The sequence below is a fragment of the Microbispora sp. NPDC088329 genome, assembly GCF_040685655.1.
GTDB lineage: Bacteria > Actinomycetota > Actinomycetes > Streptosporangiales > Streptosporangiaceae > Microbispora.
Map to the genome: position 1 here is coordinate 1 of NZ_JBFBIP010000034.1, position 49,647 is coordinate 49,647.

Below are 49,647 nucleotides of genomic sequence, written 5' to 3' on the forward strand. Positions count from 1 at the left end.
CTTGCCCACCATGGGCCACTGGTCGGGATCGCGGGTGATGGTGCCCTCGGGATAGAAGAGGATGCATCCCGCCCCTTTTCGTCCCCTTCGTGTGCACAGGCCGGTCAGGTGTAGTGACCCGACCTGCTGCTCCGCGTGAGCTTGAGCACGACCGACACGATCAGTGCGATCGCGCCGATGATCAGAACCCACTTCAGCGCGCCGAAGATGAGCCCGATGACGGAACCGAGAAGGAAGAACCCGACGATGACGGCTGCGGCGATGAGGAGAATGCGTCCCATACCTTCACCGTACGGGCCGCCCTCCCGCCGTTCACAGGGCCGAAGGCCAAGTTCAGGGCAGACTCAGGGTCATCTCAGGGTCTGGCGTCTCCAGTGCCCCTCCCGCCGATCTTTGCCCCGTCGCGTCGCCCAGAGCGGCACCTCGCTGCGTTGTCGTCGTCGGCCGTAGGCTCCGCTACGACCTCCTCCTCCGCCTTGCGATGCACCACTCTGGACACCGCTCCTTCCGGGCAAACCTTGTCGGTCACGGCACTAGTCGTTGGAGTGCAGCGCCGCGTTGAGCTCGATGCCCCTGCTGTCGCGGGACACCGCCTCGACCGCCCCGGTCGTCGAGTTGCGGCGCAGCAGAAGACCCGACTTGCCCGACAGCTCCTTCGCCTTCACGACCGTTCCGTCCGGCAGCGTGACCTTGGTGCCCGCCGTGACGTACAGCCCGGCCTCCACCACGCAGTCGTCGCCGAGCGAGATGCCGACGCCGGAGTTGGCTCCGAGCAGGCACCGCTCGCCGATCGAGATGACCTCCTTGCCGCCGCCGGACAGCGTGCCCATGATCGAGGCGCCGCCGCCCACGTCGGACCCGTCGCCCACGACGACCCCCGCGGAGATGCGGCCCTCCACCATCGAGGCGCCGAGCGTGCCGGCGTTGTAGTTGATGAAGCCCTCGTGCATGACCGTGGTGCCGCTCGCCAGGTGGGCGCCGAGCCGTACGCGGTCGGCGTCGGCGACCCGCACACCGGAAGGCAGCACGTAGTCGACCATGCGCGGGAACTTGTCCACGCCGTAGACGGTCACCGGGCCACGGGCCCGCAGGCGCAGCCGCACCTCTTCGAAGCCCTCCACCTTGCACGGGCCGTGGCTGGTCCACACCACGTTGGACAGCAGCCCGAAGATCCCGTCGAGGTTGACCGTACGCGGCCGGACCAGGCGGTGGGACAGCAGGTGCAGGCGCAGATACACGTCGTGCGCGTCAGCCGGCGGGGCCGACAGGTCTGCGATGCCGGTGCGCACGGCCACGACCTCGACGCCCCTGGCGGGGTCGGGGCCGACCAGCTCCGCCATGCCCTCGCCGAGGTCCTCACCCGCGATCGGCTCGGTGCCCACGGCCGGGGGCTCGCCCAGTGCGGGGAAGGGGAACCAGGTGTCCAGCACGGTGCCGTCCGCGGCGATCGTGGCGAGGCCGATCCCGTACGCACCCGAGGTGGTGGAGTCGATAGCTGTCATGTGCACCTACGGTACCGGCTCAGGACGAGGGCTCCCCGGGGCGGATCACGCCCGACTCGTAGGCGTATCGGACGGCCTGGGCGCGGTCGCGTAGGCCGAGCTTGGCCAGCAGGCGGTTCATGTGCGTGCTCACCGTCGCCTCACTGATCGACAGCGTGTGCGCGATCTCGCCGTTCGACAGCCCCCGCGCCACCAGGCGCAGCACCTGCTCCTCCCGCGCGGTGAGTCCGGTGCCGGGCGGCGGCGCGGCGGGCTGCGTACGGCGGTAGGCGTCGACGACCCGGCCCGTCACGGCGGGGTCGAGCAGCACTTCGCCACGGGCGGCGCTGCGGATCGCGGCGAACAGGTGCTCGGGCGGCGAGACCTTGAGCAGGAAGCCGCTGACCCCGGTGCGCAGGGCGTGGTCGAGGTTCTCGTCGGTGTCGTAGGTCGTCAGCATGATCACGCGCGGCGGTGCGGGCGCGGACAGGATCCGCCGGGCCGCCTCCAGGCCGTCGAGCCGCGGCATCGCGATGTCGAGCAGCACGACGTCGGGCCGCAGGCTCCGGGCCAGCTCCACGGCGCGCTCGCCGTCGGACGCCTCGCCCAGCACGTCGAGATCGGGCTGGGTGCCGATCACCAGCCGCAGCCCGGCCCGGATCATCGCCTGGTCGTCGGCGATCAGGATGCCGATCGCGTTCACGGCGTCTGTCACGGTATCTGTCACAGGGGGAGCACCGCCCGGACGCCGAACCCGCCCGAGGCGAGCGGTCCCGCGGTGAGCGTGCCGTGGAACAGCGCGGCCCGCTCCCGCATGCCGATCAGTCCGTGCCCGCCTTCCTGTCCGGCGCCGCGTGCCCGTACCCGCGCCCGGCTCTCGTGGGGGCCCAGGTCGACGATCTCCAGGTGGAGCTCCCCGGGGCGGTGCTCCACGGTGACCGTCGCCCGCGTCGGGCCGGCGTGCTTGAGCGCGTTGGTCAGCGCCTCCTGCACGATGCGGTAGGCCGACAGGTCGAGCCCCGCGGGCAGCGGCACCGGATCCCCGCGCACCTCCAGCGCCACGTCGAGCCCCGCCGCGCGGACCTGGTCGAGCAGGTCGTCCAGCCGGTCGAGGCCGGCCTGCGGGCCCGAGTCGGCGCTCGGGCCGCGCAGCAGGCCGAGCATCCGGCGCAGCTCGTCCACGGCGCCGCGGCCCGTCTCCTCGATCGAGGCGAGCACCTGCCGCTCGCGCTCCTGGTCCTCGCGCAGCATGAGCCGTACGCCGCCGGTCTGCATGGTCATCACGCTGACGCTGTGGGCGACGATGTCGTGCAGCTCGCGGGCGATGCGGGCGCGCTCCTCCGACACCGCCTCGCGGGCCAGCAGTTCGCCGCGTTCGGCGGCCTGCGCGGCGATCACGCGGTGCCGCCGTACGGCCAGGCCGGCTCCGGCCGCGATCGCGGACATCACCACCGCCACGGCGATGTCGCCCCACCCGGCCGGCGGAGACGAGGCCGCCAGCATGGAGACGACGTACGCACCGCTCGCGACCATGCCGGTAACGGCCTTCACACTGCCCGGCCGTACCTCCGACAGCAGGGTGAACAGCAGCACGAGCTCGGTGTAGAACTGCCAGGCCGCCGCCATCTGGGGGGCCAGGACGAACAGCAGGACGTTGAGGGCGGAGTAGACGCACAGGATCGCGAAGGGGGCGTGTCGCCGGAACAGCACCCCGACGGCGGTGACGACCCCGGCGGCGATCCAGAGGGGAAGGTGTTCGCGGGACGGAGCCATCGAGCGCCCGCCGATCTCCTCGGCGATCGCGAACAGGCCCACGGCCACCGCGACGAGCCAGTCGACGAGAGTGGGGGAACGGCGGTGGAGCATGACGCAGACAGTAGCCGCCATCCGGTCAGTTATTGACGCCCATTATGTGACAAAAGGGGCACACCACTCCCGGTGCGGCCCGGTCGCCGAGGGCGACGGGTCCCGGGGTGCCTGCGCGATCAGTCGTCGAACTCGCCGTTCTTCACGCCTGCGATGAAGGCGCTCCATTCGCTCGGGGTGAAGGCCAGGACCGGGCCCGAACGATCCTTGCTGTCCCGCACGGCCACCAGCCCCGGCACGTTCGTCGCCACCTCGACACAGTTGTCGTTAGTGGCGCCGGAGTAGCTGGACTTGCGGAACTGGGCGCCGGACAGGTTGGGGAAGTCAATCATGATCTCTCCTCGCTGCGGCGATGAGCGCCGCGGACTCATCAGGGGGCAGGGCCATCTCGGCGAGGTGCTCGAATGTCAGCGTAAGCCCCCTTACCTGGTCGGCGGCTTCTACATACACGTCACCTCCGGGGCAACCGGTGTAGCCCACGTCGGGGTCGCCCTCGCCAAAGGATAGGACGGAGAAGGCACCATCGAGCCCAACGTGCAAACCGGCCGTTAGCGGCACGACTTGGACCGTCACGTTGGGTCTGTCACCAACGTCGATCAGGCTCTCCAGTTGCCGCCTCATCACACCTGCCGACGCGACCGGGCGGCGCAGGGCACCCTCGTCTATCAACGCGTGCAGTGATGGCGCACTCGACCCAAGTAGCGTGATCTTACGCGCCATCCGGGCGTCGACTCGGCGTTTCAGCTCTACATCGTCTGGGGCGGGGCGGGTCGGACCCATGAGCGCGCGGGCATACTCCTCGGTCTGAAGCAGGCCCGGGATCAAGACCGGCTCCCAGGTGCGAATCGCCGCCGCTTCGGCTTCCAAGACAACGTAGGACCCGGAGAAGACGTCGCTGTAGGCCGTCCACCAGCCGCGCTGGCTGGCATCTCGGCAGAGCTGGATCAGCCCCGCCTTGGTCGCGGAGTCGGCCCCGTACAGGTCGCAGGCGTCAGCGACATCGGTCACGCTCGGACTGGTCCGCGCGTTCTCGATCCGGTTGACCTTCGGACGGCTCCAGCCGAGCTGCTTCGCTGCCGCATCTGGTGTGAGACCCGAATTTTCACGTAGTCGTCGCAGCTCACGACCCAGGCGGCGATGCCGGACGGTGGGGCTCTTCATGGGCATGGGCTCAGTGTGATGGGAAGCCGGTAAAACTTCTACGTGTACAGCGCTTGCCAACGTGCACAGTACACGCGACGATGAACCTGCAGAGCCGCTACACACTGTTACTTGATCATGACGGAGAGAAGGGGCTGTACGGGCGGCGGCTCAGCTTCATCAGCCAGAGGTGGACCCGCCCGCCGCTGCATACGACCGGGCGGGTCCCGATCAGGAAGTGGAGTTCCTGACCATGACCCAAGATAGGGCCACTGCGCCCGGCACGGAGTTCGCCGGGTGGCGGATCATGAGGAGCGATGCCGGACGCTTCTGGGCGAGCCGTGAGCGGCCGTTCCCGTCCGAGGCCGAGCAGGCGGGCGCATACCGCACCGTCGACGGCGACAACCTGCGCGAACTGTGTCAGGCCATCGCCGAACAGGAGAGCCTGGCCGAAGTGGCGGTGCCCCAGTGATCGGGAACCACATCAAGACGTTCGCCGGAGTCGGCCTCGGCGAGCGAAACGGACAAGGCGGCGGGTCCACATGGGGCATGCCTTTCAGGCCGGGCCGTGCGCTGGTCGAGCGTCCGCGTCGGTCGTGTCCGCCCTGGTGCATGGAGGCCCACATCGACGAGTCTCCCGGTGAGCGCATCCACAACGCCTGGCTGTAGTCCATCGAGCTGAGCGCGATTCCCCTGGCCGGGCAGCCGCAGCGGATGTGGATCGATCTCAGCCTCGGGCCAGGTGACGCCGACCCCCGCGTCCACCTGAGCATCGAGGATCGCTCCTTCGTAGAGCTGACGATCAGCGAGGCGCGGAGCGTCGGAACGCATCTCGTCGGCCTGGCCGCTCTCGGCGTGATGGAAATTCAGCCGACGTCTCCCATCTGATCCTCGTACGCAACGAACATCTCCTCTCAAGCCTGCCGGTCGTTGCCGGCCGGCGACCGGCAGGGCCTGGGCGGTCTTCCGTAGACGCCTTCCCCGCTGAGGGAGACCGCCCCCACGATTGGCCGGCAACCCTATCGGCGGTTCCGAACGATCTGGTCGATCGCCGCCATGAGCTCGACATCCTCGGCGAGGGGCGGATCATTCTTGTCGTTGCAGCAGGCAGGTTTGGACTGGGTACGGCCCGCGCCATGGCCGGACCGGTCCGGCAGATTGAAGGCATGATACGGAAGCGGGCTGCGCCGGGGGATTCGCCGGTAGGGCGGGCGCGTCGGCTCATGATCGGAGGAGCTCCTCCAGATCATCTTCGCCGTACTCCACGAAGTCGCCGGTTTCGGCCATCACGTCCTGCGCCCGTTGCAGCAGGTCCCGGTCACGGAGTGTATCGATCACTCTGGTAAGCCTGCGACCGGGTTCGTCCTCGCCAATCTCGCGGAGCACCACGAGAACCCGGGCAAGTGAGGTAGCAGAGACGCGCGCGACTCCGCCGCCTGGGACTTCCTCGAGTACGCCGTGGCCTATCCACGAGCGGACAGTGGGGATCGTCACTTTTAGTAGTCCTGCTGCTGTGGACAGACGCACAGCAGATGGGTGAGGTCCGCAATCGTGGCGGCGGGCCATGCGAAAGCTTGACCCAATCTCAGCTCCGTGGAATCCATTGCCCGGGAGGCCGAGCACGACGACCGCACTCGCTCCACGTAACCGACCTGGCGAAGGTGCTGCGCATGGCTGAAACGACGCTGCAACGGGGGACGCCGGCGGCCCAGGAATCAGCCTCGCGGGGGACGGGAGGTCAAGGGACGCCTTGACGACGGGGTGGGGGACCGCTTCGTACGGTCCTCCGCATGCTTACCAACGCGAACTCCTTCCGCCGCGTCGCGGCGGGCACGAGCCTCATCCTCGCCCCGCTGTGCCTGCTCCTCGGCATGGCCGCCGACCCGTCCGAGCCCGGGGTCGACGACCCCCTGGCGTACGCGCACAACCCGGGCGCCGTGGGCGTCAGCGCGACGCTCCTCCACTACGCGTGGATCCTGTGGGTGCCCGGCGTCATCGGCCTCGTCCACCTCGTACGCAGGAAGGGCGTGGTGCTCGCCAACATCGCGGGCGTGATCGCGGTCCTCGGCCTCATCAACTTCTCGGCGCTGATGATCTCGGACTTCTTCGACATCGTGGCGTTCCGGATGCTGCCGGTGGACCAGGCGGAGAAGCTCATGCAGGACGCGGCGCAGCCCGCGATGATCGTCGCCTGGCAGATGCCCGGCATGATCGGGTCGTTCCTGGGCCTCGTGCTCGTGGCCGTCGCGTACGCGTGGGGAGGGCGGGCCGGGTGGTGGTTCCCGGCCGGCGTGCTCGTCGGCATCCTCGTCTGGCTGTTCGGCGCGAGCGCGTGGAACCTCGTGCTGGGCCTCGGTGGCCCGGTCATCCTGCTGGTGGTCTTCGGCATCGTCGGCGTTTCGATGATCCGCATGCGCGACGAGGAATGGGCGACCTCCGCCTCCGCGTGACCTGTGTTAACGCACTGTTTCAGTGGGTTTCAGGTTGAAAGGGGACATTGCGGGGAAAGTTGACTCGGCACGACCGAGTCACGTAAACCTCGGCCTGATGGGGGGCGAATGACCGACGTGCACGGGTACGCCCGGGACTGCTTCCGCGGGGTCACCTCCGACCGGCTGGGCGTCGAGCTGGAGTTCCTGGTCTTCGACGCGGAGGACCCGGCGCTGCACGTCCCCATCGCCCGGACCGCCGAAGCGCTCCCCGTGCTCCCCGGGGGCAGCCGGGTGACGTTCGAACCGGGCGGGCAGCTCGAACTGTCCGCCCCGCCGGACGTCCTGCCCGCCGCCATCGCCAAGCTCACCGCCGACGTCGACGCCGTACGGCTCGCGCTCGCCCGGGCAGGGCTGCGGCTGGGCGGCCGCGGGCTGGACGTGCTGCGCCCGCCCCTGCGGCAGTTACGAGAGCCCAGATATGAGGCGATGGACGCCTTCCTGGGTCGTCCGCACGGGCAGGCGATGATGTGCTCGACCGCCTCGATCCAGGTCAACCTGGACTTCGGCGAGGATCCCCGGGCCCGCTGGGAACGCGCTCATGTGCTCGGCCCGGTGCTGCTTGCGGCCTTCGCCAACTCGCCCGCCGACGGGTGGGCCTCCGGCCGCCAGGCCGTCTGGGGCAGGCTCGACCCGAGCAGGACCGCGCCGGTCGCGCAGAACGGCGACCCGGCGGACGACTGGGCGCGCTATCTCCTCGACGCCCGTCTCATGCTGATCCGGAAGGACGGCCGCTTCCTGCCGGTCCTCGACGGCTCGGCGTTCCGCGACTTCGCCCGCGTGGCCGGACGTCCCCCCGCCGAGGACGACCTCGCCTACCACGCCACCACGCTCTTCCCGCCCGTACGGCCCCGGGGCTGGCTTGAGGTGCGCTACCTCGACGCGCAGGGGGCCGGCGAGTGGCCCGTGTGCGCGGCCGTCGTGCACGCGCTCGTCACCGACGACCGGGCCGCCGGGATCGCCGTCGAGGCGGCCCGGCCTGTCGCCCACCGGTGGGCGGACGCCGCCCGTCTCGGCCTCGCCGACCCCGGCCTGCGCCGGTCCGCCTCCGCCTGCTTCCGCGCCGCCGCCGAGGCACTGCCCCGCCTCGGGGCCGAACCCTGGCTGGTGGCCCGGGTTCGCGCGTTCGCCTCCCGGCACATCGAATCCGGCCGATCCCCGGCCGCCGACCAGATGGAGGAGATGCTCGCGTGACCGATCTCGACGCCGTCCTGGGCAACGCCGGCCCGACCGGCCTGAAGGAGCGGATCGCGGCCGAACTCGAGGCCGTACGCGCGCGGTCGCTCACCTACACCGACGCCGACGACGACGTGCTCGTGCGCCAGCACTCGCCCCTGATGTCGCCGCTGGTGTGGGACCTCGCGCACGTGGGGAACTACGAGGAGCTGTGGGTGCTGCGCGAGGTGGGCGGCATCGAGCCGCTGCGCCCGGAGATCGACGACCTCTACGACGCGTTCAAGTATCCGCGCAAGGACAGGCCCTCGTTGCCGCTGCTCGGCCCGGCCGAGGCCAGGAAGTACATCTCCGGCGTACGCGGGCGGGTGCTCGACGTCCTCGACCTGGCGGATCTGACCGATCCCGATCCGCTGCGGTCCGGGGGCTACGTCTTCGGGCTGGTGCTGCAGCACGAGCACCAGCACGACGAGACCATGCTCGCCACGCTGCAACTGTCCCGGCGGCCCGGCCTGGTCCGCGACGGCGCGCTGCCGCAGGGCCGGCCCGCCGGTGACTCGGAGGTCCACATTCCCGCCGGCGTCTTCACGATGGGCACCGACACCGTGGCCTGGGCGTACGACAACGAGCGGCCGGCGCACCGGTTGTACCTGCCCGGCTACTGGATCGACCGCCATCCCGTCACGAACGCGGCGTACATGGAGTTCGTCGAGGACGGCGGCTACCGCGACCCGCGCTGGTGGCTGCCGCAGGGCCGGGAGTGGGCCGAGCGGAACGGCGTCGAGGCCCCGCTGTTCTGGACGCGCGACGGCGACACCTGGTGGCGGGTCCGCTTCGGCCGGGAGGAGCCCGTGCCGCCGGACGAGCCGGTGCAGCACGTCTCGTGGTACGAGGCCGACGCGTACGCCCGGTGGGCGGGCAAGCGCCTGCCGACCGAGGCCGAGTGGGAGAAGGCGTGCGGGGGCCGCGGATATCCCTGGGGCGACGCGGATCCGAGCCCCGGTCAGGCCAACCTCGGTCATCGGGCCGCCCGGCCCGCGCCCGTGGGGGCGTACCCGGACGGGGCGAGCCCCTACGGCGTCGAGCAGCTCATCGGGGACGTGTGGGAGTGGACCGACTCCTGGTTCCAGCCCTATCCCGGCTACCGGTGCTTCCCCTATGAGGAGTACAGCAAGGTCTTCTTCGGGGAGACCTACCGGGTGCTGCGTGGCGGGTCGTGGGCCACCCATCCCTCCGCCGTCCGCACGACCTTCCGCAACTGGGACTATCCGATCCGGCGGCAGATCTTCGCCGGGTTCCGCTGCGCCCGCTCGGAGGAGTAGGCCGTGTGCCGTCACGCGGCGTGGCTGGGCCCGGTGCGGCCGGCGGCCTCGCTCATCGACGATCCGGAGCACGGGCTGCTGCGCCAGTCGTACGCGCCGCGCATGCAGAAGTACGGCACCGTGAACGCCGACGGGTTCGGCTTCGGCTGGTACGACGGCTCCAGGCCCGTGCGCTACCGCCGTACGGTGCCGATCTGGGCGGACGCCAACATGCCCGGCCTCGCCGCGGTGGCGCGGTCGTCGTGCCTGATCGCCGCGGTCAGGTCGGCCACGGTCGGCATGCCGATCGAGGAGACGGCCACGGCGCCGTTCGCCGACGGCCGGTGGCTGCTCAGCCACAACGGCCGGGTCAGGCGCGAGGCGCTGCGCCCGCTCGCGGCCGATCCGGAGAGCATGTGCGACTCGGCCTGGCTCGCGTCGGCGGTGTTCGCCCTGCTCCGTGACGGGGTGCCGCTCACCGACACCCTGCCGGCCGTCGTCCGCGCGGCCGCCGAGGGGGACCCGCAGGCCCGGCTCAACCTGCTGGTCACGGGCGGCACGGAGGTGGCCGCCGTGGCCTGGGGCGACACCCTGTTCACGCACCTGGAGGAGGGAGTGCTGGTCGCGAGCGAGCCGCTGGACGACCGGCCCGGCTGGCGGGCCGTGCCCGACCGCAGCCTGCTGCTCGCGTCCCCCGACGGCGTTTCCGTGACAACCATCGACTGAAAGAGGCGACCATGGTTACCGACCATCTCGGCGGCGACTACCTGCGCCAGGCTCTCGAGGACGACGTACGCGCCGGGCTCACCTCGTCACCCAAACGGCTGCCCCCGAAGTGGTTCTACGACGAGGCGGGCAGCGAGCTGTTCTCCCGGATCACCCGGCTGACCGAGTATTACCCGACCCGGCGCGAGCTGGAGATCCTGCGCCGCCGCGCCGTCGACGTGGCGGGCCTCACCCGCGCCGACACGCTCGTCGAGCTGGGCTCGGGCACCAGCGAGAAGACCGTGCTCCTGCTCGACGCGCTGGCCAACGCCGGGACGCTGCGGGCCTACACGCCGGTCGACGTGGACGCCGTCACGCTGGCCGCCGCGGCGGAGCGGCTCGCCGTACGGTATCCGGGCCTGGACGTGCGCCCGGTGCGCGCCGACTTCGAGCAGCACCTGGCGCTGCTGCCGAGGAACGGCAGGCGGCTGGTGGCATTCCTCGGGGGCACGATCGGCAACCTTCCGCCCGCCGCGCGTGAGATGTTCTTCAAGGAACTGCGCGCCACCCTGCGGCCCGGGGACACCCTGCTGCTCGGCGCCGACCTGGTGAAGGATCCCTCCCGCCTGGTCAGGGCGTACGACGACGCGCAGGGCGTGACGGCCGCCTTCAACCGCAACGTGCTGCACGTGCTCAACCGGGAGCTCGGCGCCGGCTTCGAGCCGGAGGCGTTCGAGCACGTCGCGCTGTGGGACGAGGACAACGAGTGGATCGAGATGCGGCTGCGGGCGACCCGGCCCATGGAGGTCCCGATCAGGGCGCTCGGCCTCACGGCCGCCTTCGCCGAGGGCGAGGAGATGCGCACCGAGATCAGCGCGAAGTTCCGCAGGCAGGGCGTGCTCGACGAGCTGTCCCGGGCCGGGTTCGCGGTCTGCCGTTGGTACACCGACAGCGCCGGAGACTTCGCGCTGACCCTGGCCACCGTCGTCAGCGGCTGAGGATTTGCCCGCCGCCCACGAGTGAGATGTCCGCGGGCAGCGGCAGGCGCAGGACGAAGCGGGCGCCGCGCGGGGAGTCCTCGACCTTGAGCGTTCCGTGGTGCGCGTCCGCCGTGACGCGGCACAGGGCGAGGCCGAGTCCGGTGCCCTTGGGGTCGCGGCGGCGCCCGTCCTTCAGCCGGACGAACGGCTCGAAGACCCGCTCGCGGTCCTCCGGCGCGATGCCGTCGCCGTCGTCGAGCACGGTCACGACCGCCTCGTCCCCGGCCCGCCCCACCGTGACGTCGACCCTGCTGTACGCGTGGCGCTGGGCGTTGACCAGCAGGTTGGTCAGCACGCCGCACAACTGGACCCGGTTGCCGAGGACGGTCACGTCGTCCTCGACCTCGACGTGCACGGGCACGCCGTCCGTGCGGGCGGCGGCCTCCTCCCGCGCGAGCGTCCCCAGGCCGACCGGCTCGGGTTCGGCCGTCGCGGCCGTGCGGACCCGGGCGACCGTGAGCATCTCGTCGATGATCGCCTGGCACCGCTCGGTGGTGCGCACCGCCGTACGGATCGTCTCGTAGGGATCGGTGTCCTCGCGGTAGAGCAGGGCCTCTTCCAGTTGTGTGCGCAACCCGGCGAGCGGGGTCCGCAGCTCGTGGGAGACCATCGAGGCGAAGTGCCGCTGCTGGCGCACCGAGGTGTCGAGGCGTTCGAGGAAGCCGTTGGAGGCCCGCGCGAGCTCGGCGATCTCGTCGCGCCCTGGCGGCTGGGGAACGCGCAGGCTCAGGTCGCGCACGCTGATCTCGGTCACCCTCTCGCGAATCTCCCTGACCGGACGCAGCGTGCGGCCCGCGGCCCGCCAGCTCGCCCAGGTCCATCCGGCGGTCATCAGCAGCACTCCGATCGCGATGAACAGTTCCAGCCGCCGCGAGGCCAGCAGGCCGGGCTCGGTCCTCCCCGCGTACACGGCGTGCGGCTCGCCGTCCCAGAACAGCCGGGACTGCACCGGCAGGACCCGTACGGCGGTGAGCACGACGCACCGGCCCTCGTCCGGGCATTCGATCCGGTATTGCAGGCGGTCCTGGCCCGTGGGGAAGGGGGAGGTCAGCGGGGCCCGGCCGCTCGCAGCCCGGCTGGCGGTGATCACCCGGTTGCGGGAGTCGACGAGCTGCACCAGGTCCTCGTGCGCGGCCGGTGGCTGCGGGATGCCGTTGGGGCCCATCGAGGCGATCCAGTCGGTGGCCACCCGCTGGGTGTCCATGAAGAGATGGCTGTGGATGCGGTTGCGGACGGCGATGTCCAGACCGAACCCGAACACCGTGAGGACGACGAGGGAGAGGACCGCGCTCATCAGGGCGGTCCGCGCCTGGATCGAGCGCGGGCGTAAAAAGGAAGGCACGAGCCGGCCCACCATGACCCCTCCCTTCGTGTCCGTTATGCAATGCTCAGGAAAAAAATGTTAATAAGGGCAATCCGGGATCCGGGCCGCCTGGGCGGGTTGGATCACAACCCTTGCGATAAGCAGGCGGAGGGTTGAACATTTCTTTGCCTGATCATGCATCTGCCCTGGTAGGCGGCCAATTTCTGGATCTTTTACTCTCCCTTGTGCGCGTTTTACGGCAGCGCATTGAGAGAAATGGGCTCAATGTGAAAACAGTGCTGGATGTGGTGGCGATGATGAGACAGGCGGCGACGACGGCCGCCACGGCCGGCCAGGGGATGACCAGAGGAACGGCGTCACCGGCCATCTGCGCCAGCCCGGCGCGCATCCCCAGCAGCGAGGGAACGGCGACCGCGAAGCCGAGCACGGCACCGGTCCCGGCGACGAGAGCCGCCTCCGCCGCGGTCGCCGCGATCGCCTGCCGTGGCGTCGCGCCGGTCAGGCGCAGGACCGCGACGTCGCGTACCCGCGCCGACGCCGCCATCACCTGCGTGTTGACGATGGCGAGACCGGCGTAGCCGGCCGAAACCCCGACCAGCAGAAGCGTGAACAGCCAGACGAGCCGGTCCTCCTCCGCCTGTTCGCCGGCCGCGCGGTCGGCGACGCTCACCGTCTTCGCCCCCGGGAAGACCATCCCGGCCGGCCGGGACACGTACGCCTCGGGGGTCAGCGCCGACGGGTCGTGCGCCCGGACCGTGTCCCTGGCGATCACCACCTCGGCGGGCGCGTCGCGCAGGACCACCCGGATCCGCAGGCGCACCGTCCTGCCGTCCTCGAAGGCGAGGGGCACGACGTCCCCCTTCCGCCAGCCGTGGTCCCGGGCGGCCCACTCCGCGACCGTCATCTCGTCCCCGGCCAGGTGACCGTCGCCGAGCGCGGCGAGCGGCCTGCCGCCGTGCACGCTGTCGTACACGGTGGTGGGCAGCGGAGCCGAGCCGGCCGCCGCCGCGAGCGCCGCGTCGGACAGGCCGGGGGCGCCGTCGGGCACGAGCACCGCCGCCGCGCCGCCGCCCGCCGCCCCCTCCACGGTGTACGCCGCGGCGGTCGTGCGCACCATGCCGGTGACGAGCACGGTGAAGCCGACCGCCAGCAGCACCGGGGCCGCAGTGGCGGCGGTGCGCCGCACGGCCGTCATCGCGCTCCGCCCGGCCAGCATGCCCACGGCCGGCCGGGAGAACGACCACGCGAAGGCACGGACGAGCGGCGGCAGGACGACCGGCGCGAGCAGGGTGAGCCCGGCGATCAGCGCCATCGCGGCGAGCAGGACGTCGTTCACCAGGGAGTCCTCCCGGGCGGAACCGCTCGCCACCGCCAGGGCCAGACCGCCCGCGACCGACACGACGCCCGCGATCCATCTCACCCTGGTCATCGGCGTGCCGCCCGCCGCGTGGTCGCGCAGGGCCTCCAGCGGGCGGACCCGGGCGGCGCGGCCCGAGGCGGCCAGCGCGCCGAGCAGGCCCGCCGCGATCCCGGCCGCCACGGCTGCGGCCACGGGCAGCGGGGTGAACCGCACGCCGAACGACTTGGGCTCGAAGCCCGCCGTGACGAGCACCCCGCCCACGGCGGGCGCGACGGCCACGCCCAGCAGGGCCCCGGCCGTGGCCGCGACCGCGCCGACGGCGAGCGCCTCGCCGTACACGATCAGCCGGACCTGGCGCGGGGTCGCGCCGGCCGCCCGCAACAGGCCGAACTCCCGGCGCCGCTGGTTGACCCGGAACGCGAAGGTGGACGCCACCAGGAACACCGACACGAAGCCGCCGAGCAGCGCCATCGCGGTCAGCACCTGCATGCCGATCCAGCGGGTCCGCGCGTCCGCGGCGGGTTCGGCCGCCGCCCGGTCCGGCCCCGCGAGCACCTGCCCGGCCCCTGCGCCGGGCCCGGCCCCGCGTACGGCACGCCCCACCGCGGCCCGGACGCCGGCGAGATCCGCCCGCGGTTCGACGAGCACCCCGATGACCCGCACGCCACCCCCGAGCCGGGCGGCCTCGCCGTCCGACACGTACGGGCCCGGGCCGTCGGTGAGGCCGGTGACCCTGTACGGCGCCGGCCCACGCGCCGTCAGCAGCATGACGGGCGAGCCCGGCGCGAGCCCGAGCGTCCGGCCGAGCACCACCTCTCCGGCGCGGACCGGCGGCCGGCCCGCCACCAGCCGGTACGGCGCCAGCGCCGCGGTGCTCCAGCCCCGGGCCTCGTGCGCGCCCGCCGGCCTGCCCCCGACGACGACCTGGGCGTAGAAGGCGCGGTCGGGGACGGCCGCCGTGACGCCGGGCACGGATGTCAGCGCGCCGACCAGCGAGTCGACGGTTTCGGGGGACCAGGGCCGGTTCTCGGCGAAAAGGCCCTCGCCCGCGGGTGCCGTCCCCGGGCTCCGGACGAGGAGAGGCGTGGCGGCGTACCGCTCGGGCACGCGCGGGCCGGCGGAGGTCAGCAGCAGCGCGGTCGCCGAAAGGATCACGGTGCCGAGGCACAGCGCGACCAGACTGCCCACGAGCCCCGTCCACCGGCCCCGAAGCAGGGCACGCAGCAGTGGGAGGGTGCTCAGCATCGCTCCTCCAGCAGGGCCATGCGGGAGGCGATCTCGGCGGCGGTCGACCGGCCCAGCTCCCCGGCGGGCCGGCCGTCCGCCAGCAGCACGACCCGGTCCGCGTACGCGGCGGCGGCGGGGTCGTGCGTGACCATGACGACGGTCTGCCCGCGGGTGTCCACGAGTCCGCGCAGGAGTTCCATGACCGCGCGGGACGCGACGCTGTCGAGCGCGCCGGTCGGCTCGTCGGCGAAGAGCACGGCGGGCCTGCTGATGAGCGAGCGGGCGATCGCGACCCGCTGACGCTCGCCGCCGGACAGCTCGGCGGGCCGGTGACCGGCCCGGTGGGCCAGGCCGACCTCGGCGAGGGCGTCGCGTACCTCGGCCGGGTCGGGGCGGCGGCCGGCCAGGCGCAGGGGCAGCGCCACGTTCTCCTCGGCGGTGAGCGCGTCGATCAGGTTGTACTCCTGGAAGACGAAGCCGACGCGTTCCCGCCGCAGCAGGGTGAGCGCCTTCTCGTTCAGCGGGCCGAGGTCGGTGCCGCCGATCAGCACGGTCCCGGACGTCGGCCGGTCGAGCCCGGCGGCGCAGTGCAGCAGTGTGGACTTGCCGGAGCCCGAGGGCCCCATCACGGCCGTGAAGGTCCCCTGGCCGAAGCCGAGGGTCACGCCGTCGAGAGCGGTCACCGCGCCAGGCCCGGTGCCGTACACCACGCGGACCGCGTCGAGCAGCACCGCCTGCCCGGTCGCCTTTGCCGTGCCGGCCTGTGTCGTGCCGGCCTGTGTCGTGCCGGCCTGTGTCATGTCGGTTGGTGTCATGTGCCGAGCCAACCGGCGGCGGGCCCGCGAGGCATTGGCGCTGGGGCGAGATCCAGAGGTATTCCCAGCACTACCGACACCGGCGCGCCCAGCGGTTAACGTCGGTGCCGTGGCCGCCCCGCTCCCCGCTCCCGTAGCACTCCCCGCCCCCGCCGCCCCCACAGCCTCCGCACCCCGGGCCGCGCTGGACGCGCTCGCCGGGCCGCCGGGGCGTTTCCTGACCTCCGCCTGGCCCTGGCGCTCTCTGGCGTACCTGCTGGCCGGAGCCGTTCCCGGTCTCGGGTTCGCCACCGTGCTGTCGTCCGCGCGCGCGATGGGCGGCACGACGGGTGCGGTCGCCGCTGTGGCGGCGGCCGCCCTGGTGGCCGCCGCGCTGCTGACGCCCGTGGCCTGGTTCGAGCGGCGGCGGCTGCTGCTCGCCGACCGGCGGCCCGTACGCGGGCTGCCTCGCGGCCGGTGGGGGCTGCTCGGATGGAGGGAGGCGGGGCACGCTCTTGTGGCGCTGGTCGCGCTCGGCTGGGTGGACCTGCTGGTGGCGGCGGCCGCGATCGGCGGACCGGCGGTGCTGATCCTCTCCCCGGTCGTGCAGCCGATCGCCCCCGAGGGCGAGGCCACGCTGGGGGAGACCTTCATCGCGTCGGCGGCCGGGCTGCTGCTGGTGCCCGTCGCCGCGTACACGATCACCGCGTGGGCGGGCGCCAGAGCGGCGATGGCCCGGGCGATGCTCGTGCCGCAGGAGGCCGAGATGCGCGAGATCGCGCGGTCCCGGGCGCGGCTGGTGGACGCCTTCGAGGCCGAGCGCCGCCGAATCGAGCGGGACCTGCACGACGGCGCGCAGCAGCGGCTGGTGGCCCTGTCGATGAAGCTGGGCCTGGCCGGGCTCGACCTTCCGCCGGGCTCGCCCGCGGCCCTGCGGCTGGAGGAGGCCCGCGAGCTGGCCGGGCAGGCGCTCGCGGAGCTGCGCGAGCTGATCCGCGGGGTCCACCCGCAGGTGCTCGCCGACCGCGGGCTGCCCGCCGCCGTACGCGACGTCGCCGGGAGGTCGCCGGTGCCCGCGCGGGTGGACATCGCGCTGGACCGGCGGCTTCCCGAGCGGGTGGAGGCGGCGGCCTACTACGTCGTGTGCGAGGCGCTGGCGAACGTGGCCAAGCACAGCGGGGCCGGCTCGTGCGCGGTGCGCGGCCGGTCGCGTCACGGGACGTTGGCGCTGGAGATCGCCGACGACGGGCGCGGGGGAGCGGACCCGGCACGCGGAACCGGCCTGACCGGGCTCGCCGACCGGGTGGCGGCCGTCGGCGGCACGCTCACCGTCGAGAGCCCGCACGGCGGCCCGACAACGGTCAGGGCGGAGATCCCGTGCGCGTGGTGATCGCCGAAGATTCGGTGCTGCTCCGGGAGGGTCTGGCCGGCCTGCTGGAACGGTTCGGGCACAGCGTCGCCGCCGCCGTGGGCGACGCGCCCGCGCTGATCGCGGCGGTCGCCGAGCAGGATCCGGACGTCGTCGTCGCCGACGTGCGCATGCCGCCCGGCTTCAGCGACGAGGGGCTGCGGGCCGTGCTGGAGCTGCGCGCGGCGCGGCCGTCCCTCGCGGTGCTGGTGCTCAGTCAGTACGTGGAGCAGACCTACGCGGCCGAACTGCTCGACCAGGCGGGCGCCGGGGGCGTCGGCTACCTGCTGAAGGACCGCATCGGCGACGTCACGCAGTTCGCGGGCGCGGTGACGACGGTCGCGGGCGGCGGCACGGTGATCGACGCCGAGGTCGTCAGGCAACTGCTGCACGGGCGCCGTGACCCGCTGACCCGGCTCACGCCGCGCGAGCGGGAGGTGCTCGCCCTGGTCGCGGAGGGCCGGTCCAACGCCGCGATCGCCCGCGCGTTGTTCGTCTCCGAGGCGGCCGTCGCCAAGCACATCGCGAGCATCCTGGCCAAGCTCGACCTGCCCCCGGACGCCGACGACCACCGCCGGGTGCTCGCCGTGCTCGCCTACCTGCGCGGCGCCGTGTGAGCGGGTTCGAGGGCCGGAAGGTGCGGTGGCCCCGGGCGCGGGTGGGGCGTGCGGGAAGGTGTGCCGGGCGGCTCTGCGCGCGCTCGCCCGGCGGACGCCCCGTCCGTCAGCGGCCGGCGCTGGAGATGACCTTCTCGGGAACGACGCGCACGGTGATGCGCTGCTCTCCCGGCTGCCGGTAGGGGTAGGCGTCCACCCCGAGGTACTTCTTCGCCAGGCCGTCGATAACCGCGTCCGCGCCTTCGAGCTCCAGCTCGGCGGTGCCCGAGACGCTGACGAAGCGGAAGGCGTTCTGCGGGTCGAGCACGCTGACCGACACCCGGGGGTCGTTGCGCAGGTGCCGCTCCTTCGCCCGGCCCACGGCGGTGTTGAAGATCACTTCGTCTCCGTCGACGTCGACCCACACCACGGTGTTGTGCAGCGATCCGTCCGGCCGGATGGTCGTCACCCAGGCGTGGACCGGTTCCTTCAGCAGAGCTACGGCGTTCTCATCGAGCTTGCTCATCTGCTCCTCCTCGGTTCGTCAGCGCTGCCCCAGATCGGCGACAGACACGAGATCACATTCTCCCTCGGAGGACGAGGTGGGAAGACTCTCCGGGGAGAGCCGGGCGGCGCGTCGTCTCCTGAGCCATCTCACCACCTCGACGACCACGGTGATCGACAGCACGATGCCGAGGCCGAGGAGCAGGCCCTTGATCGGGTCGTTTTCGAACGCCATCCCGCCGAAGAAGCCGATCAGCCCGGAGTACACCGCCCACGAGCCCGCCGCGATCGCGTCGAAGAACGTGAACGAGCGCAGCGGATACCGTACGGCGCCCATGGTGAGCGTGGTCGCGGTGCGTCCACCGGGGATGTATCTGGCCACGACCAGGACGAGACCGCCCCGCTCGGCCAGCGCGTTCCGCGCCCAGACAAACGGCTTCTTCTCCCGCAGCCTGCCCGCCGACCTGCTGCCGATCAGGTAGGAGATATGGTCACCCGCGCATGCGCCGAGAGCCGCGACCACGATGACCAGGGCCAGGTTGGTCTCGCCCGATGCGGCGAACACCGCGGCGGTGATCACCGAGGTCTCGGCCGGCACGATCGGGAAGAACCCGTCGAGCAGCGCCAGGGCGAACAGCGCCACGTATAACCAGGGCGATGACATCACCTGCTGGACCAGGTCGAGGATGGCGTGCGACATCAGTGTGACTCCGATCATTAGGGCACGGGTACACCATGTCGACCGAAGGGCGTCGGGGACATCCGGGAGATCCCGGATCGGACGCGGGCACATCCCTCACACGGGTCAGGGCCGACACGCCATCAAGCTAGACACTCAGCAGGTCACGGCACATCGGACGATCGGCGGGTGTCACCCCCTACTTCCGTATGTGGAAGCGCCGGCGTCAGGCGAGGTCGGCGTCGTGGACGAGAATCGCGGCCTGCACCCTGTTGGCCAGGCCCAGCTTGGCGAGCAGCCGGCTCACATGCGCCTTCACCGTCGGTTCCGACAGCTTCAGCTCCCGTCCGATCTCGGCGTTCGACAGGCCGCGCGCCAGCGCCTTGATCACGTCCTCCTCCCTGGCCGTGAGCGGGGCGAGCCGCTGACGCGCGACCTCGGCACGCGAGGGCGCCTTGTGCGCGAACGAGCCGAGGAGCCGTTTGAGCACGGAGGGTGAGAGCATCGCGTTGCCCTCGGCGACCGTGCGGACCGCGGCGATCAGTTCACGTGGCGGGGTGTCCTTGAGCAGGAACCCCACGGCGCCGAGACGCAGCGCCTCGTGGACGTACTCGTCCAGGTCGAAGGTGGTCACCATGACCACCTTCGGAGGGCCGGCGGCGCGCAGAAGCCGTCCCGTGGCGGTCAGGCCGTCCATGCCGGGCATCCGGACGTCCATGAGCACGACCTCGGGCCTGAGCCGGGCGGCCGCGCCGATCGCCTCCTCGCCGTCGCGTGCCTCGCCGACGACCACCACGTCGCCCGCCGCCTCCAGGATCATCCGCAGCCCCGACCTGACCAGCGCCTCGTCGTCGATGATCAGTACGCGGATCATGCGGCGGGAATCCTCGCCCGTACCTGGAAACCGCCGTCGCACGGGCCGGCCTCCAGGGTGCCCCCGAGCAATTCGACACGTTCGCGCAGGCCGACCAGGCCCCAGCCGGACTTCGGCAGTTCCTCGCGTGCGGCGGACGGCGCGTTGCGGATGACGATCTCCAGACCGGTGGGCAGGTAACGGACGGCCACGTCGGTCTCGGCGCCGCCGGCGTGCTTGTGCACGTTGGCCAGCGCCTCCTGCACCACCCGATAGGCGGTGCGTTCCGCGGACTGCCCTATCGGGCGGGCCTGACCTTCGTCACGCCGGTTGACCACGAGGCCGAGAGCGCGAGACTGCGCGAGCAGCCGTTCGAGGTCGGCCAGTGTGGGCTGCGGGTCGCGGGAGGTGTCCTGCGCGCGCAGGACGCCGAGCACCTCGCGCAGGTTGCTCAGCGCCTCCCTGCCGACGTCGCCGATCAGAGCGGCCGTCTGGGCCGTACGCTCGTCCGGCGCGCCGACCTCCAGCGCGCCGGCGTGCAGGACCATCAGCGACACCCGGTGCGCGACCACGTCGTGCATCTCCCGCGCGATGCGAGCGCGTTCCTGGGCGCGTGCCTGATCCGCGCGCAGGACCTGTTCCCGCACCAGTTGTTCGGCTCGCTCGCGCATGGCCACGAGCACCTGCCGTCGGGCGTGGCTCCACAAGCCGGCCACCAGAGGAAGCCCGACCAGCGCACCACCCAGGATGAGCACGTTCGGCGAAGAGCCCATCGCCAGCGCCCGGTGGCCGCCGCTCAGGGAGGAGACCACCCCGCCCAGCGCCCACACCGCGGACGCGCCGGCCGCGTAGAGCCACAGGGCCCGGCGGCGCCCCAAGTGCAGGCCCGCGTAGTAGGAGGCCACGACCGCCGGCGGCCACATGGCCGGCCAGACATAGGCGACGGCCGCCATCACGGTCACCGGCCAGACCGAACGCCGGGCGACGACGGCGGCCGCCGCCGCGGCCGCGGCGATCGCCAGGGCCACAGGGGCGGGCAGCGTCGTCGCGACGCCGGCCCAGCCGTACGCGGAGCCCGCGCAGAGCAGGAACACCGCGCCGCCGAGCGCCCACGGCAGGGCCCGATCCAGGATGTTCACGCTCAGAGGCTATTGGTGCGTCCGGCGGGGCGACCCCCTACGAAAGTCGCGCACGTCGCGTGACCTTCGCAGGGGACGGTACGGCGGCGCCACTCGGCAGGGTGACGGGTATGAAACATCTCCTGATCGCCGGCGTGATCGCCCTGGCTCCGCTGACCGGCGGCGCCCCCGCCGCCTCCGCCGCCCCCGAGCCCGCCCTGCCCGCTCCGACCGGGCGCTACGCGGTCGGACGGTCCGACGTCCACCTGGTCGACTCCCACCGGCCCGACCCCTGGGTGGACGGCAGGCCGCGAGAGCTGATGGTCTCCCTCTGGTATCCGGCCGTGAAGGCGAAGGGCCCGACCGCGCCGTACGTCACCCCGCAGGAGTCGGCGCTGATCCTCAAGGGATTCCCCCAGCTGAAGGACCTCCCGCCGGACACGCTCACCAAGACGAGGACGTACGCCCGCGCCGACGCGCCCGCGCTGGCGAAGAGAGGCGGATGGCCGCTGGTGGTCATGTCGCCCGGCATGACCATGCCACGGGCCACGCTGACCTCGCTGGCCGAGGAGTTCGCCAGCCGGGGCTACGTGGTCGCGGGCATCGAGCACACCTACGAGTCGGTCGCCACCACGTTCCCCGGCGGCAGGACCGTCACGTTCGAGGCCGGCGCGGGTGGTCGGACCACGGAGCTGGGGGAGAAGGTCGCCCGGGTGCGGGCGGCGGACACGACCTTCGTGCTGGACCGGCTGGAGCGGACGAGGCGCTGGAACCGGCTGATCGACGAGCGCAGGATCGCGATGGTCGGGCACTCGGTCGGCGGCCAGAGCGCGGCCCATCTGCTCGCCGTGAGCGATCGGATCACGGCCGCGGTCAACCTGGACGGCTCCTACAACCCCACGACCCCCGCCAAGCCGATCACCAAGCCGTTCATGATGATCGGCAACCCTCGGCAGCAGCCGGTCGCCGGCGGGGAGCCGAAGTCGTGGGACCTGTTCTGGCCCCATGTCACCGGCATGTGGAAGCGCTGGCTCACCGTCACCGGTGCCGAGCACGTGAGCTTCGTCGACTACGCGGTGCTCGGGCCGCAGCTCGGCATGCAGGTCGCCCCGATGAACGGTGAGCGATCCCTGCGGATCACCCGGGACTACGTCACCGCCTTTCTCGACACCCACCTGAAGGGCGAACGGCGGCCGCTCCTGGACGGGCCGTCGGCCAAGTATCCCGAAGTCGGCTTCTGGTAGCCGGACGAGCGGGCCGGATCAGCGTGCGGAGGCCGGCTCGGGGGTGGGCATGACGCGCCGGACCTGCTCGCGCACGCGGGGCGCGAGTTCGGCGGTCATCGGCGCCTTCTCGGTACGCAGCCGGTTGAGCGCGAAGGCGAGCGCGGTGCCCCACAGCAGGTGTCCCGCCAGCAGCGCGGCCTGGCGGCCGGGGCGGTCCTTCGGGACGGGCGGGTACGCGCCGACACTCGGCGCGATGCCCTGGTAGCCGAAGTACCACACCAGCAACCCGTAAGCCGTGCCGATCGGAACGGGCACCCGCTGTCCGGCCGACAACAGGCCGAGCACCGAGCCACAGGAGGAGCCGAACGCGAAGTGCGCGATCGTGCCCAGCACGTTCTCGCCCCTCCTGGGCTTGTCCCGCCCGGAAAGGGTCAGCCGCGCGAACCGCCGCGGCGGCGGGTCCTCCAGCAGGCCGGCCCTGTCCGCCGCCATCAGCATCGCGCTGTACACGGCCGTCGCGAGCGCGCCGCCGACGGCGCCGTTCACCAGGTTGCGCATCATGAGGAGCCTTTTCCCACCCGGACCGGATCACCTGCCCTCGCGGTGCCCCGTTCTCGGTAAACAATCAAGGTCCCGGCTCGCCGGCACGGACGCGGCGACGGTCACCGGCCGGTGAGTCTGCGGAGAAGCCGGCGGACGGATCCGGAGCGCGACTCGGCGGCAGGCACGGGTTCGGCCTCCCGATCAGGGCTGGCCGCGTGGACGGGGGCGGCGGCGGGGCCGGGCACGGTCTGTGCGAGCCGGCAGCCCAACGACATGTAAGCACGCAACTGGTCGTAGTAGATGCGCCCGCTGGCGAACCTGCCGTCTTCCACCGTCCACATCCCGCACCCCGTCCAGGAGACGGGGCGGCCGGTGCCGGGGATCTCGGTGCCGTCCGGGAGCAGCATCACTCCCGCCTGGCTCCCCGACGTGACCCATTCGACGGCGATGGTGTCACCGCGGACCCGCATCGTGGTGACCTCGGTCGTCAGGTCGGGCACGGTGGAGAAGAACTGGCCGAAATACCACTCGATCTGTTCGTGCCCCTCGACCATCCCGGCGGGCGTCACGATGACGGCGTCCGGGTGGAAGCAGTCCAGAAGACTCCTCTTGTCGTGCGTGCAGAGTGCCTCCGCGAAAGCGTCATGGATCTCCCGGGAATCGGGCATGGCTCCCCCCTGCCGCCCTGCAAGGTGTTCCCGCAGGAAAGACCTGCCGGTCTCATCGAGGGGTAAGGCCTTCCCCAAGTAGACATCAGTAGCGCGGCTGCTGAGAGCGTGATCGGCCGCTCCTTTGGCCCACCTGTGATTTGGATCACAGCGAACGACGTGCCCGCCCGCGGGGAAGATCGAAGGACGCGTAAGTGATCAGCTATGACGCCTCTTACGTGACATGGCGGTTGTTTGGTCGCGAGCGAGTTCCGATGCGGCGCTGTGGGCAGCAGACGTGATCGCGGGAATCGTCGCCGGATGGCTGGACGGAGAAGACCGCTGGTTGGCGCTCTTCGGGGAGCGCATCACGTTTTTGGAAGCCGAAGGAATCTGATCCCAAATAGCGCGAGCGCCGGGCTCCCGATTCCATCGGGGGGTTCCCGGCGCCACTTCCGCACTCCAGGGAGCGCGACACACTCAGTATCCATATGCTGCCGGTCTGTCGTCAAGCCGGGTTTCAGGGCTCGCGTATCGCCAGCGGGCGAGTGCCACCGAGGCGACCGAACCAGGTCGTCGCGATGGCTCAGGCTGAACAGGTCATCCCCGGACGATCGAGGTGAGCAGCGTGTCCCAGTCGGCGAGGAAGCGGTCGAGGTTGTAGTGGGCCAGCGCCGCCGCGCGGGCCGCCTTGCCCGCCTGGACGGCGAGCTCGGGCTCGTTGGCGAACCGGTCGAGGGCGCGCAGCAGCGTGGGCAGCTTGGTCGAGACGACCCCGGCCTCCGGCGGCACCGCCTCCACGGCCTCGGTGGTGGCGAGCGCGACGATCGGCATGCCGATCATCATGGCCTCGATCAGCGACAGTCCGAGCGAGGTCCAGCGGTAGGGATGCAGGTACACCCGCCGCTTGGCCAGCTCGGCGTGCATGGCGGTCTGCGGCAGGTCCTCGAACGCCTCCATCTGGCCGTCCAGGCCGAGCTTGGACGGCAGGTTCGTCACCTTCATGCCGAACACGTCGAGCGGGGCCGCCGCGGCGAACGTGGGCAGCAGGTCGGTGCCCGCCACCCGCCAGCGCCTGATCGGCTCGTTGACGACCACTCCCGCGCGGGCCAGCTCGCCGGTGTAGAGGTAGCCGGGGTCGACGACCCCGTGCTCGATCACGTGGGTGGGGGCGCGGCCCGAGTCCCAGAACAGGTCGTTGAAGTGGGTGACGTGGACGATCGGGATGTCGTCCCGGTCGGCCAGCGGGTGCCGGCTCTTGGGCACGTCCCCCGCCGGGGTGTTGTGCTCGACGTAGACGCCGGGCACGTCGCGCCCCAGCCACTCGCGGGCCAGGTCGAGCTCGTGCGGCCGCTGGTAGACGACCACGTCGACGTCCTCGCCCGCCAGCCGGTCGTACGGGACCTCCCGCGCACTGGCGGGCCAGGGATAGGTGTCGGCCCGGCCCCGCCCGTCGGGACCGCGGTCGGGGGTGAGCGGCACCAGATACTCGTGCTCCCCGTGCACGAAGGACGTGGTCCACGAACCGTGGACATGCCAGACCATGATCCTCATCGCATCGCTCCCCGTCCGTCGTCCTGCAGACCTCGGAACACCGTGCCTCCTGTCACGCCTCCCCCGTCGTGGCGCGTCACCCCACTGCCCTGGTCGTGCCCGCTTCATCCTCAGCTGTCAGCTGAATTCCCGGAAGCACCAGGTCGATCGCCTCGGCGAGGTCGGACGCCACCTCGGGGGCCGCGGCGATCTCCTCGAGCAGCGTCTCCGGGGTCGGCACGAGAACGCCCCGGGCGCCGGCGGCGCGGGCCGCCTCCACGTCGCGGCCGATGTCGCCGATCACGACGCACTCATCCGGAGGAACGCCCAGCCGCCGGGCCGCGCGCAGCACGAGGCCGGGCGCGGGTTTGCGGCAGCCGCAGCCGTCGCCGTCGTCGTGCGGGCAGATCTCCCACACGTCGAACGGGCCGAGCAGGGCCTCCACCCGGTCGTTCACGGCCCGCAGGGCCTCCGGGGAGATCAGGCCCTTGGCCACCCCCGACTGGTTGGTCACGACTCCGATCGGGACGCCCTCCGCGCGGAGCCGGTCCAGAGCCTCCCGGGCTCCTGCGACGGGTTCGACGCGATCAGGATCGGAGTTGTATGGGACGTCGTAAACGAGTGTTCCGTCACGGTCGAAGAGCACCGCGGCGGGCCTGCGAGCGGAATCTTGCACGGGCGACCTCCTGTGCGAATCGCCCGCCGGGCTACCCCCGGGACAAAGCGGCAAACACCGGCCGATGACTACGCAGAGTAGCAGTAATTGAGTGCATCCCCCACTCACGTCGACTTCTCTACAAAGGAGTGTTTAGAAGCGCTTCTCTCGGTAACCAGACCTCCACTGTGCCACGGAGGGAAACCGATGCGGTTCTTGGGGATAAATGCGATTTTTCATGATCCAGCCGCTGCGCTGGTCGTGGATGGTGAGGTGATCGCCGCAGCCGAGGAAGAGCGCTTCAGCCGTCGCAAGCACGGCAAGCGCCCGGTCCCGTTCTCCGCCTGGGAGCTGCCCGAGCTGGCCGCCGCGTGGTGCCTCGAACAGGCCGGTCTGCGGCCGGAGGACCTTGACGGAGTCGCCTACTCCTACGACCCCGAGCTCGTGGTGCCCGCGGGGCCCGGGCAGGACGGGGGCTGGGAGGACCTGCGCACCACCTACGCGCGCCGCGCCCCCAACTTCCTCGCCACCGCGCTGCCGGGTCTCGACCCCGCGCAGGTGCGCTTCGTCCCCCACCACATCGCGCACGCGGCGTCCGCCGGGCTGGCCGCGCCCTACCGCGAGTCGGCGGTGCTGGTCTGCGACGGCCGCGGCGAGGCCGTCTCGCACCTGGCGGGGCACTACCGGGACGGCGAGCTGACCGTCCTCGCGAGCCAGGCGCTGCCGCACTCCCTCGGGCTGATGTACGAGGACCTCACCCAGCACCTCGGCTTCCTCCGGTCGAGCGACGAGTACAAGGTGATGGCCCTCGCCTCCTACGGCGAGCCGCGCTTCCTGCGCGAGATGCGCGAGCTGATCTACGCCACAGGTGACGGCGGCTTCCGCGTCGAGCCGATCGACTGGAGCGTCTACGCCAAGGCGCTCGGCAAGGACGAGAAGTGGACGGCCGACCACGCCGACCTCGCGGCGAGCGTGCAGGTCCGGCTGGAGGAGGTGCTGCTCGACCTCGCCAGGTGGCTGCACGAGCGCACCGGCGCCCGCTATCTCACGATGGCCGGGGGAGTGGCGCTCAACTGCGTGGCCAACAGCCGGCTCTTCGCCGAGGGCCCCTTCGAGGACGTGTGGGTGCAGCCCGCGGCGGGCGACTCCGGCACCGCGCTCGGGGGAGCGCTGCACCTCGCGCAGGCGGGCGGCGACCCCGTCGCGCCGATGCCCGGCGCCGACCTCGGGCGGGGCTGGACCGACGAGGAGCTGGGCGCCTGGCTCGACGTGGCGCGCGTGCCGTACGAGCGCCCGGCCGACCTCGCCACGACCGTCGCCGCCGAGCTCGCGGCCGACCGCGTGATCGCCTGGTTCCAGGGACGCGCCGAGTACGGCCCCCGCGCGCTCGGCCGCCGGTCGCTGCTCGCCCACCCCGGCAGCCCACGCAACACCGAGCGGCTCAACGACGTGAAGGGCCGCGAGCAGTTCCGCCCCATCGCCCCGATGGTGCTGGCCGAACGCGCCCCCATGATCTTCGGCAGGGGCCCGACGTCGAGCCCGTACATGCTGTTCGTCCACGACGTGCGGCCGGAGTGGCGCGACCGGATCCCCGCGGTCGTGCACGTCGACGGCACGGCCAGGATCCAGACCGTCGAGCGCGGCCGAGATCCGCTGCTGGCCCGGCTGCTGGAGGAGTTCGAGGCGCGCACCGGGCTGCCCGTGGTGGTCAACACGAGCCTCAACACGGCCGGCCGCCCGATGGTGGACGATCCCCGTGACGCCCTGGAGTGCTTCGGCTCCGCCCCGGTGGACGTGCTCGTCCTCGGTCCGTACGTCGTGCGCAGGGGGGCGGTGTTCGCCGGATGACGACTGAGATGACCCGGGATACGAACACGGCGTCCACGGGCGAGCCGTACAGACAGACGGGGCCGGCCGTCACGGTCGTCGTCCCGACGATCGGGCGGCCGAGCCTCGCCGCCACGCTCGCCGCCGTCGGGGCCGGTCATGGTCACGGTCCCGAGGTGATCGTGGTGGACGACCGGCCGGGGGAGGACCGGGAAGCGCTCACAGTGCCGCCGCGCGTACGCGTGCTCAGATCGGGCGGGCGCGGCCCGGCCGCCGCCCGCAACGCCGGATGGCGGGCCGCGACGACGCCGTGGGTGGTGTTCCTCGACGACGACGTGGTGCCGGGCCCGGGCTGGGTCCGCGCGCTGACGGAGGACCTCGCCCGCCTGCCCGAGAACGTCGGCGGAAGCCAGGGACGCCTGGAGGTGCCGCTGCCCGGTTCCGCCGAGGGCCGCCGCCCGACCGACGCCGAGCGCAACACCGCCGGGCTGGCCGGCGCCGACTGGATCACCGCCGACATGGCCTACCGCAGGACGGCCCTGGAGGCGACCGGCGGGTTCGACGAGCGATTCCCCGGGGCGTACCGGGAGGACGCCGACCTCGCGCTGCGGGTCGAGCAGGCCGGGTTCTCGCTCGTGAAGGGGGAGCGCCTGACCCGCCATCCGGTGCGCGACGACGGCTTCTGGTCCAGCGTGCGCTTCCAGCGCGGCAACGCGTCCGACGCGCTCATGCGCCACGTGCACGGCCGCGACTGGCGGGCGGCCATCGGCGGTCACCCGGGCAGGCTCAAGCGGCACGCCCTCACCACCGGCGCGGGCCTGCTCGCGCTCGCATTGGCCGGGGCCGCCGCCTTTCGGCGCGGAAACGCCCGCGGCGGGACCGGGTGGGCCACGGCGGCCCGGATCCTGCGCGGATCGCGGCTGCCGGCGAAGCGGCGCGACGCGCGCCTGGCCGCCGCCGCGGGCGTCGCCGGGCTCGCCTGGCTCGGCCTCACCGCCGAGTTCGCCTGGGCGCGCGTCGCCCCCGGGCCGCGCACACCGGAGGAGATCGCCCGCATGGCCGTGACCAGCGTGGTCATCCCTCCGGCCGCCTGCGCGCATCGGCTGAGGGGTGAGGTGCGGGTGCGGACGGGGAGGCGCTCGTGATCGGGACCGCTCTGGTGGTGCGGCCCGACAACGCGGGCGACGTGCTGCTCGCGGGGCCGGCCGTGCGCGCCGTCGCCGCCGGGGCGCGGGAGGTCGTCATGCTCGCCGGCCCGTACGGCAGGGCGGCGGCCGAACTGCTGCCCGGCGTCGACCGCGTCCTGGAGTGGCGCGCGCCGTGGATCGACCCCGACCCGGTGCCGATGACCTCCGAGCACGCGGCCCGCCTGGTGGAGCGGGTCCGCGCCATCGGACCCGACGTGGCTGTGATCTTCACGTCCTTCCATCAGTCGGCGTTGCCGACGGCCCTGCTGCTGCGGCTGGCCGGAGTGCCGCGGATCGCCGCGATCAGCGAGGACTTCCCCGGCTCCCTGCTCGATGTGCGTCACATCGTGGACGAGAGCGTGGACGTCCCCGAGCCGGAGCGGATGCTCGGCCTGGCCCGCGCGGCCGGCTTCGACCTGCCGCCGGGCGACGACGGGCGGCTCGCCGTACGCGGGCCGCTGCCGGACGTGGAGCACCTCACCGGCCCGCCCGGTTATGTGGTGGTGCATCCCGGCACGACCGCGCCGGCCAGGGCCTGGCCCGCCGAGCGCTGGGCGGAGGCGGTCGAGGGGCTGCTGGCCGCCGGTGAGCGGGTCGTCGTCACCGGCAGCCCGGGGGAGCGGGCGCTGACCGCGATCGTCTCCGGCCCCGCCCTCGACCTCGGCGGGGCGACCACGTTCGCCGAGCTCGCCGCCGTGCTGGCCGGGGCGTCGGCCGTGGTCGCCGCCAACACCGGCCCCGCCCACCTCGCGGCGGCCGTCGGCACGCCCGTGGTCAGCCTGTTCGCACCGGTCGTGCCCGCCGCCCGCTGGGCCCCGTACGGCGTGCCGGCGGTGGTCCTCGGCGACCAGGGCTCCCCCTGCCGGGGAAGCAGGGCGCGGATCTGCCCGATACCCGGTCATCCGTGCCTGTCCTCGACCAGCGGCGAGCAGGTCGTGGACGCCGTACGGCGCCTGGCCGCGCTGACACGGACGGCGGAGGCGACGCGGGGCGATGCGGTGAAGGAGGGGGTGTGATGAGGATCGCCCTGGTGTCGGAGCACGCGAGCCCGCTGGCGACCCTCGGCGGCGTGGACGCCGGCGGGCAGAACGTGCACGTCGCGGCGCTGGCGCTGGCCTTGGCCGAGCGGGGCAACGAGGTCGTCGTGCACACGCGCCGCACCTCTCCGGGCCAGCCGGACGCCGTGCCCATGGCGCCCGGCGTCACCGTCGAGCACGTGCCCGCGGGGCCGCCGGAGCCGCTGCCCAAGGACGAGCTGCTGCCGTACATGCCGGAGTTCGGGGCGCACCTGGCCCGCCGGTGGAAGGCCGAGCCGCCGGACGTGGCGCACGCGCACTTCTGGATGAGCGGGCTGGCCACGCTGACGGCGGCCGAGGACCTGGACGTGCCGGTCGTGCAGACCTACCACGCGCTCGGGACGGTGAAGCGGCGCTGGCAGGGCGAGGCCGACACCAGCCCGCCGAACCGGATCACGATCGAGCGCGACATCGGCAGACGGGCGGTCGCGGTCATCGCCACCTGCTCGGACGAGGTCCGGGAGCTCGTCGCGATGGGCGTGCCGCGCGACCGGATCACGGTCGTGCCGTGCGGCGTCGACCTGGACCTGTTCCGCCCTGCGGGCCCGGCCGCCCCGCGCGGCGACGGGCCCCGCGTGCTGAGCATCGGCCGCATGGTGCCGCGCAAGGGAGTGGACACCGTCGTCCGCGCCATGCGGCAGGTGCCCGGCGCCGAACTGGTCATCGCGGGCGGCGACCCGGGCGACGAGGAGAGCACACGGCTGCGCGCGCTGGCCGACGGCCTCGGTCTCGGCGACCGGGTCCGGCTGATCGGCAGCGTGCGCCGGGCCGAGGTGCCCGCCCTCATGCGCTCCGCCGACGTCCTGGTGACCGTCCCGTGGTACGAGCCGTTCGGCATGGTGCCCCTGGAGGCCCTGGCCTGCGGGGTGCCGGTGATCGCCTCGGCGGTCGGCGGTCACCTCGACACCGTCGCGGGATGCGGCGTGCTCGTGCCGCCCCGGCGGCCGCGTGCACTGTCCCGCGCGCTCGGCGACCTGCTGGCCCGGCCCGGCCTGCGGGCGGCGCTGTCGGCCGCCGGAGGCCGGCGGGCCCGTGCCCGCTACGGCTGGCCCAGGATCGCCGAGCAGACCGAGTCCGTCTACCGAAACCTGGCCGGCGGGTGCCTTCGCACCCTCGCCGCCGCGGGAGGCTGAGCGATGCATCCTCATCTGGCCCGGCTGAGCACCGCGCTGACGGCGGTGGACCCGGAAACACCCAAGATCTACGCCTGGGGTTACAAGCTCGCGGCCGTGCTGCACGGCGGCGGGCGGCTGCTCGCGTGCGGCAACGGCGGCTCCGCCGCCGAGGCGCAGCATCTGACCGCCGAACTGGTCGGCCGCTACCGCGCCGACCGGCGGCCGTACGCCGCGATCCCGCTGCACGGCGACACCTCGTCCCTGACCGCGATCTGCAACGACTTCGGCCTGACCGAGCTGTACGCGCGGCAGGTGCGGGCGCACGGCCGCCCCGGCGACGTGCTGATCTGCCTGTCCACCAGCGGGAAGAGCCGCAACGTCACCGAGGCGGCCGAGGCGGGACGCGAGTGCGGCCTGACGACCTGGGCGCTGACCGGCCCCGGGCCGAACCCGCTCGCCGAGCTGTGCGACGAGGCCCTGACCGTGCCCGCGGACGACACCGCGACCATCCAGGAGGTGCACCTCACGGTGATCCACATGCTCTGTGACGTGATCGAGAAGGCTGTCGCGTGAGCGGACCACTCGTCATCGTCGGAGACTCCCTGCTCGACGCCGACGTCGAGGGCACGGCCGACCGGCTCGCCCCCGACGCGCCCGTCCCGGTCGTGGACGGGCAGGCGGAGCACCACCGGCCGGGCGGTGCGGGCCTCGCGGCGCTGCTGGCCGCCCGCGACGGCACGCGGGTGGTGCTGATCACCGCAATGGGGGACGACCCCTCCGGCCGCTGCCTGGAGGGTCTGCTGTCGCCCACGGTGGAGATCGTGCGGCTGCCGCTGCGCGGCACGACCGTGCGCAAGACGCGGGTGCGCGCCCGCGGGCAGACGCTGGTCAGGATCGACACCGGCGACGGCCGGGCGATGGGACGGCCAGGCCAGGTGGCCTCCGCCTCGGCCTTCGCCCGCGCGGCCGACGCCCTCGCCTCGGCGAGCGCGGTCCTGGTCGCCGACTACGGCCGGGGCGTGACCGATCTGCTGCGCGAATCGCTGCGCGGCCTCGACGTGCCGCTGGTCTGGGACCCCCATCCCCGCGGTTCGCTGCCCGTGCCGGGATGCGCGCTGGTCACGCCCAGCGAGGCGGAGGCCCGGGGCATGTGCGAGGAGCCGTACGTCTCGCCCGAGCGCACCGCCCGCAGGCTGGTGCGCGACCTCGACGCCGAGGCCGTCGCGATCACGCTGGGCCAGCGCGGGGCGGTGCTGGCCCGCCGCGGCGGCAGGTTCGGGCCGGTCCCCGTCCCGCACGTCGCGGCCGGTACGGACGCGTGCGGCGCGGGCGACCGCTTCGCCGCGGCGGCGGCGCTCGCCCTGGCGGACGGCGCGTCCACCGAGGACGCCGTCGCCCGCGCGGTCGGCGAGGCCACCCGGTTCGTTGAGGAGGGCGGGGCCGCCGCGCTGCGCCTGCATCATTCCGGCCGGCACTGTCCCGCCGCCGAGTCGCCGGTGCCGTTCGCGCCCGGCGCGTCCGCCTTCGAGGTGGCCACCGCCGTACGGGCCGCCGGGGGCCGCCTGATCGCGACCGGCGGGTGCTTCGACCTGCTGCACGCCGGGCACGTGAGTTTGCTGCGGCGGGCCCGGGCCTTAGGCGACGCTCTGGTGGTCTGCGTGAACTCCGACGACTCGATCCGGCGGCTCAAGGGACCGAGCAGGCCGCTGGTGAGCGAGCGCGACCGGGTCGAGGTGCTGCGCGCGCTCGGCTGCGTGGACGCCGTGACGGTCTTCGACGAGCACACGCCGTCGCAGGTCATCGAACGGCTGTGCCCGGACGTGTGGGTGAAGGGCGGCGACTACGACGCGCGGTCGATGCCCGAGGCCGAGGCCGTGCGCCGGGCCGGCGGGGAGGTCGTCATCCTGCCGACCGTGCCCGGTTACTCCACCACCGGCCTGATCGCCGCCGCGCAGGCCGCTTCGTGACGTCCGCCGCGGGTAGCGGTCCTGCTGTCGAAAGGGAAACCACAATGGTGGGAAACGTACTGATCACCGGTGGCGCGTCCGGCCTCGGCCGGGCCACGGCCATGGCGGTCGCCAAGGCCGGCGGACGGCCGCTGGTCGTCGACGTGGACGAGCCGGACGGCGGGTTCGACTGGGTACGGGCCGACCTGGCCGATCGTGAGCAGGCCGAGCGGGCCGTGCGCGAGCTGGCCGAGCGCGCGGGCGGGCTCGACGGCGTCGTGACGGCGGCGGGCATCGACGCCTGCGGACGGCTGGAGGACGTGGCCGCCGAGCAGTGGGAACGGGTGATCGCGGTCAACCTGCTCGGGACCGCCGCGGTGGTCCGGGCGGCTCTGCCGCACCTGCGTTCGTCCGGCGGCAAGGTCGTCACGGTCGCGTCCACGCTCGGGGTGCGGGCGCTCAGCGACGCGACAGCGTACTGCGCCTCGAAGTTCGGCGTCGTGGGCTTCACCCGGGCGCTGGCGGCCGAGCTGGCCGGGCAGGTGGGGGTGACGCTGCTGATTCCCGGCGGCATGCGGACGAACTTCTTCAACGACCGTCCCGACCAGTACAAGCCCGGTCCCGACGCTCGGCTGAACCAGCCGGAGGACGTCGCCTCGGCGATTTTGTTCGCGCTCGGCCAGCCGCAGGGCTGCGAGGTCAGGGAGCTGGTCGTCGCCGCCTCCACGGAGACGTCATGGCCGTAGAAGATTCGCAAAGACCGGTCCTGCTCGCCCTGCGCGGGCTCGGGCTCGGCGACCTGCTCGCCTCGGTGCCCGCGCTGCGGGCGCTGCGGCGGGCGTATCCCGGGCACCGTTTCGTGCTGGCCACTCCGGCCTATCTCGGCGGGCTGCTGCCGTTGATCGGCGGCGTCGACGAGGTGCTCGACGTGTCCGGCCCCGGGCCGGTGCCGTACGAGTCGCCGGACGTCGCGGTCAACCTGCACGGCAGCGGCCCGGAGAGCATCCAGGCGCTGCGCCGCACCCGGCCGGGCCGCCTGCTCACCCACGCGCACCCCAACGTGCCGGGCTCCGACGGCCCGGCCTGGGAGCCGGAGACGCACGAGCGGCGGCGGTGGTGCTCACTGCTGGAGTGGTACGGCATCCCGGCCGACCCCGATGATCTCGCGCTGGGCGACCCGGGGCCGAGCCCGCTGCCCGGCGGAGAGGTGATCATCCACCCGGGGGCGGCCTTCCGGGCGCGGCAGTGGCCGCCGGACCGCTTCGCCCAGGTGGCGGCCGAACTGACCCGGCAGGGCCACCGGGTCGTCGTCACCGGCGGCGTGACCGAGATCGCGCTCGCCCGGCACGTCGCCGCGCTCGCCGGCCTGCCGGAGGAGTCGGTTCTGGCCGGCCGTACGAACCTGCCCGAGCTGGCCGCGCTGACCGCGCACGCGGCGCTGGTCGTCTGCGGAGACACGGGCATGTCGCACCTGGCCGTCGCCGTCGGCGCTCCGTCGGTCATCTTGTACGGCCCGGTGCCGCCCGCGCTGTGGGGGCCGCCGCCGGGCCGCCCGCACATCGCGTTGTGGGCGGGGCGCGGGGGCGATCCGCACGGCGACCGGCCCTCGGAGGGCCTGCTCGAAATCGGCGTGCCGGAGGTTCTCGACGCGGTCAGAAGGTTGCGAGGAGTGGGAGTGCGGTGAAGGGATCCCGTGTCGTGGTCACCGGAGGAGCCGGGTTCCTCGGCTCCTACCTGTGTGAGCGGTTGGTGGAGCGCGGTGCGGCGGTCGTCTGCCTGGACAACTTCCTCACCGGGTCGCCGCGCAACGTGGAGCACCTGATCGGAAGGCCGGCGTTCCGGCTCGTGGACTGCGACCTCACCGGGTTCGTCCACGTGCCGGGCCAGGTCGACCTGGTGCTGCACTTCGCCTCGGCCGCGTCTCCCGCCGACTATCTGCGCCATCCGATCGAGACGCTGAAGGTCGGCAGCATGGGCACGCTGCACGCGCTCGGGCTCGCCGCGGAGAAGGGTGCGCGGCTCGTCCTCGCCTCCACCAGTGAGGTGTACGGCGACCCGTTGGAGCATCCGCAGAAGGAGACGTACTGGGGCAACGTCAACCCGGTCGGGCCGCGCAGCGTGTACGACGAGGCCAAACGGTTCGCCGAGTCGCTGACCACGGCCTACCGCAACGCGCGGGGGACCGACACGGCGATCGTGCGGATCTTCAACACCTACGGCCCGCGGATGCGGCCCCACGACGGCCGGGCGATCCCCACCTTCATCCGTCAGGCGCTGCTCGGCGAGCCGATCACCGTGACCGGCGACGGCAGCCAGACGCGGTCGATCTGCTACGTCGACGACACGATCGACGGCGTGCTCGCGCTCGCCGAGAGCGACTTCGCCGGGCCGGTGAACATCGGCAACCCGGCCGAGATGTCGATGGCGGAGCTGGCGGAGACGATCCGCGACCTGGCGGGCTCGTCCTCCGCGATCCGGTACGTCGAGCGGCCCGTGGACGACCCCGCCGTGCGCCGTCCCGACACCTCACTCGCCGAGGAGCGGCTCGGCTGGCGTCCCCGGGTCGACCCCGTCACCGGCCTGCGCCGCACCATCGACTGGTTCGAGAAGGAGCTCACCTCCTATTCGGTCGCCTCCTGACGTCCCCCGTCCATCGGGCCCGCCCACGGCCTCCGGCAGGCCGCGGCGGGCCCCACGCGGATGCCGGCGTTGTGACCCCTGAGGCTGGGGGGCGTGAGTATGATCCCGGGTATGAGCGGAGACCGGAAGGCACGGATAACCATCACCGTCGATCCCGACGTTCTCGAGTACGCGGAGCATCTCGTCGCGACCGGCAAGGCCACGAGCGTGGCCGCCGTCTTCAACGAAGCCATCGCGGAGAAGCGCATCACCGACCAGCGCGCCCTGGCCCTGCTACGAGAACGCGCCCGGCAGGCCGACCCCGCCCGGGTGGCTCGCATGATGCGGCATGTGAACAGGCAAGTGGCCGAGCACGGCTTCACGGCGGCGTCAGGTGAGTGACTTCACCCCTACGCCGTACATCCTCGACACCAGTGTTCTTGCCGAGGTCGCCCGCGGCGACGCCGATCTGATCGGGCTTCTCCAGGACTTCGACCGGGCCGGTCAACCGCTCATCGTTCCGGCACTGGCGGCTACCGGAGCGCTCCTCGACGGTCGTGGATTGTCGGAGGCGCAGGCTCTGCTCGCCGGTCTGGCCGCGTTCGAGCACGCCATCGTCGCGCCTTTGGACGGCATCGCCCAATCCGCCAAACTCGTGGACACGATGGCCGTCACCGGGCTCGATGTCCACGACGCCCACGCCGCCGCCATCGCCGACGTCGCGGTCTGTCCCATCCTCACCCTGCAGGGCGGGAAATGGCAGCGCCCGTCTCGCTGCCTGGACAGCCCGCTGCACGTCATCGAGATCGCGGATCCCGACGAGTGAGCAGCCGGTTCAGGCGGGTTCGCCGGACGGCACGAGCCGCAGTGCCTCGGCCGGTGACAGGTGCTCGCCTCGGCTGTGGGCGCTGTCGAAGGACTCGGCGCCCAGCGCCCGTATGAGGGCGTGGCGCAGCTCCGGGTCGGGCGGACGGATGGGCCGCAGGTGCGCCCCGGCGGTCTCGCGCGCGCGGTGCGCGGTGCCGAGAAGCACGGCCGCGCTCCGGGGGCGGTGCCGCGCGGCGTACACGGCCGCCAGGGCCTCCAGCGCCGACACCAGCACGAACGACTGACCCGCGAGCGCGACGGCCTCGACGGCGGCGCGCAACAGCTCTTCGGCACGGGCCGGCTCCTGCTTCTCGTGCGCCCGCTCACCGAGTATGTACAGCGCCCGGCCGGTGCAGCGCCGGTCGCCGAGCCGGCGCAGGATGGGCAGGCATTCGCCCATGAGCTCGGCGGCCCGGGCGTGGTCGCCGCGCAGCCACGCCAGCTGCCCGAAGCCGACCGTCGCGTGCGCCATGTCCGCCTCGCTGCCGGCGGCCTCGGCCAGCGCGCGGCTCTCGGTGAGCCATCCGTGCACCTCGTCGTCGGCGATGCCGGCGGATATCGACCGTTGGGCCATGAGATACAGGGTGTTGGCCGCGCATATCTGGTCGCCGGCCCTGCGGAAGAACGCCGCGCTGTCCCGTCCCCATCGCAGCGCCCGGCCCAGGTCGGCGGTGGTGATCGCGAGGCCCTGCATCGTCAGCGCGCTGTCCCACGGGTGGTCGTCGCCGAACCCGGCGAGCGCCGCCTGCAACGCCGGGGCGACCAGCTCCGGCCGGATCCAGGCCGCGCTCATTCCGACCGCGCGTGCCGCCCTGGCCCGGGTGAGATCGTCGAGGCCGGCTGCCAGGCTCGCCGCGGTGCGCGCCAGGCCGAACGCGGCGCGCGCGTCCCGGGAGTCCAGGATCAGGCAGGCCTCGGCGAGTCCGGCGACGACGGCGGGCGTGGCGGGCGGGTCGGCGACGGCCAGTGCCTGCCGGACCCACGTGTGGGCTTCGCGGCGCCGGCCGGTGACATCCCAGAACCGCTGCAGTGCGGCGATCATCCGCCAGGCGGACTCGACGTCGCCGGTGCTGATGCCGTGTGCCAGCGCGGCACGCAGATTCGGGTGCTCGGTGGTCATGCGGTCGAGCCAGACGCGCTGGTCCGGGGTGCGCAATCGCTCGGCCGCCTGCTCGGCGAAGGCGAGGTAGTGGGCGGCGTGACGGCGCCTGGCGGCCGGCTCGCCGCCGGAGTCCGTCAGCCGTTGGGCGGCGTAGGCCCGGATCGTCTCGAGCAGCCGGTAGCGCCGGGTGCCGTGCCCTACGGGGGAGACGAGCGACTTGTCCACCAGCCTGGGCAGCAGCGCTATCACGGCGTCACCACGGAGATCCTCGGCGTCGCACGTCGCCGCGATGGCCGCCAGGTCGAAGTCGGCGGGGAACACGCCGAGCCGGTCGAACAGGGCCCGCTCGTCGCCGTCCAGCAGCCGGTAGCTCCAGTCGATGGTGCTGCGCAGGGTGCGGTGCCGCGGCGGGGCGGTACGGGCTCCGGCGGACAGCAGCTCGAAGCGCCGGTCGAGGTGCTCCACGAGTTCGGTCGGCCCGAAGGTGCGCAGCCGGGACGCGGCCAGTTCGATCGCCAGGGGCAGTCCGTCGAGGCGCCGGCACAGCGCCGCGACGGCCGGGGCGACGGCGTCGGTGAGGGCGAAGCCGGGCGACGCGGCCGCCGCGCGGTCGACGAACAGGCGTACGGCGTCGTAGGGCACGATGTCCTCGGCCCGCTCGGGCGCGTCCGGGGCGGGCAGGTGCAGCGTCCGCACCCGGTAGGCGACCTCGCCGGGTATGCCGAGCGGTTCGCGGCTGGTGGCGAGCACGCGCAGCGACCCGCCGGCGCCGAGCAGGTCGGCGACGATCTCGGCGGCCTCCGCGACGACGTGCTCACAGTTGTCCGCGAGCAGCAGACAGTCCGTTCCCGCGGCGACCTCCCGCAGGATGTCACGGAGCGGCCATCCCGGCTCCGGCACCACGCCCAAGGCCCGCGCGAAGGTGTCGCCGACCGACTCCGGCTCCACCGGAGCGAGATCGGCGAGCCGTACGCCGCCGGGGAACCGCTCGGCGTGGGCCGTGGCCACATGCAGCGCGAGCCGGGTCTTGCCCACGCCGCCCGGGCCGATGAGCGTGACCAGGCGATGGGAGCCGAGCAGCGCGACGAGCTCGCTCGTCTCGCCGGTCCGGCCGACGAGGCTGGTCAGGGGCGTGGGAAGAGCGGTGCCCGCGCGGTCGGCACGTCGCAGTCGCATACCGGTCTCCGCCAGCGCCGCCCGGTCCGGGGCGCCGAGCTTGCGCAGCAGGGCGGCGATGTGACTCTCCACGGTGCGCACCGAGATGTGCAGCCGCTCGGCGATCTCGCGGTTGCGCAACCGCTCGGCGACCGCCCAGAGAATCTCGGCCTCGCGCTCGGTGACACCGGCGCGGGCCAGCAGATCGGGCAGGCCGGCCTCATGGTGCCTCATGCAGGCATTGTCCTTCGGCAGGGGCGCTCGGTGATACGAAGCGGCACGGAGACCGCGTCCGTAGAAGGATCCGTGCATCGCACGGATGGCCCGGCGCCGGCGGACGGCGACGCTGGTGGCGTGAACGAGCCGGCGATCGATGAAGTGACGACCACGGACAGGATCGGTTTCCTCGGTGTCCCCGACGTCACCGCCGAGGCCCGGCGGCTCTTCGACGAGGACATCGCCGAGGTGGGGTACGTGATGGGCGTCTCACGCCTGTGGGCCTATCATCCGGCGACGGTGACCGGGCTGTTCGCCCTGCTGCGGCAGGTGAACGCCGGGGACCACCTCAGCCTGCGTCAGCGGTCCGTCCTCGTCACCGCCTGCGCGTCGGCCTTCGGCGACTCCTACTGCTCACTCGTGTGGGGAGGCAGGCTGGCCGAGGCGAGCGACGCGCGGACCGCCGCCGGGGTGCTCGCAGGCGTCGACGACGGCCTGAGCGACAGCGAGCGGGCCACGGCCGCGTGGGCCCGTAAGGTGGCGCGCGACCCCAACGGCACCACCGCGGCGGATGTGCAGGAGCTGCGCGACGCCGGTTTCGACGATGCCCAGATCTTCGCGATCACCGTGTTCGTGGCGCTCCGCGTGGCGTTCTCGACGGTCAACGACGCGCTCGGCCTGCGCCCCGACGCGCCTCTTCGCTCCACCGTGCCGGCTGCCGTACGCGACGCGGTCACGTTCGGCCGCCCGATCGACGACGCCGACGACGAGGCGTAGCCACGGACGGCACCGTTAGGCGACCGCGCCGGACAGGATCGCACGGACGGTCTCGCGGACCGCCGGCCAGTCGTCGCCCAGGGCCAGACCGGCGTGGTGGTAGGCGTCGAACACCATGAGCGGGTCGAACGCCGGGGTGGTGCCCTCCGGACCGCGTGCGGCGATCTGCAGGGCGATCCCCGCCTGCATCCGCTGCCACGCCGGGTCCTGCTCGAACGACATGTCGTCCGCGTCGTCATCGCTGTCGTCGCCGTCGTCGAACTCCCGGGCCAACGGCGCCATGAGCCGCTCACGCAGCTCCACGACCCGCTCCTCCTGCGCGCACCGCCCGGATGCGAGGTCGGCCAGGACGTCCCGTACGACGGGGAACTCGCCAAGGCGGAAGCGGTCGGCGAGCAGCTCTGCCACGTGCGCGAGAGCGGCGAACTGCCGCGACTGCGGCGCGGCCCGCACCGCGTCCCTCAGCGTCACCTCCGGGTCGTTCCGGTATTCGGCGAGTTCCTCGGGTGAGGGCGGCTCCGTCGCCACGGGCCACTGGAAGGTGAGGTAGGGATGCGCCCCGGCGAGCCATTCGCCGGTGAGCCGCACCCCCGTCACCAACTCGACCACGGTCATCGCGGCGGCCTGCCAGTCGTCCTCGTCCCCGGCCAGCAGTTCGGTCATGACGCGCAGTTCCGGCTCCAGTCCTGCGAAGTCGTCGTCGTCCCACTCCTCGCTGAACATCGCGTCGAGGGAGACCAGCACCCGTCCGTCGGCCGCGTAACTGAGCTTGTTGTTCCCCTCCACGTTCCAGTAGACGCCGCACACCCGGCCGTCACGACTGAGCCGGCGCAGGACCTCGGGCAGGCTGCCCAGGAAGCCGTTGTTCTCGAACAGCATCACAGCCGGGCCCGCGGGCGCCGCCGACATCGGATTGCCCCCGTCGTAGTAGGGGAGCGCCTCCAGCGGTGCGGCCCCGTGCACGTCGTGCGGGCTTCCGCCGCTCACCCGGGCTCCGATGTCGGCGACGGAGAACGGCCGGTGGTCGTGCGGGACGACGACCGTCCAGCACACGGCCGTCTCCAGCCACGGCTCTTCGCGCAGCAGCTTCCGATAGTGGGAGAAGATCTCAGCGGGGGCTGCGCGGCCATCGGTCATGGCGGACACTCCGGAGCACGCGGGGGCAAGTCGGAGTGATCTTTGCAGAAGGGACGGGGGCGCGTCTCACGAAGCGTGAGCGCGCACGGCGTCGGCGAACCAGGTGAGGGCGGGGGTGGGGTCGTCCGGGGGCGGCCAGCCGTTGACCACCGCGAGAAGCCGGACGTACGTCTGGCGGCGCGGGTCGCGGGCGGTCTCCAGCAGGGTCAGCAGCCGGTGGCGGAGAGCGGCGTCGTCCGGCCGGCCGCAGAGGCCGGCGTATCGCGCGGTGACGGCGGCGACGATCGCGCCGGCCCGCGGGGAGGCACTGTCGACGCCCGCGGCGAGGGCGGGGGCGACCTGATCGCGGACGATCGCGACCGCGTGGGGGCGCGGGACGCTGCGAGGAGCGCGGTCGGCCAGATGCTGCTCCGCGACGCGCCGCATGAGCGCGCCGAACTCCGGATCGGCGGCCAGCTCGGCCAGTTCGATCCACGCGTCGATCTGCTCGTCCGCGGGGTCGTCCGGCAGTTCGGGGGTCATCGTGCGCCTGATTCCCGCGAGGTCGGCGTCCAGTCCGCCGAAGGCCGTGTCGAGGAAGCCGTCGATCAGGCGTCGTCGCTCGTCCTCGGACAGCCGGGCAAGTCTGTGCATGAGATCCATCTCCTTCGTGGTGGAGCCGCGCCGCGCCACCGCCGTCGCCACCGCGCGCCGCAGGCGCAGCACCCGGATCTGCACCGCGAGCGCCTCGGCGTGCGCCGCCGCGACCTGGGTCAGCGAGAGCTCCTCGTTCACGACCTTCCGGATGACGGGAAGGCCGACGCCCAGGTCGCGCAGTGTTCGTACGAGGTCCAGCCGGGCGACGGCGCCGGTGTCGTAGAGGCGGTAGCCGGCCGGGCTGCGGCCGGTCGGCGGCACGATCCCGCGGTCGGAGTAGAACCGGATCGCCTTGACCGTCAATCCGGTACGCCGGGCCAGTTCGCCGATCGAGTAGAGCGTGCCGTCCATGCCCCCACCCTCTCGTCTCCCCTTGGCGGAGACTCAAGTGGCGAGCGAGATGAACGAGATGGCGCGGTCGACGACGGCGGACAGGTTGCCGCCGTGAGCGCCGTGCCAGTAGACCCGGCCGCAGGCGAGGCAGCGGGCGAACTCGTCGTAACTGCGCCGGGTGCCGGGCTCCAGTGAATTCTCCACCTCGGCCTTGCCGACCTGCGCGAGCCGCCCGTTGCAGGCCGTGCAGCGGGTCCAGGGGGCGAGCGGCGGCCGGAAGCGGTCGAGCACGTCGAGGAACTGGTCGTCGGGCCGGGCCCCGCGCACGTACGCGCCGAGCCGCAGCGATCGGCGCCGCAGGATGCCGCGGTCCTGGGTGAGCAGCACGCGGTCCTCGGCGTTGGCCTGCTCGATCAGGGCGTCGTCGTCCATGTCGTTGTGATAGGCCGTGTCCAGCCCGACCAGGCGCAGCCGCCGTGCCAGCGTGCCCAGGTGGACGTCGAGGACGAACCGGCAGTCCGCCACAGTCTGCGGCCTGCGCACCGGCCGCACCTCCACCACCTCGTCCGGGCCCGGCCGGTACGCCGGCACGACCGGACGGCCCCCGGCGGTCAGGTCGCCGGCCTCGGTCAGCGGAACCCCGGCCGACTCGATCACGTGGCCGAGCGAGGACGTCCCGTCGTACGGCAGGCGCACCTCGGGCCGCCGGTTGCGCGGCGCGAGGAAGATCCACAGCTCGGGCGCGAAGCGTACGGACACCTCCATGCCCCCAGCATGCTCCCCGCACCGGCTCATCGGCCCCGCGCCGTCAACGCGTCCAGCGCCGTGGTGAGGAAGAGCCGCACGGCGGCCGTCTGCCGTTCGTCGAAACCGGACAGAACCCCGACGGTCCTGTCGATGAGCGGGCCGAAGTGGCTCCACCCCAGCTCTTTGGCGCGATCCTCGACTTTCAGCAGGACCCGGCGCCGGTCCTTGACATCGCGGACCCGGCTGACCAGGCCGAGCCGTTCGAGGCGGTCGATCACCGCCGTGGTGCCGGCCGAGTTCAGGCCGAGGCCGGCGCCGAGGAAGCCCGCGGTGGCGCCGGTGCCGGCCCGCTCCGCGTCCAGCAGGCAGATGAGCGCCCGCACGTCGGTGACGTGCATGCCGTGCCCGGCCGCGAAGTCGGCCTGGCGCAGGCCGTACTCCACCGCGACCGCCCGCAGCAGATGGAAGATCTCCATCTCCGGGCCTTCGTGCCCGCGGATCGACATGGAACCTCCTATTATCTCGTTCAACGAGATTATCGCTCAGCGAGTTATTTTGGAGGCGGTCGTGGAGAGCACCGACGACGCGTTTCTCTCGGCCTACGACGCGGTTCTGGCGGCGCGCTGGCCCGCCGCAACAGAGCAGGCCGAGATCCACACGCCCTACGGCACGACCCACGTCAACTCCGTCGGCCCCGCGGACGCGCCGCCGGTGGTCCTCCTGCACGGCGGCGGGACCACCTCGACCGTCTGGTTCGCCACGGCGACGGCGCTCGGCGGGGGATACCGGGTGCACGCGGTCGACACCGTCGGCGAGGCGGGCCGCAGCGTCGCGGGCGAGCGCGCGATCCGCGCCCTCGACGACATGACGGCCTGGCTCGACGCCGTGCTCGACGGGCTCGGCGCCTCATCGGTTTCCCTGTGCGGTCATTCCTACGGGGCGTGGAGCGCGCTGCACTACGCGGCGCACGCGCCCGGCAGGGTGAGGGCGCTGGTGCTGGCCGACCCGACCAACTGCTTCACCGGCTTCTCCCGCCGCTACCTGCTGCGCGCCCTGCCGATGCTGCTACGCCCGACCGTACGGCGACGCCGCGCGTTCCTCGACTGGGAGACCCGGGGCGCGCCGCTGGACGAGACATGGCTCCGCCTCTACGACCGCGCTGCCGATTTCCCGGCCGCCCGCCCCCTGACCGGGCCGCGGCCCGGCCCGGAGACACTGCGCGCGCTGCGGCTTCCGGTGCTGCTCCTCCTGGCCGAGCACAGCAGAGCGCACGACATCGGCCGGGTGGCCGCCTCCGCCGCGGCGCTCCTGCCCCGCGTGGAGACGGCCGTGCTGCCTGGGGCCACCCATCACACCCTTCCCCTCGCGGCGCCGCCCGAGATGGACGCGCGCATCGGGGAGTTCCTCGCCGCGCACGGCCGGGACGACTGATTCAGGGACGGAACCAGTGCTGCGGGCGGGGGTCGGTGTTCTGCCAGATGTGCTTGATCTCGCGGTATTCGTTGAGACCGGTCGGGCCGAGCTCCCGCCCGACGCCGGACTGCTTGAACCCGCCCCAGAGATTGCCCGCGCCCTGGGGCAGCCCCGCCTCCTCCAGCAGCCGCATCAGCATGATCGCCGTGGACGGCGTCAGCTCGCTCGGCTTGAGCACGAAGGTGTTCCCGGCCGCCAGCGCGGGAGCGACCTTCCACGAGGCCTGCAGCAGCGGGTAGTTCCACGGCGTGATGAGACCGCACACGCCGACCGGCTCGTAGACCACGCGGCTGATCGCGTCGGCGCGGCCGGTGTCGACCACCCGTCCGGCGTCGGTCCCGGCGATGCCGCCGAAATAGCGGAAACAGGCGACCACGTCGTCGACGTCGTACTCGCTCTCCACCAGGCGTTTGCCGGTGTCCAGCGACTCCGCCCGCGCGATCTCGGCCTTGTCCCGCTCCAGCAGAGCGGCCACGCGCAGCAGCAGCGCGCCGCGCTCGCGCTCGGGCGTGCGCGGCCACGGGCCCTCGTCAAAGGCGCGGCGGGCCGCGGCGATCGCCGCCTCCGTGTCGGCGCGGCCGGCCTCCGCCACGGTGGCCACGTGCTCCTCGTCGGCCGGGCAGCGGATCTCCCGCCGGCCGCCCTCGGCCGCGTCGCGCCACTGCCCGCCGATGTACAGGTCCTTCATCTCAGGCGTCCTTACGGTGCCGGTAGAACTCCACCGGCTCGGGGGCCAGGGGAGTGTTGCCGAGGATCAGGTCGGCCGCCTTCTCCGCGACCATCATCACCGGGGCGTAGATGTTGCCGTTGGTGACGTACGGCATGACCGAGGCGTCGACGACCCGCAGGCCCTCGAGTCCGTGCACCCCCATGGTCAGCGGGTCGACCACGGACATCTCGTCGACGCCCATCTTCGCCGTGCAGGAGGGGTGCAGGGCGGTCTCGCCGTCCCTGGCCACCCAGTCGAGGATCTGCTCGTCGGTCTCGACCTCCCGGCCCGGGGACAGCTCGCCGCCGTTGAACGCGTCCAGCGCGGGCTGGTTGAGGATGCCGCGGGCCACCCGTACGGCCTCGACCCACTCGCGGCGGTCCTGCTCGGTGGACAGGTAGTTGAACCGCAGCGCGGGCTTCACCCGGGGGTCGGCGCTCTTGATCTTCACCGTGCCGCGGGCGTCGGAGTACATCGGCCCGATGTGCACCTGGTAGCCGTGGCCCCCGGCCGGCGCGCTGCCGTCGTACCGCACGGCGACGGGCAGGAAGTGGAACATCAGGTTGGGGTAGTCGACGTCGTCGTTGCCGCGCACGAAGCCGCCGGCCTCGAAGTGGTTGGTCGCGCCCGGTCCCGAGCGCAGGAACAGCCACTGGGCGCCGACCATCGGCCGGTTGCGCCACTTCATCGCGGGCTGCATCGACACCGGCTGCTTGCAGGCGTACTGGACGTAGACCTCCAGGTGGTCCTGGAGGTTCGCGCCGACGCCGGGCAGGTCGTGGACCACGTCGACGTCGTGCGCCTTCAGGTGGTCGGCGTCGCCCACGCCGGACAGTTGCAGGAGCTGCGGGGAGTTGATCGCGCCGCCGCAGAGGATGACCTCGCCGGCCCGCACCCGCTTGCCGTCGAACTCGACGCCGACCGCGCGCTTACCCTCGAACAGGATCTTCGTGACGAAGGCCCGCGTCTTGACCGTCAGGTTCGGGCGGTCCATGACCGGGTGGAGGTACGCCCGGGCGGCCGACAGGCGCCGCCCGCGCCGCACGTTGCGGTCGAACGGCGCGAAGCCCTCTTGGCGGTAGCCGTTCACGTCGTCGGTCAGCGGGTAGCCCGCCTGCTGCACGGCCTCGAAGAAGGCCCCGAACAGCCGATTCCTGGCCGGGCCGCGCTCCAGCACCAGCGGCCCGTCGTGCCCGCGCATGGGGTCGGCGTCGTCGGCCGCCAGGCAGTTCTCCATCCGCTTGAAGTACGGCAGGCAGTGCGCGAAGCCCCAGGTCTCCATGCCCGGATCGGCGCCCCAGCGCTCGTAGTCCATGGGGTTGCCGCGCTGGAAGATCATGCCGTTGATGCTGCTCGACCCGCCGAGCACCTTCCCCCGGGCGTGGTAGATCCGCCGCCCGTGCATGTGCGGCTCGGGCTCGGATTCGTACTTCCAGTCGTAGAACCGGCTCCCGATCGGGAACATCAGTGCGGCCGGCATGTGGATGAACACGTCCCACAGGTAGTCGGGACGGCCCGCCTCCAGCACGAGCACGCGGTTCGCGGGGTCGGCCGACAGCCGGTTCGCGAGAGCGCTCCCCGAGGATCCACCACCGACGATGACAAAGTCATACATGTCCGCCTCCCGGGCAGGATGATATTGATATGCGCAATCGAGTGCGGTATCCGCAACGTCATGGGTCGGACCCCGAGTCGGCGGGGGCCGACGAGACCGCCGCGCGGCCAGAAGGCAGCGGCGGCGTCCAGTCGGTGGACCGGGCCGTGACGATCCTGGAGATCCTCTCCCAGCGGGGCGAGGCCGGTGTGAGCGAGGTCGCCGCGGAGATCGGCGTCCACAAGTCCACCGCGTTCCGGCTGCTCGGCGCCCTGGAGGCGCGCGGCCTCGCGGAGCAGGCGGAGGACCGCGGCAAGTATCGCCTCGGCTTCGGCGTCGTCCGGCTGGCCGCCGGAGTGGCCGCGCGGCTCGACCTCGTCCAGCAGAGCCGCCCGGTGTGCCGGCGTCTCGCCGAGGAGATCGGCGAGACCGTCAACATCGCCGTCGCACGGTCCCACTACGCGATCAACCTCGACCAGGTGCGCGGCCGGGCGGCCGTGACCGCGCACAACTGGGTCGGCCAGCCCACCCCCCTGCACGCCACGTCCAGCGGCAAGGTGCTCCTCGCCCATCTCGACGAGCGGCACAGGGAACGGCTCATCGCCGCCGCCGGGCTGGAGCGGTTCACGCCCGCCACCGTGACCGACGCCGATGAACTGCGCAGGCAGCTCGACGAGGCGGCGCGACGGGGCTTCGCGGTCACGGTGGAGGAGTACGAGATCGGGCTGAACGCCATCGCCGCGCCCATCCGCTCGTACGAGGGCGAGGTGGTGGCCGCCGTCAGCGCCTCCGGACCGGCCTACCGCTTCAGTGAGGAGCGCATGCGCGAGCTCGCGCCCGTGCTCGTCGCGGGCGCCGACGACATCAGTCACCGTCTCGGCCACGCGGGATGACCGGGGCTACGGGACGCGACGGCGCTCATCGCGCGCCGGCGGGCTCGTTCACGCGGCGGCGCCACCGGGTGAACGAGCGCGGCTGATCGATACCGAGCACCGCGACAGTCCGGCCCTCCCGGCGATAGACGGCCAGGAAGCGGCGTGACGCGAGGTCGCCCTCCTCGACGCTCACCTCGTCTCCCGGCAGCGTGTGCCCGGCGAACTGCACGCGCATGCCGTACTGGTCGGACCACAGGTAGGGCGGTGCGAGGCCGTCCGGTACGGCGGCGCCGCCGGACAGCAGCGTCCGCGCGGCCGTCGCCGGACGCCGGGCCGCGCCCGTCCAGTGCTCCACGCGCAGGTGGACGCCGAGGGCGGGGTCGAACCAGGCGGCGCAGTCGCCGACCGCGACGACTCCCGGCACGCTCGTCGCACCGTCGCTGTCGCAGACGACGCCGTCGCCGAGCCTCACCCCGCTGCCGTCGAGCCAGTCCACCGCCGGCCGCGCGCCGATGGCGACGAGCACCACGTCGGCGTCCAGGCGGCGCTCGTCCTCCAGCAGCACTCCGTCGACGCGGCCGTCTCCGGTCAGGGCGCGTACGGCGGCGCCGCAGATCAGGCGCACCCCGTGGTCCTCGTGCAGCCCGGCGAGCGCGGCGCCCATCTCGGGCCCGAGCGCGCGGGCGAACGGCGTGGGCGCCGCCTCGACGATCGTCACGTCGAGGCCGAGCGTGCGGGCGACGCAGGCGACCTCGGCGCCGATGAAGCCCGCCCCGATCACCACGAGCCGCCGCGCGGCGTCGAGATCGGCCCGTAGGGCCGACGCGTCCTCGATCGTGCGCACCGTGTGGACCCCGGCGAGGCTGTCCCCAATACCGGTCCCGAGGGTGCGGGCGATCGCACCGGTGGCGATCACCACGCCGTCGGCCTCGACCACGGAGCCGTCGGCGAGCGTGATCCGCAGCGGTTCGCCCTGTTCCAGTGCGGTGGCGGCGACGCCCAGGCGCCACTCGGCGTCGAGGTCCTCGCCGTCGGCCTCCAGCGCGAGGTCGGCCGTCGTCATCTGGCCCGCGAGGAACTCCTTCGACAGCGGGGGCCGGTCGTAGGGGCGGTGCGTTTCCGCCCCGACGATCGTCAGGTGCCCGCCGAACCCCTGGGCGCGCAGCGCGCGGGCCGCCGACAGCCCGGCGAGCGACGCGCCGACGATGACGACGGATTTCACGGCACCCTCACGACGTCCAGGCCGACCCGGTGCGGACGCCGGGCGGGAGGTTCGGCGGCAGCTCCGACGGCACGACGTAGACGGTCTCGTCCTGGACCACCACCTGGTGGGTGCGCACCGGCAGCTTCGCGGGGGGAGCGTCCACCCGGCCCGTGCGCAGGTCGAAGCGCGACGCGTGCAGGGGGCACTCCACCTCGCACCCTTCCAGCCACCCGTCCGCCAGCGACGCGTCCTGGTGCGTGCAGGTGTCGTCCACCGCGTACAGTTCGCCGTCCTCGGTGTGGAAGACGGCGATCGGGGGATCTGTCTCGATTCGGAGGGCCTCGCCCCTGGGCAGGGCGGCGAGGGGACACGCAGGAATCATCCGAAGGTTCCAGTTTCATAAAGTGGAACAGGAAGCGCTATGCGCAACAGATTGAGCGGAGATCGCGCCGAAGTCAAGGGGCGACATATCGCCTAAGGGGTGATAGGCGCGACTCTGGTCCGGGCGCAGGCGAGGCCCCCTGTCCACGCCCTGCTGACCAGGGAGAACCGGAAGGGCCGGAAACGCGTACGGCCCCGCCGCCGGTCGCCGGGAGAGGCGACGGGCGGCGGGGCCGCACGCGGTAGGTGGGGCGCGGGTCGGAGCGGGTGGCCGAGGGCCGGTGGGGTCAGGTGGCGACGGTCGTCCGGCCGCGCACCTGCAGGACGGTCAGCAGGCCGACGACGACGGTGACGGCGCCGGTGATCCAGGCGGTCCACGCCGAGGCGGCGTCGCCGTCGAAGCCGAACGCCCAGGGGGAGACGAACAGCAGGGCGCCGAACGCCGCGGTCACCCACGAGCTGGCGCCGCCCGCACCCAGGATGGACCACAGGGCGGAGACGACGAGCAGGGCGCCGAGGACGAGCAGTGGCTGCGTGGCCCCCTGGGCGTCGGCCCAGAAGAACGGCGCGAGCACCGCGACCAGACCGGCGACGAGGGCGACGATGTCGGACAACGATCTCGTGAGATCCATCCGTGCCTCCGTACGGGAGAGGTGACCTATGACCCGACGGTCTGCCTGATTGACCGCCCGGTCAACGATCCGCTACGTCAGGATTTCCTAACCCTGAGTCACCTTGTCCGGTACGCGGCACGAATACGTTCTGGACCCGCATCCGGCCGGAGACCGTGTCCGCGGCGCGGTGACCGCCGCGGGATCGAGACCTCACGGGAACGACGGAGGCGGCTCCGGCGGCGACGCCGGACCGTGGGCCGGATACGCACACGGTCCGGACGTTCACAGCGGTGGTGTCCCGCCTTCGGGTCAGGTCTGGTTGAACAGCGAGAGGGTCAGGGTGGAGTGGTACTCGCCGGCGGCGACGTCGACCGGGGTGCGCAGGGCGAGGTCGG

52 protein-coding genes and 1 pseudogene are annotated in these 49,647 nt (G+C 72.6%); 25 read left to right on the top strand and 28 right to left on the bottom strand.

What is annotated here, in order from left to right; translation table 11 throughout:
* Nucleotides 1-104: 104 nt before the first annotated feature.
* The 6 genes from AB0O28_RS37310 to AB0O28_RS37335 form a co-directional block, all read right to left on the bottom strand.
* The gene (locus AB0O28_RS37310) at nt 105-281 is read right to left on the bottom strand and encodes a hypothetical protein (RefSeq protein ID WP_169986612.1); all 177 of its coding nucleotides are present in this window, start codon (nt 279-281) and stop codon (nt 105-107) included.
* 252 nt (nt 282-533) lie between these two features.
* Nucleotides 534-1,502, bottom strand: a complete 969-nt coding sequence (gene dapD, locus AB0O28_RS37315; protein ID WP_363647313.1) for a 2,3,4,5-tetrahydropyridine-2,6-dicarboxylate N-succinyltransferase — start codon at nt 1,500-1,502, stop codon at nt 534-536.
* 19 nt (nt 1,503-1,521) lie between these two features.
* On the bottom strand, nt 1,522-2,196 hold the full coding sequence (locus tag AB0O28_RS37320; protein WP_363647314.1) for a response regulator transcription factor: 675 nt from the start codon (nt 2,194-2,196) through the stop codon (nt 1,522-1,524).
* An 8-nt stretch (nt 2,197-2,204) separates the two neighbouring features.
* Nucleotides 2,205-3,347, bottom strand: a complete 1,143-nt coding sequence (locus AB0O28_RS37325; protein ID WP_363647315.1) for a sensor histidine kinase — start codon at nt 3,345-3,347, stop codon at nt 2,205-2,207.
* Nucleotides 3,348-3,466: 119 nt separating this feature from the next.
* Entirely contained in the window at nt 3,467-3,679 is a 213-nt protein-coding gene (locus tag AB0O28_RS37330) for a DUF397 domain-containing protein (protein ID WP_363647316.1), read from the bottom strand.
* The gene (locus AB0O28_RS37335; protein ID WP_363647317.1) at nt 3,672-4,514 is read right to left on the bottom strand and encodes a helix-turn-helix transcriptional regulator; all 843 of its coding nucleotides are present in this window, start codon (nt 4,512-4,514) and stop codon (nt 3,672-3,674) included. Before AB0O28_RS37335 ends, AB0O28_RS37330 begins: the two co-directional genes overlap by 8 nt.
* A gap of 226 nt (nt 4,515-4,740) precedes the next feature.
* On the opposite strand from AB0O28_RS37335, the gene AB0O28_RS37340 reads away from it, so the two are divergent.
* Together AB0O28_RS37340 and AB0O28_RS37345 are read left to right on the top strand one after the other, a co-directional pair.
* The gene (locus AB0O28_RS37340) at nt 4,741-4,959 is read left to right on the top strand and encodes a hypothetical protein (protein WP_363647318.1); all 219 of its coding nucleotides are present in this window, start codon (nt 4,741-4,743) and stop codon (nt 4,957-4,959) included.
* A gap of 242 nt (nt 4,960-5,201) precedes the next feature.
* A complete protein-coding gene (locus tag AB0O28_RS37345; protein ID WP_363647319.1) occupies nt 5,202-5,375 on the top strand; it encodes a hypothetical protein in 174 nt (57 codons plus the stop codon).
* A gap of 333 nt (nt 5,376-5,708) precedes the next feature.
* On the opposite strand, the gene AB0O28_RS37350 is transcribed toward AB0O28_RS37345, so the two are convergent.
* Nucleotides 5,709-5,981: a hypothetical protein gene (locus AB0O28_RS37350; protein ID WP_363647320.1), complete on the bottom strand. Its 273-nt coding sequence runs from the start codon at nt 5,979-5,981 to the stop codon at nt 5,709-5,711.
* 296 nt (nt 5,982-6,277) lie between these two features.
* On the opposite strand from AB0O28_RS37350, the gene AB0O28_RS37355 reads away from it, so the two are divergent.
* The 5 genes from AB0O28_RS37355 (at nt 6,278) to egtD (ending at nt 11,153) form a co-directional block, all read left to right on the top strand.
* Entirely contained in the window at nt 6,278-6,937 is a 660-nt protein-coding gene (locus AB0O28_RS37355; RefSeq protein ID WP_363647321.1) for a hypothetical protein, read from the top strand.
* A 108-nt stretch (nt 6,938-7,045) separates the two neighbouring features.
* Nucleotides 7,046-8,170 (top strand): ergothioneine biosynthesis glutamate--cysteine ligase EgtA, encoded by a 1,125-nt coding sequence (gene egtA, locus AB0O28_RS37360; RefSeq protein ID WP_363647322.1) that lies wholly within the window; start codon nt 7,046-7,048, stop codon nt 8,168-8,170.
* Complete coding sequence (egtB, locus tag AB0O28_RS37365; RefSeq protein ID WP_363647323.1) at nt 8,167-9,471, top strand: ergothioneine biosynthesis protein EgtB; 1,305 nt, start codon at nt 8,167-8,169, stop codon at nt 9,469-9,471. Before egtA ends, egtB begins: the two co-directional genes overlap by 4 nt.
* A gap of 3 nt (nt 9,472-9,474) precedes the next feature.
* A complete protein-coding gene (gene egtC / locus AB0O28_RS37370) occupies nt 9,475-10,176 on the top strand; it encodes an ergothioneine biosynthesis protein EgtC (protein ID WP_363647324.1) in 702 nt (233 codons plus the stop codon).
* Nucleotides 10,177-10,187: 11 nt separating this feature from the next.
* The gene (egtD, locus tag AB0O28_RS37375; protein WP_363647325.1) at nt 10,188-11,153 is read left to right on the top strand and encodes an L-histidine N(alpha)-methyltransferase; all 966 of its coding nucleotides are present in this window, start codon (nt 10,188-10,190) and stop codon (nt 11,151-11,153) included.
* Here egtD and AB0O28_RS37380 read toward each other — a convergent pair.
* From AB0O28_RS37380 to AB0O28_RS37390, 3 genes are all read right to left on the bottom strand, one after another.
* Nucleotides 11,143-12,489, bottom strand: a complete 1,347-nt coding sequence (locus tag AB0O28_RS37380; RefSeq protein ID WP_363647326.1) for a HAMP domain-containing sensor histidine kinase — start codon at nt 12,487-12,489, stop codon at nt 11,143-11,145. The genes egtD and AB0O28_RS37380 overlap by 11 nt on opposite strands.
* 202 nt (nt 12,490-12,691) lie before the next feature.
* On the bottom strand, nt 12,692-15,124 hold the full coding sequence (locus tag AB0O28_RS37385; RefSeq protein WP_363647327.1) for an ABC transporter permease: 2,433 nt from the start codon (nt 15,122-15,124) through the stop codon (nt 12,692-12,694).
* Nucleotides 15,118-15,921, bottom strand: a complete 804-nt coding sequence (locus tag AB0O28_RS37390; RefSeq protein ID WP_363647328.1) for an ABC transporter ATP-binding protein — start codon at nt 15,919-15,921, stop codon at nt 15,118-15,120. Before AB0O28_RS37390 ends, AB0O28_RS37385 begins: the two co-directional genes overlap by 7 nt.
* Before the next feature lie 109 nt (nt 15,922-16,030).
* Between AB0O28_RS37390 and AB0O28_RS37395 the strand changes: the two genes are divergently transcribed.
* On the top strand, nt 16,031-17,290 hold the full coding sequence (locus tag AB0O28_RS37395) for a sensor histidine kinase (protein WP_363647329.1): 1,260 nt from the start codon (nt 16,031-16,033) through the stop codon (nt 17,288-17,290).
* Nucleotides 17,278-17,925 carry a response regulator transcription factor gene (locus AB0O28_RS37400; RefSeq protein WP_363647330.1) on the top strand — a complete coding sequence of 216 codons (648 nt, stop codon included), beginning with the start codon at nt 17,278-17,280 and terminating at the stop codon, nt 17,923-17,925. The genes AB0O28_RS37395 and AB0O28_RS37400 overlap by 13 nt, the downstream gene beginning before the upstream one ends.
* Nucleotides 17,926-18,031: 106 nt before the next feature.
* Here the strand turns inward: AB0O28_RS37400 and AB0O28_RS37405 are convergent, their stop codons facing one another.
* From AB0O28_RS37405 to AB0O28_RS37420, 4 genes are all read right to left on the bottom strand, one after another.
* On the bottom strand, nt 18,032-18,430 hold the full coding sequence (locus AB0O28_RS37405; protein ID WP_363647331.1) for a PPOX class F420-dependent oxidoreductase: 399 nt from the start codon (nt 18,428-18,430) through the stop codon (nt 18,032-18,034).
* 18 nt (nt 18,431-18,448) lie between these two features.
* Complete coding sequence (locus tag AB0O28_RS37410) at nt 18,449-19,108, bottom strand: DedA family protein (RefSeq protein WP_363647332.1); 660 nt, start codon at nt 19,106-19,108, stop codon at nt 18,449-18,451.
* 205 nt (nt 19,109-19,313) lie between these two features.
* Nucleotides 19,314-19,961 (bottom strand): response regulator transcription factor, encoded by a 648-nt coding sequence (locus AB0O28_RS37415; protein ID WP_363647333.1) that lies wholly within the window; start codon nt 19,959-19,961, stop codon nt 19,314-19,316.
* The gene (locus AB0O28_RS37420) at nt 19,958-21,079 is read right to left on the bottom strand and encodes a histidine kinase (protein ID WP_363647334.1); all 1,122 of its coding nucleotides are present in this window, start codon (nt 21,077-21,079) and stop codon (nt 19,958-19,960) included. Before AB0O28_RS37420 ends, AB0O28_RS37415 begins: the two co-directional genes overlap by 4 nt.
* 110 nt (nt 21,080-21,189) lie before the next feature.
* On the opposite strand from AB0O28_RS37420, the gene AB0O28_RS37425 reads away from it, so the two are divergent.
* Nucleotides 21,190-22,302: an alpha/beta hydrolase gene (locus AB0O28_RS37425; RefSeq protein WP_363647335.1), complete on the top strand. Its 1,113-nt coding sequence runs from the start codon at nt 21,190-21,192 to the stop codon at nt 22,300-22,302.
* Nucleotides 22,303-22,320: 18 nt separating this feature from the next.
* Here AB0O28_RS37425 and AB0O28_RS37430 read toward each other — a convergent pair whose 3' ends face one another.
* Both AB0O28_RS37430 and AB0O28_RS37435 read right to left on the bottom strand, forming a co-directional pair.
* A complete protein-coding gene (locus AB0O28_RS37430) occupies nt 22,321-22,845 on the bottom strand; it encodes a DUF6789 family protein (protein ID WP_363647336.1) in 525 nt (174 codons plus the stop codon).
* Nucleotides 22,846-22,946: 101 nt separating this feature from the next.
* Nucleotides 22,947-23,495, bottom strand: a complete 549-nt coding sequence (locus tag AB0O28_RS37435) for a nuclear transport factor 2 family protein (RefSeq protein WP_363647337.1) — start codon at nt 23,493-23,495, stop codon at nt 22,947-22,949.
* Nucleotides 23,496-23,718: 223 nt separating this feature from the next.
* Between AB0O28_RS37435 and AB0O28_RS37440 the strand changes: the two genes are divergently transcribed.
* A complete protein-coding gene (locus tag AB0O28_RS37440) occupies nt 23,719-23,871 on the top strand; it encodes a hypothetical protein (protein WP_363647338.1) in 153 nt (50 codons plus the stop codon).
* A 203-nt stretch (nt 23,872-24,074) separates the two neighbouring features.
* Here AB0O28_RS37440 and AB0O28_RS37445 read toward each other — a convergent pair whose 3' ends face one another.
* Entirely contained in the window at nt 24,075-25,028 is a 954-nt protein-coding gene (locus AB0O28_RS37445) for a glycosyltransferase (protein WP_363647339.1), read from the bottom strand.
* A 76-nt stretch (nt 25,029-25,104) separates the two neighbouring features.
* Complete coding sequence (locus AB0O28_RS37450) at nt 25,105-25,683, bottom strand: HAD family hydrolase (RefSeq protein WP_363647340.1); 579 nt, start codon at nt 25,681-25,683, stop codon at nt 25,105-25,107.
* A gap of 186 nt (nt 25,684-25,869) precedes the next feature.
* Here AB0O28_RS37450 and AB0O28_RS37455 point away from each other — a divergent pair, with 186 nt between their 5' ends.
* From AB0O28_RS37455 to AB0O28_RS37505, 11 genes are all read left to right on the top strand, one after another.
* Nucleotides 25,870-27,510, top strand: a complete 1,641-nt coding sequence (locus tag AB0O28_RS37455) for a carbamoyltransferase C-terminal domain-containing protein (protein ID WP_363647341.1) — start codon at nt 25,870-25,872, stop codon at nt 27,508-27,510.
* Nucleotides 27,511-27,518: 8 nt separating this feature from the next.
* A complete protein-coding gene (locus AB0O28_RS37460; RefSeq protein ID WP_363647342.1) occupies nt 27,519-28,634 on the top strand; it encodes a glycosyltransferase in 1,116 nt (371 codons plus the stop codon).
* Entirely contained in the window at nt 28,631-29,692 is a 1,062-nt protein-coding gene (locus AB0O28_RS37465; protein WP_363647343.1) for a glycosyltransferase family 9 protein, read from the top strand. The genes AB0O28_RS37460 and AB0O28_RS37465 overlap by 4 nt, the downstream gene beginning before the upstream one ends.
* Entirely contained in the window at nt 29,692-30,885 is a 1,194-nt protein-coding gene (locus tag AB0O28_RS37470; RefSeq protein WP_363647344.1) for a glycosyltransferase, read from the top strand. Before AB0O28_RS37465 ends, AB0O28_RS37470 begins: the two co-directional genes overlap by 1 nt.
* A 3-nt stretch (nt 30,886-30,888) precedes the next feature.
* Entirely contained in the window at nt 30,889-31,440 is a 552-nt protein-coding gene (locus AB0O28_RS37475; RefSeq protein WP_363647345.1) for an SIS domain-containing protein, read from the top strand.
* The gene (locus AB0O28_RS37480) at nt 31,437-32,834 is read left to right on the top strand and encodes a PfkB family carbohydrate kinase (protein WP_363647346.1); all 1,398 of its coding nucleotides are present in this window, start codon (nt 31,437-31,439) and stop codon (nt 32,832-32,834) included. The genes AB0O28_RS37475 and AB0O28_RS37480 overlap by 4 nt, the downstream gene beginning before the upstream one ends.
* A gap of 44 nt (nt 32,835-32,878) precedes the next feature.
* The gene (locus AB0O28_RS37485; protein WP_363647347.1) at nt 32,879-33,559 is read left to right on the top strand and encodes an SDR family oxidoreductase; all 681 of its coding nucleotides are present in this window, start codon (nt 32,879-32,881) and stop codon (nt 33,557-33,559) included.
* Complete coding sequence (locus AB0O28_RS37490; RefSeq protein ID WP_363647349.1) at nt 33,550-34,497, top strand: glycosyltransferase family 9 protein; 948 nt, start codon at nt 33,550-33,552, stop codon at nt 34,495-34,497. The genes AB0O28_RS37485 and AB0O28_RS37490 overlap by 10 nt, the downstream gene beginning before the upstream one ends.
* Complete coding sequence (locus tag AB0O28_RS37495; RefSeq protein WP_363647351.1) at nt 34,494-35,453, top strand: UDP-glucuronic acid decarboxylase family protein; 960 nt, start codon at nt 34,494-34,496, stop codon at nt 35,451-35,453. The genes AB0O28_RS37490 and AB0O28_RS37495 overlap by 4 nt, the downstream gene beginning before the upstream one ends.
* 111 nt (nt 35,454-35,564) lie before the next feature.
* Nucleotides 35,565-35,834, top strand: a complete 270-nt coding sequence (locus tag AB0O28_RS37500; RefSeq protein WP_363647353.1) for a hypothetical protein — start codon at nt 35,565-35,567, stop codon at nt 35,832-35,834.
* Nucleotides 35,827-36,258 carry a hypothetical protein gene (locus AB0O28_RS37505; RefSeq protein WP_363647355.1) on the top strand — a complete coding sequence of 144 codons (432 nt, stop codon included), beginning with the start codon at nt 35,827-35,829 and terminating at the stop codon, nt 36,256-36,258. Before AB0O28_RS37500 ends, AB0O28_RS37505 begins: the two co-directional genes overlap by 8 nt.
* Before the next feature lie 9 nt (nt 36,259-36,267).
* Here AB0O28_RS37505 and AB0O28_RS37510 read toward each other — a convergent pair whose 3' ends face one another.
* Complete coding sequence (locus tag AB0O28_RS37510; protein ID WP_363647357.1) at nt 36,268-38,790, bottom strand: LuxR C-terminal-related transcriptional regulator; 2,523 nt, start codon at nt 38,788-38,790, stop codon at nt 36,268-36,270.
* 120 nt (nt 38,791-38,910) lie between these two features.
* Here AB0O28_RS37510 and AB0O28_RS37515 point away from each other — a divergent pair, with 120 nt between their 5' ends.
* The gene (locus AB0O28_RS37515) at nt 38,911-39,549 is read left to right on the top strand and encodes a hypothetical protein (RefSeq protein ID WP_363647359.1); all 639 of its coding nucleotides are present in this window, start codon (nt 38,911-38,913) and stop codon (nt 39,547-39,549) included.
* 15 nt (nt 39,550-39,564) lie between these two features.
* Here AB0O28_RS37515 and AB0O28_RS37520 read toward each other — a convergent pair whose 3' ends face one another.
* From AB0O28_RS37520 to AB0O28_RS37535, 4 genes are all read right to left on the bottom strand, one after another.
* Entirely contained in the window at nt 39,565-40,686 is a 1,122-nt protein-coding gene (locus tag AB0O28_RS37520; protein ID WP_363647361.1) for a DUF6461 domain-containing protein, read from the bottom strand.
* 66 nt (nt 40,687-40,752) lie between these two features.
* Entirely contained in the window at nt 40,753-41,673 is a 921-nt protein-coding gene (locus AB0O28_RS37525; protein WP_363647363.1) for a MerR family transcriptional regulator, read from the bottom strand.
* Between the two features lie 33 nt (nt 41,674-41,706).
* Complete coding sequence (locus AB0O28_RS37530) at nt 41,707-42,420, bottom strand: Mut7-C RNAse domain-containing protein (RefSeq protein ID WP_363647365.1); 714 nt, start codon at nt 42,418-42,420, stop codon at nt 41,707-41,709.
* Between the two features lie 26 nt (nt 42,421-42,446).
* A complete protein-coding gene (locus tag AB0O28_RS37535; protein ID WP_363647366.1) occupies nt 42,447-42,908 on the bottom strand; it encodes a MarR family transcriptional regulator in 462 nt (153 codons plus the stop codon).
* A 61-nt stretch (nt 42,909-42,969) separates the two neighbouring features.
* Here AB0O28_RS37535 and AB0O28_RS37540 point away from each other — a divergent pair, with 61 nt between their 5' ends.
* Entirely contained in the window at nt 42,970-43,833 is an 864-nt protein-coding gene (locus AB0O28_RS37540; RefSeq protein ID WP_363647367.1) for an alpha/beta fold hydrolase, read from the top strand.
* A gap of 117 nt (nt 43,834-43,950) precedes the next feature.
* Here AB0O28_RS37540 and AB0O28_RS37545 read toward each other — a convergent pair.
* Together AB0O28_RS37545 and betA are read right to left on the bottom strand one after the other, a co-directional pair.
* Nucleotides 43,951-44,563, bottom strand: a pseudogene (locus AB0O28_RS37545) (aldehyde dehydrogenase family protein); the annotation flags it as partial.
* A 1-nt stretch (nt 44,564) separates the two neighbouring features.
* Nucleotides 44,565-46,199 (bottom strand): choline dehydrogenase, encoded by a 1,635-nt coding sequence (betA, locus tag AB0O28_RS37550; protein WP_363647368.1) that lies wholly within the window; start codon nt 46,197-46,199, stop codon nt 44,565-44,567.
* A gap of 29 nt (nt 46,200-46,228) precedes the next feature.
* Here betA and AB0O28_RS37555 point away from each other — a divergent pair, with 29 nt between their 5' ends.
* The gene (locus AB0O28_RS37555) at nt 46,229-47,071 is read left to right on the top strand and encodes an IclR family transcriptional regulator (protein WP_363647370.1); all 843 of its coding nucleotides are present in this window, start codon (nt 46,229-46,231) and stop codon (nt 47,069-47,071) included.
* 25 nt (nt 47,072-47,096) lie between these two features.
* On the opposite strand, the gene AB0O28_RS37560 is transcribed toward AB0O28_RS37555, so the two are convergent.
* From AB0O28_RS37560 to AB0O28_RS37570, 3 genes are all read right to left on the bottom strand, one after another.
* A complete protein-coding gene (locus AB0O28_RS37560; RefSeq protein WP_363647372.1) occupies nt 47,097-48,275 on the bottom strand; it encodes an FAD-dependent oxidoreductase in 1,179 nt (392 codons plus the stop codon).
* Nucleotides 48,276-48,282: 7 nt separating this feature from the next.
* A complete protein-coding gene (locus tag AB0O28_RS37565) occupies nt 48,283-48,639 on the bottom strand; it encodes a bifunctional 3-phenylpropionate/cinnamic acid dioxygenase ferredoxin subunit (protein WP_363647374.1) in 357 nt (118 codons plus the stop codon).
* Nucleotides 48,640-48,925: 286 nt separating this feature from the next.
* Nucleotides 48,926-49,270: an SPW repeat protein gene (locus AB0O28_RS37570; protein WP_363647376.1), complete on the bottom strand. Its 345-nt coding sequence runs from the start codon at nt 49,268-49,270 to the stop codon at nt 48,926-48,928.
* Between the last annotated feature and the right edge of the window lie 377 nt (nt 49,271-49,647).

Excerpts from the sequence above, each read along its gene's own strand:
- AB0O28_RS37425 (WP_363647335.1), top strand. The coding sequence starts at position 21,190 with ATGAAACATCTCCTGATCGCCGGCGTGATCGCCCTGGCTCCGCTGACC.
- AB0O28_RS37565 (WP_363647374.1), bottom strand. The coding sequence starts at position 48,639 with ATGATTCCTGCGTGTCCCCTCGCCGCCCTGCCCAGGGGCGAGGCCCTC.
- dapD (WP_363647313.1), bottom strand. The coding sequence starts at position 1,502 with ATGACAGCTATCGACTCCACCACCTCGGGTGCGTACGGGATCGGCCTC.
- AB0O28_RS37325 (WP_363647315.1), bottom strand. The coding sequence starts at position 3,347 with ATGCTCCACCGCCGTTCCCCCACTCTCGTCGACTGGCTCGTCGCGGTG.
- AB0O28_RS37530 (WP_363647365.1), bottom strand. The coding sequence starts at position 42,420 with ATGGAGGTGTCCGTACGCTTCGCGCCCGAGCTGTGGATCTTCCTCGCG.
- AB0O28_RS37330 (WP_363647316.1), bottom strand. The coding sequence starts at position 3,679 with ATGATTGACTTCCCCAACCTGTCCGGCGCCCAGTTCCGCAAGTCCAGC.
- AB0O28_RS37535 (WP_363647366.1), bottom strand. The coding sequence starts at position 42,908 with ATGTCGATCCGCGGGCACGAAGGCCCGGAGATGGAGATCTTCCATCTG.
- AB0O28_RS37500 (WP_363647353.1), top strand. The coding sequence starts at position 35,565 with ATGAGCGGAGACCGGAAGGCACGGATAACCATCACCGTCGATCCCGAC.
- AB0O28_RS37310 (WP_169986612.1), bottom strand. The coding sequence starts at position 281 with ATGGGACGCATTCTCCTCATCGCCGCAGCCGTCATCGTCGGGTTCTTC.
- AB0O28_RS37405 (WP_363647331.1), bottom strand. The coding sequence starts at position 18,430 with ATGAGCAAGCTCGATGAGAACGCCGTAGCTCTGCTGAAGGAACCGGTC.
- AB0O28_RS37475 (WP_363647345.1), top strand. The coding sequence starts at position 30,889 with ATGCATCCTCATCTGGCCCGGCTGAGCACCGCGCTGACGGCGGTGGAC.
- AB0O28_RS37345 (WP_363647319.1), top strand. The coding sequence starts at position 5,202 with ATGTGGATCGATCTCAGCCTCGGGCCAGGTGACGCCGACCCCCGCGTC.
- AB0O28_RS37490 (WP_363647349.1), top strand. The coding sequence starts at position 33,550 with ATGGCCGTAGAAGATTCGCAAAGACCGGTCCTGCTCGCCCTGCGCGGG.
- AB0O28_RS37340 (WP_363647318.1), top strand. The coding sequence starts at position 4,741 with ATGACCCAAGATAGGGCCACTGCGCCCGGCACGGAGTTCGCCGGGTGG.
- AB0O28_RS37525 (WP_363647363.1), bottom strand. The coding sequence starts at position 41,673 with ATGGACGGCACGCTCTACTCGATCGGCGAACTGGCCCGGCGTACCGGA.
- AB0O28_RS37555 (WP_363647370.1), top strand. The coding sequence starts at position 46,229 with ATGCGCAATCGAGTGCGGTATCCGCAACGTCATGGGTCGGACCCCGAG.
- AB0O28_RS37470 (WP_363647344.1), top strand. The coding sequence starts at position 29,692 with ATGAGGATCGCCCTGGTGTCGGAGCACGCGAGCCCGCTGGCGACCCTC.
- AB0O28_RS37455 (WP_363647341.1), top strand. The coding sequence starts at position 25,870 with ATGCGGTTCTTGGGGATAAATGCGATTTTTCATGATCCAGCCGCTGCG.
- AB0O28_RS37415 (WP_363647333.1), bottom strand. The coding sequence starts at position 19,961 with ATGATCCGCGTACTGATCATCGACGACGAGGCGCTGGTCAGGTCGGGG.
- AB0O28_RS37380 (WP_363647326.1), bottom strand. The coding sequence starts at position 12,489 with ATGAGCGCGGTCCTCTCCCTCGTCGTCCTCACGGTGTTCGGGTTCGGT.
- AB0O28_RS37430 (WP_363647336.1), bottom strand. The coding sequence starts at position 22,845 with ATGATGCGCAACCTGGTGAACGGCGCCGTCGGCGGCGCGCTCGCGACG.
- AB0O28_RS37335 (WP_363647317.1), bottom strand. The coding sequence starts at position 4,514 with ATGCCCATGAAGAGCCCCACCGTCCGGCATCGCCGCCTGGGTCGTGAG.
- egtA (WP_363647322.1), top strand. The coding sequence starts at position 7,046 with ATGACCGACGTGCACGGGTACGCCCGGGACTGCTTCCGCGGGGTCACC.
- egtD (WP_363647325.1), top strand. The coding sequence starts at position 10,188 with ATGGTTACCGACCATCTCGGCGGCGACTACCTGCGCCAGGCTCTCGAG.
- AB0O28_RS37385 (WP_363647327.1), bottom strand. The coding sequence starts at position 15,124 with ATGCTGAGCACCCTCCCACTGCTGCGTGCCCTGCTTCGGGGCCGGTGG.
- AB0O28_RS37440 (WP_363647338.1), top strand. The coding sequence starts at position 23,719 with ATGGCGGTTGTTTGGTCGCGAGCGAGTTCCGATGCGGCGCTGTGGGCA.
- AB0O28_RS37570 (WP_363647376.1), bottom strand. The coding sequence starts at position 49,270 with ATGGATCTCACGAGATCGTTGTCCGACATCGTCGCCCTCGTCGCCGGT.
- AB0O28_RS37410 (WP_363647332.1), bottom strand. The coding sequence starts at position 19,108 with ATGTCGCACGCCATCCTCGACCTGGTCCAGCAGGTGATGTCATCGCCC.
- AB0O28_RS37435 (WP_363647337.1), bottom strand. The coding sequence starts at position 23,495 with ATGCCCGATTCCCGGGAGATCCATGACGCTTTCGCGGAGGCACTCTGC.
- AB0O28_RS37445 (WP_363647339.1), bottom strand. The coding sequence starts at position 25,028 with ATGAGGATCATGGTCTGGCATGTCCACGGTTCGTGGACCACGTCCTTC.
- AB0O28_RS37510 (WP_363647357.1), bottom strand. The coding sequence starts at position 38,790 with ATGAGGCACCATGAGGCCGGCCTGCCCGATCTGCTGGCCCGCGCCGGT.
- AB0O28_RS37355 (WP_363647321.1), top strand. The coding sequence starts at position 6,278 with ATGCTTACCAACGCGAACTCCTTCCGCCGCGTCGCGGCGGGCACGAGC.
- AB0O28_RS37520 (WP_363647361.1), bottom strand. The coding sequence starts at position 40,686 with ATGACCGATGGCCGCGCAGCCCCCGCTGAGATCTTCTCCCACTATCGG.
- AB0O28_RS37390 (WP_363647328.1), bottom strand. The coding sequence starts at position 15,921 with ATGACACCAACCGACATGACACAGGCCGGCACGACACAGGCCGGCACG.
- AB0O28_RS37485 (WP_363647347.1), top strand. The coding sequence starts at position 32,879 with ATGGTGGGAAACGTACTGATCACCGGTGGCGCGTCCGGCCTCGGCCGG.
- betA (WP_363647368.1), bottom strand. The coding sequence starts at position 46,199 with ATGTATGACTTTGTCATCGTCGGTGGTGGATCCTCGGGGAGCGCTCTC.
- AB0O28_RS37460 (WP_363647342.1), top strand. The coding sequence starts at position 27,519 with ATGACCCGGGATACGAACACGGCGTCCACGGGCGAGCCGTACAGACAG.